Source organism: Geodermatophilus sp. SYSU D01036 (assembly GCF_054050435.1).
This window is the reverse complement of record NZ_JBJGZJ010000032.1, coordinates 1-44,328: the sequence shown is the minus strand read 5'-3', so window position 1 is coordinate 44,328 and position 44,328 is coordinate 1. Positions and strand designations below refer to the sequence as shown.

Below are 44,328 nucleotides of genomic sequence, written 5' to 3'. Positions count from 1 at the left end.
CCCCCCCCCCCCCCCCCCCCCCCCCCCCCCCCCCCCCCCCCCCCCCCCCCCCCCCCCCCCCCCCCCCCCCCCCCCCCCCCCCCCCCCCCCCCCGCCGCCGCCGCGACGATGGGCCAGCTGCGCAGCCTGGTCCGCGGCATCGCGCTCGCCACCGGCGCCGGGCCGGCCGCGGTGCTGCGCGACCTGGACCGCGCGATGGAGCTGCTGCGGTTCGGCACCCTCGCCACCGCCGCCGTCGCCCGCCTGGAGCAGACGCCCGGGGAGGTCGGGCGCGGCACCACCCGGATGCGCTGGTCCAACGCCGGGCACCCCCCGCCCATCGTGCTCACGGCCGACGGCGAGGTGCGCGTGCTGGCACCCGAGCGGGCCGACCTGCTGCTCGGCGTCGGCCCGGAGCGGCCGCGGACCGAGTCCGTCGTCGAGCTCGACCGCGGCGCGACCGTCCTGCTCTACACCGACGGCCTGGTCGAGCGGCGCGACGCCGACCTCGACGCCGGCACCGCCCGGCTCACCGCCGCGCTGGCCGAGCTCGGCGACCGGCCGCTGCAGGACCTGTGCGACCTGCTGGTCGAGCACATGGTCGACGGCCACCCGGACGACGACGTCGCGCTGGTCGCCGTCCGCCTGCACCCGCAGGACCGGCCCCGGCCTGCCGTCGCCGGGCCGGCCGACGTGCCCGGCTCCGTCCCCCCGGACCCGGCCACGCCCGCCTGACCTCCCGTTCTAGGGTCGGCCCGGTGATCGTCGTGACCGCCGCGGGCGGCCCCACCGGCACCGCGGTCGTCCGGGCGCTGCGGGCCCGCGGCGAGCGGGTGCGCGCTGTCGTCGCCGCCCCGCGCCCGCGGCCGGAGCTCGAGGCGCTGGGCGCGGAGGTCGTCGCCGCCGACCTCACCGGGGACCCGGCGCCCGCGCTCGCCGGCGCCGACGCCCTGTACCTGGTCTGGCCCAACTTCGACCCGCGCGAGGCCGACGCCGCGCCCGCGGTGCTGCGCGCCGCCGCGCGGGCCGGGGTGGGCCGGCTGGTCTACCACTCGGTGCTCCGGCCGCAGGTGCGGTCGATGCCGCACCACGCCGCCAAGGACCGGGTCGAGGAGGCGCTCGACGACGCCGTGGCCGGGACCGCCTCCCGCTGGCGGGTGCTGCAGCCGTGCGCCTACGCCGACAACCTGGACGACGCCGTCGCAGCGGCCGCCACCACCGGCGAGCTGCGCAGCCCGTGGGGCCTGGAGCGGGCGCAGTCCTTCGTCGACCTGCGCGACGTCGCCGAGGCCGCGGCCGTGCTGCTCACCGAGGACGACCTGGACAGCGGCACCTTCGAGGCGGCCGGCCCCGAGGAGCTCACCGCGCCCGCCGTCGCCCGGCTCGTGGGCGCGCACCTCGGCCGGGAGGTCACCGCCGTCGACACCGCCCCGCCCGAGGACGACGGCTCCTACACGCGCCGCTGCCTGACCACCATGTTCGCCGAGTACCGCGCGCACGGGTTCACCGGCAGCCCGCGGGTGCTCACCGCGCTGCTCGGCCGCCCGCCGCGGACCTACGCCGAGCACCTCCGTGGGTGACGCGCCCCGCGGAGGTCCTCAGCGGGTGACGGTCGGCGCGTGGCCGTTCTGCCGGGCGGCGAGCCGCTCGCGCTGCGGGACGACGGTGTACTTGGGGTCCCGGGCGCTGGCCAGCCCGGCCTCGAAGACGCCGAACCGGGTGAGCAGCGAGCCGGCCGCCAGCAGCAGCCCGGACACCACCGCACCGGCCCGGCGGCGCCCGGCGACGACGGTCAGCGCCGCGCCCGCCGCGGTGCACGCCTTGGCCGCCCGCAGCAGCGTCCCCGACCGGCCCTCGTGGTACGGCTCGCTGACGATCCCGTGGTCGTTCTCCACCCGGTGCATCACGGCCAGCTCGATCGCCGCGCCGGCCACCGCGGTGCGCCGCGACGGCCCGGCCTCGGCCACCGGGGTGAACACCATGGTCATCCCGCCGCCGGCCGCCATCGCCGAGCCGCCGAAGACGAACGGCAGCTGCCGGTGCGCCGCGTGCCAGGACGGCACCGCGGTGTTGGCCAGCAGCACCCCCGTGTAGGTGGCCAGCGGCCCGCCGAACAGCGCCGACACCACGCCGCCGAAGCGCTTGAGCCGCGGGAACCAGCCCAGCAGCTCGACCGCCGCCGTCGCCCCGGCCGCCGCGCCGAAGGGCGCGAGGATGTAGGAGCCGACCGACAGCGGCGAGGTGGGCTTGAACACCCGCAGCATGTGCAGGAACCGCTCGGGCCGGCCGAGGTCGTGGATGAGGAAGACCACCGACGCGACCGCGCCGCCGCCGGCGGTGTACCGGCCGACCCGGGTCAGCACCGGCCGGCCGGTGACGTCGGCGACCGCCGCCAGGATCGACGACGACCCCGCCATCCCGCCGAGGAACAGGTACAGCGGCACGTCCGGCGACTTCCACACCGGCGGCTTGATGATCGGGCGCCCGTAGTACGAGGTGAACTGGGCGTCGTCGACCATCGGCACCTCGCCGCCGCCGCCGCGCCGCCCGCCCCTGCGCCGTCGCTTGCCGCGGGCCTCCGCCGCCGGGCCGTCGGCCCGCCGCCAGCCCGCGCCCGGCGTGGTCAGGCCCTCCGTCACGGCCGCCGCCCCAGGAACGACGAGATGACGACGCCGGCGATCATCGCCGCGCCGGCCGCCGCCGCCCGCCACATCGCGGGCAGGTCGCGGGTGGTGACCACCGGGTCCGGCGGCAGGCCGTAGACCTCCGGCTCGTCGAGCAGCAGGAAGAACGCGCCCGCGCCGCCGACGCCGTCGTCCTCGTCCCGGCCGTAGAGCCGGGCGGTCTCCACGCCCTGGGACTTCAGCGTCGCGAGGCGGGCGTCGGCGCGGGCCTGCAGCTCGTCGAGGTTGCCGAACTGGATCGACTGGGTCGGGCACGCGGTGGCGCACGCCGGCTGCAGCCCGTCGGTGAGCCGGTCGTAGCACATCGTGCACTTGAAGGCCCGGCCGTCGCCCTTGCGGGTCTGGATGACGCCGTACGGGCAGCCGATGACGCAGTAGCCGCAGCCGTTGCAGATGTCGCCCTGGACGACGACGGTGCCGAACTCGGTGCGGAACAGCGCCCCGGTCGGGCAGACGTCCAGGCAGCCGGCGTGCGTGCAGTGCTTGCAGACGTCGGAGCTCATCAGCCAGCGGATCTGCTTGTCGGTGCCGCTCTGCCCGGTCTGCGGGTCGAACTCGGAGAGCGCCTCGGCGTTGAGCACGCTGGACTGCTGCGCCGCGGCGAGGCTGCCGTCGTTGTCGCCCTCGGCCACCGACGGGCCGCTGCCCCGCCGGTCGTCGCCCGGGCGGCCGAAGGTCGGCATCGGCAGGTCGACGGTGCGGGACTGCTCGACGAACGCCACGTGCCGCCAGGAGTTGGCCCCGAGCTGCCCCGTGTTGTCGTAGGACATCCCGGACAGCCCGATGACGTCGCGCACGCCGTGCGAGTCGTCCATCGGCAGCGTGTTCCACTCCTTGCACGCCACCTCGCAGGCCTTGCAGCCGATGCACACGGAGGTGTCGGTGAAGAAGCCCACCCGCGCCGGGTGGTCCGGGTCGTAGCCGGCCTGCCCGGTCACGTCCGGCACCGGCCCGTAGAGCCGGTTCTCCGGGTCGTGCCCGGTGAACGCCGCGCTCGCCGAGCTGATCGGGGTCATGCCGGCCTCCTCACTGCTGCGATCCCTCGCCGGCCTCGGCGGCGACCGGGTCGCGACCGTTGACCCCGACCCGCCCCGACCCCACGCCCGCGCGGCGCCGGTAGCCCTCCACGAACTCGATCAGCTCGGGACCGCGCGGACGCCGTCCCGGGACGATGTCGGCGGTGCTGACCTTGTCCTCCTGGATGTGGGTGTTCGGGTCGAGCACGATGCCGAGCAGGTCGTTGGCCGAGTCGCCGGTCGAGATGCCGCTGTAGGACCAGTGGTAGGGCATCCCGATCTGGTGCACGACCTGGCCGTCGCGCAGCCGGATCGGCCGCATCCGCTCGGTGACCAGCACCTTCGCCTCGATCGCCGTCCGCGTGCTGACCAGCGTGGCGTACTCCCCGTTGACCAGCCCGCGCAGCGCGGCCAGCTCCGGGCTGACCTCGACGAAGAACTCCGGCTGGAGCTCGGACAGGTAGGGCAGCGTCCGGCTCATCCCGCCCGCCGTGTGGTGCTCGGTCAGCCGGTAGGTGGTGACCTGGAACGGGAAGACCGGGCTCAGCGGCGGGTTCTCCCGGTTCCACGGGCCCGCGATGTGCTCCATCGTCGGGTTCGCCTGCTGCTTGTAGAGGGCGTTCTCGACGACGGACTCCGCCGGCTCGTAGTGCGTCGGCAGCGGCCCGTCGACGACGCCCGCGGGCGCGTACAGCCAGGCCTTCCCGTCCCCTTGCATGATGAACGGGTCGGCGCCGCCGATCGCGTCCTGCGCCCGGGCCCCCTCCGGCGGCACGTAGTCCGGCCGCTTGGTCGCCTCGAAGTCCGGGTTGTCGACGCCGGTCCAGCGGCCGGCCTCCTCGTCCCACCAGACGTACTTCTTGCGCTCGCTCCACGGCCTGCCGTCGGGGTCGGCCGAGGCGCGGTTGTAGAGGATGCGCCGGTTGTACGGCCACGCCCAGCCCCACTCGGAGGCGACCTGGCCCTGCTCGCGGCCCGGCTTGCGGCGCGCGGACTGGTTGACCTCGTCGGCGTAGACGCCGGAGTAGATCCAGCAGCCGCACGACGTCGACCCGTCGTCCTTGAGCTCCATGTACCCGGAGACGGCGCGCCCGTCGGGACCCACGCCGTTGATCTCCCGCAGCACGTCCTCGGCGCTGGGCTCCTGGTCGGGGCCGTGCGTCGGGTAGTCCCAGGTGAGGTCGAGCAGCGGGCGGTCGCGCGGGTCGGTCGAGCCGGCCAGCCGCTCGCGCAGGATGCGGCCGAGGTGGAAGTAGAACCACAGGTCGCTCTTGGCGTCGCCCGGCGGGTCGACGGCCTTGTGCCGCCACTGCAGCAGCCGCTGGGTCTGGGTGAAGGTCCCCTCCTTCTCCGCGTGCGACGCCGCGGGCACGAAGAACACCTCGGTGGCGATCGTCTCCGGGGCGAGCTCGCCGGTCTCGATCTCCGGCGACTCCTTCCAGAAGGTCGCCGACTCGATCATCTGCAGGTCGCGGACGACCAGCCAGTCGAGGTTGGCCAGCCCGAACCGGTTCATCCGGCCGTTGGGGTGGCCGACTGTGGGGTTCTCGCCGACCAGGAAGTAGCCGGAGATCTTCCCCTCGATCATGTCCTTGATCTGGCGGTAGGAGCTGTGGTCGCCGTCGATCAACGGGAGGTAGCCGAAGGCGAAGTCGTTCTCCGGCGTCGCGGCGTCGCCCCACCAGGCCTTGAGCAGGCTGACCGTGTAGGCGCGCTTGTTGCCCCAGAAGCCGGCCTTGCCGGCGGCGTCGGCACAGTAGTCGTCGAGCGACTGGTGCTGCATCGCGTGCGGCATCGGCAGGTAGCCGGGCAGCAGGTTGTACAGCGTCGGGACGTCGGTCGAGCCCTGGATGCTGGCGTGCCCGCGCAGCGCCAGGATGCCGCCGCCGGGACGGCCGATGTTGCCCAGCAGCGTCTGCAGGATCGAGCAGGTGCGGATGTACTGCGCGCCGACGCTGTGCTGCGTCCAGCCCACCGAGTACACCCACGCCGTCGTCCGGTCGCGGCCGCTGTTCTCGGTCACCCATCGGGCGACCTGCAGGAACACCTCCGGCTCGATGCCGCAGACCTCGGCCACCATCTCCGGCGTGTAGCGGGCGAAGTGCCGCTTGAGGACCTGGAAGACCGTCCGCGGGTGCTGCAGCGTCTCGTCGCGCTTCGGCTTGGCCGCGATCGGGGGGCCACCGCTGCCGGCCGCCTGTGCCTTGTCGGTCTTCCTGATCTGCGGGTGGTCCTCGAGCTCGTCCTGCGCGGCGGCCCCGGCCGGGTCGTCGGAGCCCGAGTGCGGCGGCTCCTCCGGCTCGTACTGCCAGCTGGACTCGTCGTAGGTGTTGTTCTCCGGGTCGAAGCCGGAGAACAGGCCGTCGAGGTCCTCGGCGTCGACGAAGTCCTCCCTCACCAGCGCCGCGGCGTTGGTGTAGGCGACCACGTACTCCTTGAAGTACAGGTCGTTCTCGAGGACGAAGTTGATCAACCCGCCGAGGAACGCGATGTCGGTGCCGATGCGCAGCGGCACGTGCAGGTCGGCGATCGCGCTGGTCCGGGTGAACCGCGGGTCGACGTGGACGACCTTGGCACCGCGCGCCTTGGCCTCGCTCACCCACTGGAAACCCACCGGGTGGCACTCGGCCATGTTGGAACCCTCGATGACGATGCAGTCGGAGTTCGCGAGGTCTTCCTGGGAGTTCGTGGCACCGCCACGACCGAACGAGGCACCCAGACCGGGCACCGTGGCGGAGTGCTATATGCGCGCCTGGTTCTCGATCTGTATGGCGCCCAGGGCGCTGTACAGCTTCTTCATGAGGTAGTTCTCCTCGTTGTCGAGGGTCGCCCCTCCGAGGCTCGCCAACCCCATGGTGCGGTTCACGCGCTTGCCGTCGTTCTCGTCCTGCCAGCCCTTGCGCCGGGCCTCGAGGACGCGGTCGGCGATCATGTGCATCGCCGTGTCGAGGTCGAGGTCCTCCCACTCCGTCCCGTACGGCCGGCGGTACTTGACCGTCGTCACGCGGGTCGGGCTGGTGACCAGCGACTTGCTGGCGCTGCCCTTGGGGCAGAGCCGGCCGCGGCTGATCGGCGAGTCCGGGTCGCCCTCGATCTGGACGATCTGCTCGTCCTTCACGAAGATCCGCTGCCCGCAGCCGACGGCGCAGTACGGGCAGACGCTCTGGACGACGCGGTCGGCGGTGGCCGTGCGGCTCACCACGTTCTCCGTCGCCTTGCTCCGCGCGGCCCTGCCGCGCCCGAGCGGATCGGGGCCGGTCAGCTGCCGGAACACCGGCCAGGCGTCGAGCCAGGTCTTCACCCTGTGGACTCTGCCACTCCCGGCGCGATCCGGCGCGCGGAACGTCGCGGTACCGGTCGTACCGGTACCGCGGGGGATCACCGCCCGGCGAGGTACTCGCGGGCCAGCCGGGCCGGCGCCCTGGCCAGCCAGGCCTCGGTGACCAGCTCCCCGAGCTCGGCGACGTCGATCGCGTCCAGCCGGACCAGCACGGCGGCGTACCCGTCGAAGTGCGGCGTCGTCAGGTAGACGGCGGGGTCGTCGGCGACCAGCGCGTGCTTGACGCCCTCGTCCGCGACGGCGGCACCGAGGACCGGGCCCTCCGGCGCGGCGTCCCCCAGCTGCTCGACGTCGGCGCCGCGCAGCGGCCGCTCCCAGACGAAGGCACGGTCGCGGACCTTCCACGCCGGCCGGCCGTAGGAGGTGCCCTCCGTGGTCCCGGGCAGCGCGAGGGCGAGGCGCCGCACGTCCGCCCAGGTGGCCACGGACGCGACGCTAGCGCTCCCGGGTCAGGCCGAGGCCGCGCCCGGCGCCCGCTGCCCGCGCGGCAGGGCCACGCCGCAGGCGGCCAGCCGCTCCCGCAGGCGGTCCGCCTCCCGTCGTCGGTGCTCGGCGCGCCGGCGCAGCACCGCCACCTGGACCGGGTCGGTGGTGCGCTGCGCCCGCAGCTCCAGCACCGCCGCCGTCTCCAGGTGCAGCGCCATGCGCCGCAGCTCGCCGGACAGCTCCGCCGCCGGCCGTGGCAACCCCGGGTCCCCCGCTGAGGTCATGGGAGGCATGGTGGAACGCATCCGTCCCCGCCGCACCCGGAGCGGCGCGCCGGGCCGGCTTCCCCGGACGGGGGACGGCGTCCACGGACCCGTCGGTCCCCGGGTCGATACTGGCCGCGTGGAGGGTCCCGGGCTGCACTGGATCGGCCACTCGACCGTCCGCGTCGAGCTGGCCGGGTCCACGGTGCTCACCGACCCGGTGCTCACCCGCTCCCTCGGCCCGCTGCGGCGGGTCGCCCCCCTCCCTCCCCCGGCCGCCTGGGCCGGCGCCGACCTGGTCCTGGTCAGCCACCTGCACGCCGACCACCTGCACCTGCCCAGCCTGCGGCTGCTGGACGACGACGCCCGCGTGGTCGTGCCGCGCGGCGCCGGCGCGTGGCTGCGCTCGCGCGGCGTCCGCTGGGTGGACGAGCTCGCCCCCGGGGAGTCGCTGGTGCACCGCGGGCTGCGGGTCACCGCCGTCCCCGCCGTGCACAGCGGCCACCGCTGGGGTCCGCGCCTGACCCACGGCCCGGAGACGGTCGCCGTCGGGCACCTGCTGGAGGGCGCCGGGTCCAGCGTCTACGCCTGCGGCGACACCGACCTGTTCGAGGGCATGACCCGCATCGGTGACCGTGGGGTCGACGTCGCGCTGGTGCCCGTGTGGGGCTGGGGTCCCACGCTCGGCCCCGGCCACCTCGACCCCGGGCGGGCCGCGGAGGCCGTGGCGCGCGTGCGCCCGCAGGTCGCCGTCCCGGTGCACTGGGGCACCCTCGCCGTCCGCGGCGGCACGGCGCTGCCCGGGCTGGCCGGGCGCTACCGCCGGCTGCTGACCGAGCCGCCGCTCGCCTTCGCCGAGGCGGTCGCCGCCCGCCGGCTGCCCACCACCGTCGTCGTCCCCGAGCCCGGCCGGCCGGTCGTGCTCCCCGCCGTGGCGGACGCGGCATGAGCACCACCCTCGCCGCCGCCTGGACCGACGGGTCGCTGGGCTACCCGGTGCTGTTCGGTGGCGTGCTGCTCGGGTCGATCGTCCCGGTGGTGCCCACGGGGCCGCTGGTCGGCGCCGCCGCCGCGTTCGCGGTCACCGCGCACGAGCTCAACCTGGTCGCGGTGCTCGTCGTCGCCACCCTCGCCGCCTGGCTCGGCGACGTCACCACCTTCGCCGTCTGCCGGTTCGGCGGGCCGGCCGCCGTGCGCTGGGTCGCGCGGGGGCAGCACGCCGACCGGATCGAGGAGGTCCGCGAGCAGTTCCGCCGGCACGGCTGGCAGATCGTCGTGGCCGGGCGGCTGCTGCCCGCCGGGCGCATCCCCGTGCTGCTGGCCGCCGGCGCGCTGGCCTACCCGTGGCGGCGGCTGCTGCCCGCCTCGCTGCTGGCCGCCTCGCTGTGGGCGGTCGCCTACGCGCTGCTCGGCGTGGCCAGCGGCGGGATCTTCGACAGCCCGCTGATCGCCACCCTGGTGGCCACGCTGCTGGTCCTCGTGGTCGGCGCGGTGCTCAACCTGGTCGGGTCCCGCCGCCGGCGGTCCGCCGAGCCGGAGCGGCAGCCGGAGGACGAGGGCAGCCCGACGTCGTGCGGCCCCGCGTGAGCCGGCCGGACCAGCGCGGGCGGGTGCTCGGCCGCGGGCGCGCACCGGCCCGGGTGCTGCTCACCTGGCTGCTGACCACGCTCGCCCTCGTCGTCCTCGACCGGTGGCTCGCCGGCTTCGCGATGCCCGCCTGGTGGCAGCCGCCGCTGACCGCGCTGCTGCTCGGCCTGCTCGCCGGCGTGGTCTGGCCGCTGGTGATGCGCGTGGCGCTGCCGCTGGCGCTGTTCACCCTCGGCCTGGGCAGCTTCCTGCTGCTGGGCGCGGGGGTGCTCGCGGTCTCCTTCGCGATCCCGGGCGTCGTGGTCACCGACCTGGGCACCGCCACCCTGGTCGTCGTCGCCATGGCGGCGGTGACGGCGGTGGTGAGCAGCGCGCTGGCGATCGACGAGGACGAGCTCTTCTTCCGCCGCGCCCGCCGCCGCGCCGGCTCCGCCTCGGCGGCCGGGCCCTGCCCGCCGGGCGTGCTGTTCCTGCAGATCGACGGGCTCGGCGCCGACACCGTCCGGCGCGCGGTCCGCGACGGCTCGATGCCCACCCTGGCCGCGTGGCTGCGGTCGGGCAGCCACGCGCTCACCTCGTGGCACACCGACTGGAGCTCGCAGACCGGCGCCTCGGTCTGCGGCATCCTGCACGGCTCCAACCACGACGTCCTCGGGTTCCGCTACTACGAGAAGGACCGCGACCACGTCGTCGCGGTCTCCCACCCGGCCGACGCCGCCGAGGTGGAGCGACGGCACTCCGACGGCCGCGGGCTGCTGGCCGGCGGCGGCGCCAGCCGCGGCAACCTGTTCACCGGCGACGCCCCGCACGTCAGCCTGACCATGAGCGCGCTGCCGCTGGTGGTGCCCCGGCGGTCGGGACGGCGGCGTGAGCGGGTGGGCGCCGGCTACTACGCGTACTTCGCCAACCCGGTGAACGCGCTGCGCACGCTCGGCGTCTCGCTGGCCGACGTCTACCGGGAACTGTCCGCGGCCGCCCGGCAGCGCCGCGCCGACGTGCGGCCCCGGGTCAGCCGCGGCGGCATCTACCCGCTGGCCCGGCCCGGGACGACGGTGATCGCCCGCGACGTCGTCGTCGCGGCTGTCCTCGAGGACATGATGGCCGGCCGCCCGGCCGTGTACGCCGACTTCCTCGGCTACGACGAGGTCGCCCACCACAGCGGGGTCGAGCGCTTCGACACCCTCGAGGTGCTGCGCAGCATCGACCAGCAGGTGGGCCGGCTGGCCCGCGCCGGGGAGCTCGCCCCGCGGCCGTACCACGTGGTGCTGCTGTCCGACCACGGCCAGACCCAGGGCGAGGCGTTCGCGCAGCGGTTCGGCGAGACGATCGAGTCCTTCGTCGCCCGGCACTGCGGCGGCACGCCGGACCCGGGGCGGCGCGGACCCGAGCCGCGCGACAGCCGCCGCCCGGCCGAGGGCTGGCAGGTGACCAGCGCGCTGGCCGAGGTCGCGTCGGGGCCGGGGTTCATCGCCCGCCGGCTGCGCGAGCGGGTCGTGGCCGCCGGCGCCGGAGAGCACGACCACCGGACGCCGTCCGGGGAGCAGGGCCGGGTGGCGCGGGTGGCGCCGGGCGTGGTGGTCGTCGTCTCCGGCCATACCGCCGGCGTCTCCTTCCCCGACCTCCCCGGCCGGGTGCCGCTGGAGGAGATCGAGCACCACTGGCCCGACCTGCTGCCGGCGCTGGTCGACCACGACGGCGTGGGCTTCGTGCTGGTGCACTCCGAGGAGCACGGCCCGGTCGTCCTCGGCCGCGACGGCCTGCACCGGCTGGCCACCGGCGTGGTCGTCGGCGAGGACCCGCTGGCCGGCTACGGCGAGCACGCGCCCGCGCTGGTGGCGCGGGTGTCCACGTTCCCGCACTGCCCCGACGTCATGGTCAACAGCCGCTACGACCCGGACACCGACGAGGCCTCGCCCTTCGAGCCGCACGTCGGGTCGCACGGCGGGCTCGGGGGCCCGCAGCAGCGCGGGTTCCTCGCCCACCCCCGGGTCCTGACGCCGCCCGGCGAGATCGTCGGCGCCGAGCACCTGCACCGGGTGCTGCGCGGCTGGCTGACCGAGCTCGGGCACCCGGAGCCCGACGGCGCCGGTGCGCAGGTGGGACCGGACAGCCCCGCGGCCCTCCGCGACGCCAGCCGCGTCTGACGGCGGAACGCCCGGCTACGGCTCCGTGAACACCGGCCGGGTCCCGTGGCGTCGCGCCGGAGGGCTCCGGGACAGTGGGGCGATGCGACCCGACGCCGCCGCCTGGTTCTCCGGCCGCACGTCCGCCGTCCGCTCGGCCGCCGACGTGGACGTGCTCGGCCTGCTCCGGGCCAAGCGCCGCGGCGGCCACCGGGTGAGCCTGGTCCTCCCCGCGCGCGACGAGGAGGCCACCGTCGGCGGGATCGTCGCCGGCCTGGTCGAGCAGTGGGTCCGGCTGGTCCCGCTGGTCGACGAGGTGCTCGTCGTCGACTCCGACTCCAGCGACCGCACCGCCGAGGTCGCCCGCGCCGCCGGGGCCGACGTCGTCGCGGCCGCGGACGTGCTGCCCGCGCACGGCAGCCGGCCGGGCAAGGGGGAGGCGCTGTGGAAGTCGCTCGCGGCCACCACCGGCGACCTGCTGGTCTTCCTCGACGCCGACCTGCTCGGCGACGTCACGCACTACGTGCCGGGGCTGCTCGCGCCGCTGCTGACCGATCCGCAGGTCGGCTACGTCAAGGGCTGCTACACCCGTCCGCTGGAGGTCGACGGCCGCGTCACCCCCGCCGGCGGCGGCCGGGTCACCGAGCTCACCGCGCGCCCGCTGCTCAACGCCCTGTGGCCGGAGCTCGCGGGCTTCGTGCAGCCGCTGGGCGGGGAGTACGCCGGGCGGCGCGAGGCGCTGGAGCAGGTGCCGTTCGTCTCCGGCTACGGCGTGGAGGTGGGCCTGCTGGTCGACCTGCTCGGCCTGCTGGGCCTGCACGGGCTGGCGCAGGCCGACCTGGGCGTGCGCCGGCACACCTCGCAGGACCAGGAGGCGCTCGGCCGGATGGCCGGCCAGGTGGTCTCCGCGGTGCTGGCCCGCAGCGGGCGGGCCGGCACCGGCGGGCTGCTCACCCAGTTCCGCGCCGGCGGCAGCGGGTTCCTGCCGGTCAGCACGCCGGTCGCCGTCGACGAGCGGCCGCCGATGGTGACCGTCCCCGAGTACCGGACGTCCCGGGCCGGGGCGGTCTGACCCCTCGCCGGCGGTCGTGCTCTGCCCGCATCGGGGGCAGAGCACGGAGAGGCCTCGAGCTCTGGTCCGCATCGGGGGCAGAGCACGACCGTGCGCGGATCAGCCGTGGACGAGCAGGCCCCGGATCGTCTCGCCGGCCGCCTGGTCCCGGTAGCCCTGGTTCAGCTCGTCCAGCGCGTACCGCCGGGTGACCAGCCGGCCGAGCTCCAGCCGCCCCTCCTCGGCCATCCGCGCCAGCATCGGGATGTCGCGGAAGGGGTTGCACGAGCCGAACAGCGAGCCCTGCACCCGGTGCTCGAACACGGTGGTCATCTGCCCGTTGAGGTCCACGTGACCCTCGCGCGGGTGGTCGGCCAGCGCCGTGAGCACCAGCGTGCCGCCCTTGCCGAGGCACGCCGACGCCCCGGCCATCACCTCGGCCGACATCTTGCCGACGGTCACCACGACCACGTCGGCGCCCGTGCCGCGGGACAGCTCGCGGGCCAGCTGCGCGGCGTCGCGGGCGTCGGCCACGGTGTGCGTGGCGCCCAGCGTCTCCGCGAACTCCCGCTTCATCGCCACCGGATCGACGCCGATCACGTGCATCGCGCCCGCGTGCACCGCGCCCTGGACGGCGTTGACGCCGACCCCGCCGAGCCCGACCACCACGACGACGTCGCCCGGGCGGGTGCCGCCGGAGTAGACCGCCGACCCCCAGCCGGTGGGGACGCTGCAGGCGAGCAGCGCCGCGGTGTCCAGCGGCAGGTGCTTGTCGATGCGCACGCAGGAGAACTCGCTGAGCACCGTGTGCCGGGCGAACGCGCCGACGATGCAGAAGCCGCCGAGGGGCTCGCCGTCCAGCCGGAAGGGGTAGGTGCCGGTGGGCAGCTGCCCGATCGCGATGGTGGCGCCCTTGTCGCAGATGTTGGAACGGCCGGTGGCGCAGTACCGGCAGTGCCCGCAGGCGGGGAGGAAGCTCGTGACGACGTGGTCGCCGGGCGCGACGGAGGTGACGCCGGCCCCGACCGCCAGGACGACGCCGGAGCCCTCGTGGCCGCCGACGATCGGGTACCGCCCGCCGGGGTTGGAGTGCCGCAGGTGCTCGTCGGAGTGGCACAGCCCGGCGTAGGCCATCTCGACGAGGACCTCACCGGGGCCGGGGTCCACGACCTCGAGGTCGACGATCTCGTACTCGGTGCCCGCCTCGCGCAGCACCGCTCCCCTGGTCCTCACCGGTTCCCGGCCCTCCTCTGACCCCCGGCACCCGCCCGCGCGGCCGCCGTCGTGCAGCCAACCCCACGGGACGACGATCCCCGACGGCGGGGTGGCACCCGGTGCCATGTGCGGTTCCTGGCACCGTCCCGGCCGGGTGCGGCAGGATCGCCGGGTGCCCGCTCCCCGGCCCGCCGCCCCGCCCGCCCCCGGCACCGCGACCGGCGACCCCCGGCCCACCACCCGCTGCCCCGGCTGCGGGTCGGTCCTCGTGCCGCTGCCCGGCGAGCCCGCCGCGCGGCCGGGCGCCTCGGCCGCCTGCACCCGGCTGTTCGAGGAGACCGTCCGCGGCCTCCGGGACGACCCGGCCCCCGACGGCGCGCCGGCCCCGGCGCTCGTCCTGGCCGAGGCGGCCTACGCCGCCCAGCACCCCGACCCGGCCGATCCGCCCGCGCTGCGCGCCGCCCTGGCGGCCCTCGGGGCCGGGCCGGCCGGCCCGCTCCCGGCCCGCCCGCGCGAGTGGACGACGACGATCGCGGACGTCGCCGCCGACCTCGACGTCATCGACCTGACCGTGCTGGTGGAGACGTGGGCGAGGGCGGTGGCCGACGACTGGCGGCACGCCCCGACCGGATGATGTCGTTCCGTTTCGGCGAGACCGGCAACGCAGCGTTGCTACCCTTCGCACCGTGAGTGATCAGTCCCGTCGGGCCCAGAAGAAGGCCCTCACCCGCGCGCACGTGCGGGAGACGGCGCAGCGACTGTTCTCCGAGCGCGGCTTCGACGCCGTGACCATCGCCGACGTCGCGACCGCGGCCGACGTCGCGGTGCAGACCGTCTTCAACCACTTCACGACGAAGGAAGAGCTCTACTGGGCCGACCGGACGCCGTGGGTGGACGGGCCCGCGTCCGCGGTGCGGCAGCGCCCCGCCGGGGTCCCGGCGCTCACCGCGCTGCGCGAGCACCTGGTCGACTCGGTGGGGCGCTTCGTCGAGCGGCTGGCCGACCCGACCGGGCGCTGCACCGTCGCCGACCTCGACCGCTCCCCCGCGCTGCAGGCCTCCGAGCGGGAGCTGCACCACACCGCCGAGGCCCGGCTGAGCGAGGCCCTGGTCGAGGCCTGGACCGGCCCGTGCGCCGAGCGCCCGGCCCCCGCCGACCCGCGGACGACGGCCGCGGTGGTCGCCGCCACCTGGCTGGCGGTCACGCGCATCCTGGTCACCCAGCCGCGCTCGCCCATGCCCGCACCCGAGCAGGCGGCGGAGATCGCCGGGACCACGCGCGAGCTGGCCGCTCGGCTGCTCGCCGGCTACGAGGCGGGCGTGGTGGGCTCGATGATGGCGGACGACGCCGCCCGGGCCCTGCGCGCCGTCTGACCGGCTCCCCGGACCGCCCGCCCGCCTCAGCGGCGGGCGGGCTCCGCGGCCGGGACCACGATCGGCAGCAGCACGTCGTCGACGACCTGCTCGACGCGATCGGCGACCATCCCGCCGTCGCCGGCCACGGTGAGCCGCTGCCACCAGAAGGCCTCGAGCACCGAGCGCAGCAGCGCCAGCCGGTCGGCCGGCACCTCGTCGCCCCGTGCGGCCCAGCGCTCGCCGAGCACCTCGACGGCCTCGGTCAGCGGGCGTACCAGGGCGGCCTCGAGCCCGGCGCGCAGGTCCTCGTCGTGCCGGGCGGCACCGACGAGGCTGGCCACGGCCCGCTCCTCGCGGGACAGCGGCCGGCGCCAGGAGGCGACCAGGGCGACCAGGTCGGCCCGCAGGGAGCCCTCGTCCCCGGGGGCGTGGACCAGCGTGAAGCGGCTGACCGCCGACCGCGCCAGCGCCGCCATCGACGGCCAGCGGCGGTAGATGCCGGCCTTGCCCGCGCGCGCCCGTGCCGCCACCCGGTCGCTGTTGAGCCGGCCCCATCCCTCGTCGGCGAGGATGTCGACCGCAACGGCGACCAGTTGCTCGGACAGCTCGGCGCTCAGCGGGCGGCCGGGGGTGCCGCTCACGAGCGAACTCGTTCGCACGACATCAGGTTGCGCACGGTCACATCCTGACCTGTCAGTGGAGTGACCACAACGACCCGGGCCGTATCGTCACCCGACCGGACCGCCGAGATCCGTCTCTCACGCGCCCGCGGCGCCCTCGACGTGGACCCGGAGGGTGGCGCCGTCGTCGCTCCCCCAGCCGTGCTCGCGGGCCTGCTCGACCATCCGGTCGAAGCGCTCGCCCCAGTCGGCGACGTCGGCGTCGGGCTCGGCGGCGGCCCGCAGCGCGGCGGCGTCGAGCAGGCCGGTCCCGTCGTCCTGCAGCCGCCCGAGGCCCGCCTCGCGCAGCACCTCGTCGGCCTCCTCGTCGGTCACCTGCCCCAGGGCCAGGTGCAGCCCGGTCAGGTCGTCGGTGTCGACGACCCGCACCTCGGGGCGCTCGTCGGCGCCGCCCACCACCTCGACGATCACGGGTCCTCCGTTCAGACGTGCCAGGGGAAGCGGGAGAAGTCGGGGTCGCGCTTCTCCAGGAAGGCGTCGCGGCCCTCGACGGCCTCCTCGGCCGTGTAGGCCAGCCGGGTCGTCTCCCCGGCGAACAGCTGCTGACCGACCAGGCCGTCGTCGATCAGGTTGAACGAGTACTTGAGCATCCGCTGCGCGGTCGGGCTCTTGGCCACGATCCGCCGGCCCCAGTCCAGCGCGGTGCGCTCCAGCTCGGCGTGCGGGACGACACGGTTGACCATGCCCATCGCGTGCGCGTCCTCGGCGGAGTACTCCTCGCCGAGGAAGAAGACCTCCCGGGCGAACTTCTGGCCCACCTGGCGGGCCAGGTACGCCGAGCCGAAGCCGCCGTCGAAGCTGCCGACGTCGGCGTCGGTCTGCTTGAACCGCGCGTGCTCGGCGCTGGCGAGGGTGAGGTCGCTGACGACGTGCAGGCTGTGTCCGCCGCCGGCCGCCCAGCCGGGGACGACGCAGACGACGACCTTCGGCATGAACCGGATCAGCCGCTGCGCCTCCAGCACGTGCAGCCGGCCGCTGCTGCGGCCCACCTCGTGCTCGTAGCCGTAGCGCCCGCGCACCCGCTGGTCACCGCCGGAGCAGAACGCCCAGCCGCCGTCCTTCGGGCTCGGGCCGTTGCCGGTGAGCAGCACGCAGCCGACGTCGGTGGTCAGCCGGGCGTGCTCGAGCGCGGTGATGAGCTCGTCGACGGTCTGCGGGCGGAACGCGTTGCGCACCTCGGGCCGGTCGAAGGCGATCCGGACGACGCCGGCGTCGACGGCGCGGTGGTAGGTGATGTCGGCGAAGTCGAACCCGTCGACCGGCTGCCACGCGGCGCTGTCGAAGATCTCCGAGACGTCGTCGCGGGCGCTCATGCCGAGAACCTATCCGGGCGCCCGCGGCCCCGCCTCAGCCGCCGAGCAGACCGCCCAGTCCGCCGGTGACGCCGCCGGTGACGCCGCCGACGACCCCGCCCCCGGCGCCGGTGGCACCGCCGACGACGCTGCCCACCGCGTCGGTGGCGCCGCCGACCACGCCGCCCACCGTGTCGGTCACCCCGCCGACCACGCCGCCCACGGCGTCACCGACGGGGTCGGTGGGGACCGGGGCCGGCGCCGTCGGGACGGGGGCCGGGGCGGGTGCGGGCGACGCCGGGGCGGCGGACGAGCCGGAGCCGGCGGGGGTGCCGCTGCCTGCGGGGCCGGCCGGGGCCGGAGCGGCGGGTGCCGGGGCGGCGGGCGCGGGGGCGGCGGGCGCGGCGGCCGCAACCGTCGCGGCCGCGACCGAGCCGGCGATGCCGGTCAGCCCGGCCGGGGACGCGGAGCCGCCGCCGGCGCGCTGCGACGAGGCGGCCGCGGTCCCGAAGCCCGGGAAGAGGAAGCCGTCGGGCGTGCCGGGGACACCGAAGGACGGCGTCAGCCGGGCGTAGGTCGAGGGCTGCGCGACCCCGGGGTCGCCGGAGTAGACGCCCGTGCCGCCGTCGCCGGCCACGGCCCCGGAGGCGTCCGCGCCGGCCGTGGCCATCAGCGGGGCGACGACGATCCCGGTGACGGCGAAGGACATGAGCACGCGCCACCAGAAGCGCTGCCCCGCGGTCTCGGGAGCCGGCCCGGCGGCCGCCGTCCGGTCCCCTGCCACGTCGTCCTCCGTTGCGCGGTGCCGCGCGCCCATGGGTCGCCCCCTCTCCGTCGAGGTGGTGAGACTGCCCTCACACCTCCCGGTACAACGAAGTACCAGCCCCGTGGTTGCGCGGCCAGCCGAGTCCCGCGCACGGGCGACCCGCCGCCGCTAGCGTCGGACCCGTGCCCGACGGCGCCGCCCTGCGCGTGGGCACCCTCAACCTCGCCTCCGGCCGCGGCGCCGACGGCCGCGTGCTGGTCCCGGCCGCGCTCGCCGCTGCGGTCGCCGGGCTGGGCGTCGACGTGCTCGCCGTCCAGGAGGTCGACGCCGGACAGCCCCGCTCCGGCGGCACCGACCAGGCCGCGGTGCTCGCCGGCGCGCTGGACGCCGTCGACTGGCGGCACGCGGCCACCCTCACCGGGACGCCGAGCCCGTTCCGCGGCACCTGGGCCGCCGCCGACCCGCCCGGGCTGCGCGGGCCGGAGAGCGCGGCGGACGGCCCCGCGTACGGCGTCGCGCTGCTGGTCCGCCGCCCGGTGCGGGACTGGGCGGTGCTCGGGCTGGGGTCCGGCCACGCCCGGCTGCCGCTGCGGGCGCCGGACCCGGCCACCGGCCGGCCGCGGCTGTGGTGGGTGCCCGACGAGCCGCGGGTCGCCGTCGCCGCCTGCCTGGACGGGCTGACCGTCGTGGCCACCCACCTGTCGTTCTCGCCGCCGACGGCGGTGCGGCAGCTGCGGCGGCTGCGCCGCTGGGTGGCGTCCCTGCCCGGCCCGGTGGTGGTCGCGGGCGACCTCAACCTGCCCGGCGGGCTGCCGGCGCGGCTGCTGGGCGCGACCGCGCTGGTGCGGGAGGCGAGCTTCCCGGCGCACGGGCCGCGCCTGCAGCTGGACCACCTGCTCGCGCTGGGCCGGGTGACCGCCCGGGACGCCGCCGCCCGCCGGCTGGGCGTGGGCGACCACCGGGCGCTGACCGTGACGGTCGGCTGAGCTCAGGCGGCGAGCAGCGGCCGCAGCCGGTCCATCGAGGCGGCCAGCCCCGGGTGCAGCGTGACCTGGTGCAGCGCGGCCAGCGCCACCCACGCGACGCCGGTGCTCTCGCCGTCGAGCCGCAGCCGGGACGGGTCGAGGTCGCCGACCGGGCGGGCCAGGACGGTCGTGTAGGCCCAGCCGCCGTGGTCGTCGACCGAGCGCGCGCCGAGCACGAGGTCCGCGGCGGCCAGCCCGAGCTCCTCCTCGACCTCGCGCAGCGCGCCCTGCTCGGGCGTCTCGTCCAGGTGCAGCGCCCCGCCCGGCGTGCCCCACGTCCCGCCGTGGTGCGACCACAGCGCGCGGTGCTGCAGCAGCAGCTCGGGACCGTCGCCGCCGTCACGGTGCACCAGCAGGCCGGCCGCGCCGGCCCGCCCCCAGTGCCGGTGCCCCAGCGAGCAGGTGGTCCAGCCGTCGGTGGGGGTCAGACGGATGGTCGCCACCCGGACAAGTGAACCGCAGCCGGCGCGGGGACCGGTGCACCGCACTGGCAGGATCGGGAGGACGACCGGCGACGACGACGGAGGCACCCCGCATGGCGACCACGACGACGATGGCCGAGGTCTCCGACCTCCTCGGCCGGGAGCTGGGCACCAGCGACTGGTTCGAGGTGACCCAGGACCGGGTGGACACCTTCGCCGACGCGACCGGTGACCACCAGTGGATCCACGTCGACGTCGAGCGGGCGAAGGCCGAGAGCCCCTACGGCGGGCCGATCGCGCACGGCTACCTCACGCTGTCGCTGCTCGTGCCGCTGTTCGCGCAGGTCTTCGTGGTCACCGACACCGCGATGGGCGTCAACTACGGCCTGAACAAGGTGCGCTTCCCCGCGCCGGTGCCGGTCGGCTCCCGCGTGCGGCTGACCGCGACCCTCACCGACGTCACGCCGTTCACCGGCGGCCTGCAGCTCACCTTCTCCGCCGTCGTCGAGCGCGAGGGCGGCGAGAAGCCGGTCTGCACCGCCGAGCCGGTCTACCGCTACTACGGCGGCTGACTAAGGACCCTCCTGCCCCCCACCACTCGCACGCTCGCGGTGGGCCCTGCAGGAGGGCCGAGGAGCGAGACGAATAGCGTGTCCCACATGCGGGTCGCCGTCTTCACCGGCAGCCGGCCCGGGCCGGAGTCGCACCGGAAGGCCGCCGCGGACCTGGCCACGGGACTGGCCGAGGCCGGCGTCGGGGTGGTCTACGGGGGCGGGCACGTCGGGCTGATGGGCGTCGTCGCCGACGCCGCCCTGGCCGCCGGGGGCGAGGTGGTCGGGGTGATCCCGCAGCACCTGGTCGACGACGAGCTGGCCCACCCCGGCCTGCCGCGGCTGGAGGTGGTGACCTCCATGCACGAGCGCAAGGCGCGGATGGCCGAGCTCGCCGACGCCTTCGTCGCGCTGCCCGGGGCCGCCGGCACGCTCGAGGAGCTGTTCGAGGCCTGGACCTGGGGGATGCTCGGCCTGCACGCCAAGCCGGTGGTGCTGCTCGACGTCGACGGGTTCTGGGCGCCGCTGCTGGCCCAGCTGGGCCGCATGGCCGACGACGGCTACCTCGAGCGGCGCCGGCTCGACGCGCTCGGCGTGGTGACCGACGCGGCCGGGCTGCTCGCCTTCGTCGAGGGCTACGAGCACCCGCCGCGGAAGTGGGCCTCCACCCCGCCCTAGGTCCAGGTCGGGGCGGCGATGCCCTGGGCCTCGGCCTCCAGCTGCCAGGCGCCCTTGCCGTCGATCGACTCGCGGATGACGTCGGCGTGGCCGGCGTGCCGGGCCTGCTCCTCGATCTGGTGCAGCAGCAGCCAGCGGACGGTGAACACGGTGCCCTCGGGCAGCCAGCGCGCGACGCCGTCGGGGACCGCGACCACCCGGTCGAGGTCGCTCTCGGCGCGCACGACCTCCTCGGTCTCGCGTGCCACCTCCGCCTGACGGTGCAGCAGGACCTCCACGGTCTCGCCGGGGGCGACGGTGAACCCGGCCATCCACTCAGCCTGCGGATCGCCCTCCACCGCGTGCGGACGGCTCCCGACCCGGCCGGCCAGGTTCGCCCGCTCGCCCTGGGTCACGTGCTTGAGCAGCGCGGACAGCGACAGCTCGCTGGCGCTCGGGGTCGCCCGCGCCTGCTCCTCGGTGAGCCCGTACAGGGTGTTGCGCAGCGCGGTGCGCTGGTTGGCCAGCAGGCGCAGCAGCAGCTCGCGCTCGTCGGGTGCGGTCACGCGGGCCATCCTGCGCCGGTCGGGCCGGACGGGACAGCGCCCGGCTGGCCGCCGGCCGCGGCGCTGCCTAGCGTCGCCCCCGTGGAGCGCTGGGACGTCGTCGTGGTCGGGGGCGGCCCCGCGGGCGCGGCGGCGGCGCTGGCCGCACGGCGCGACGGCGCCTCGGTGCTCGTCCTCGACCGGGCCGACTTCCCCCGCGACAAGGTCTGCGGCGACGGCATCGCCCCCGAGGCACTCGACGTGCTCGCCGGCCTGGGCGCCGACGTCGCCGCGCTGACCGCCGGCTACGCCCCCGCGCCGCGGCTGTCCCTGCGCTCGCCCGGCGGCGCGGCGGTGGAGCGGGCCACCCACCGGCCGTCGTCGGTGGTGCCGCGGGAGGTGTTCGACGCCCGGCTGCTCGCCGCCGCCCTCGGCGCGGGGGCGGGGTTCCGGCGGCACACCGTCCGCCGGGTGACGCCGGGGCGCGACGGCGTCGACGTCGACGGGGTGCTCACCGCCGGGGTGCTGGTCGGCGCGGACGGCGCGGAGTCCGTCGTCCGGCGGGCGGTGGGACTGGCGCGCAACGCCGACGACCGGATGGCGGTGGCGCTGCGCGGCTACGCGCCCGAGCTGCCGGGCCAGGGCGGCACCCAGGTGCTGGTGACCACCGAGCAGCGCTGGCCGGCCTACGCGTGGTCGTTCCCGCTCGGCGACGGGCGGGCCAACGTCGGCTACGGCGAGCTGGTCTCCGGCGGGGCCACCCGGGCAGCGCTGGTGGAGGGCCTGCACCGGCTGCTGCCCGGGGTCGAGCCCGAGGGGCTGCGGGCGCACCGGCTGCCGCTGTCCACCGGCCGGCCGCGGCAGCCCGACGGGCGGGTGCTGCTGGCCGGCGACGCGGCGTCGCTGGTCAACCCGATGACCGGCGAGGGGATCTTCTACGCCGTGCTGTCCGGGGCGCTGGCCGGCGCGGCCGCGTCGGCAGGGGCGGCCGCGGGCACGGTGCACCGGCGGGCGCTGCGGCGGCGGCTGGGCGCGCACCACCGGTCGGCGTCGGCGGCGTCGTGGGTCAGCCGGTGGCCGCGGGTGATGGACGCGGCGTTCCGCGCGGCGGCGGCCGACCAGCGGGTGTTCGACGACGTCGTGGCGCTGGGCCTGGCCGACGGCCGGCTCACCGTCCGCACCCTGGCGGCCGCGGCCCGGCACCTGCGCTGAGCCGCGTCAGGCGGGGGCGACCTCGACGCGGCCGCGGCCGGCGCGCTTGGCGCGGTACAGGGCGCGATCGGCGGCGGCGTAGAACTCGCGCATCCCGATCGTGGTGTCGCGGGCGTGCGCCACCCCGACGCTCACCGACATCGCCAGCAGGGTGCCGTCGGGGAGCGTGAGCGGCGTGGACAGCACCGTCCCGAGCACCGACTCGGCCCGGGCGACGGCGACCTCGGCGGTGCAGCCGGGCAACAGCACGGCGAGCTCGTCGCCGCCGAGCCGGGACAGGACGGCGTCACCGGCGCGGATCTGCCGCCGGATGATCCCCGCCAGGTGGACCAGCGCGTCGTCGCCGACGGGGTGGCCGTGCTGGTCGTTGATCTGCTTGAACGAGTCGACGTCGAGCAGGAGCAGGGCGGTGCCGTCGGCGGCGGCCGGGCCGGTGAGCGCGACGGCGAGCGCGTCGTCGAAGACCCGGCGGTTGACCAGGCCGGTGAGGGTGTCCACGGTGGCCTGCTGCTCGAGCGCCTCGACCAGCCGCTCCTGCACCGCGCCGGCCCGTTCCAGCATCACGGCGACCACGGCGAGCACGGTGCCGAGGAGGAGGGCGTCGCTGACCGCGTTCTCGACCGGCGCCAGGTGCAGCAGCACGGTGGCGTTCGCCGCCACGGCCAGGGCCGTGACGACCGTGACGGCCGCCCGTCGGAGGTGGGCGGCCGCCCACAGCACCGGGAAGGCGAGGAAGGCCTGGGCACCGGCCGACGGGTCCTCGGTCACGAGGTTCAGCCCGGCGACCAGCAGGACCCCGGTCACCCCGAGGAGGGGGAACACGCCCCAGCGGTCGAGCCGCCCGGGCGCGACACGACGGCACGCGACGGCGCTCGCGACGAGGACGGCGACGACGGTCCAGCACGCCGCCAGGGTCAGCGGCGACGCGGCGTTCGCGCCGAAGCCGTTGACCGCGGCGAGGGCGCCCGCGGAGATGCCCAGCACGAGGACCAGCGAGCGGGCGGCAGCACGCGGCTGCCGGGCTCGCAGTCCCCGGGGGATGGCCACACCCCGTCTTCGGCAGCACCGGCCCCAGTGATGAGCCGACCCACCCGCAGGAGTGAGGAGCTCCCCGGCGTGTCCCGGGGGACACGCCGTGCACCGCTGCGGGGTCAGTCGCGCCGGCGGGCCTCGCCGGCCGCCGTCCGCACCGCCGCCCGGAGCCGCTCGGCCAGGCCGGGCGGGCAGCAGTCGGGGTCGACGAGGACGTCGTCGGCGCCGGCGGCGAGGAGCCGCGCCCGGGTGGCCCGGTCGGCGTCGTCGCAGAGCACGAGGACGGCGGTCCCCGGCGCGGCGCCCAGCCCGGCCACCCGGTCGACGGCGTCCCCGCCGCGGCCGGTCACGAGCAGGACGGCGTCGGCCTCCGGCGCCGCCACCCCCGGCACGGTGACGGAGAGGCCGTCGCGCAGCAGGACGCCGCGCAGCGCCCGGCTGCGGGCGTCGTCGGGCGCGACGAGCAGCACGACCGGCTCCCGGCCCGGCCCCGCGGACCGGTCGCCGGCGGCCTGCAGCACGGCTCCGGCGGCGGCGACCGCGCCGGCCAGGTCCTCGGGCGGCACCGGCCGGGCGAGGTGGTGGCCCTGCAGGTGGTCCACGCCGAGCTCGACCAGCCGGGCCGCCTGCACGGGGGTCTCCACGCCCTCGGCGGTGACCTCCAGCCCGAGGCAGTGCGCCAGCGTGACCAGGGCCGTGAGGATCGGCTGGTCGTCCGCGCCGTCGCCGATCTGCTGCACGAACGAGCGGTCGATCTTGACCCCGTCGACGGGCAGCGCCTGCAGCCGGCCCAGGGAGGAGTAGCCGGTCCCGAAGTCGTCGATGGCCACCCGGAGGCCCGCGGCCCGCAGCTCGTCGAGCTGGCCGACCACCCGCGGCCCGGCCTCGAGGAACACCGTCTCGGTCACCTCGAGCAGCACCTGCCCGGGGCGCACGCCGGTGCCGGCGAGGACGCCGAGGACCGCCGTCGCGAAGTCCGGCTCGCGCAGCTGCACCGGCGAGACGTTGACCGAGAGCGACCGCCGCCGGTCCGCCGCCAGCCAACCGGACAGGCGCAGGCACGCGGTGCGCAGCACCTGCTGGCCGAGCTCGCGCACGAGCCCGCTGCGCTCGGCGACGGGCAGGAAGTCCGCCGGCAGCGCCAGGCCACCCGGACGCGGCCAGCGCACCAGCGCCTCGACCCCGGTGGCCGCGCGGGCGCGGACGTCGACCAGGGGCTGCAGGTGGACGACGAGCCCGTCGTCCTCGAGCGCCCGCCGGAGGCCGTTCTCCACGTCCGCGCGGGCGAGGACCGCCGTCGACATGGCCGGGTCGAAGACCGCGTGCCGCCCCTTGCCGGCCTGCTTGGCGGCGTACATCGCGATGTCGGCCTGCTGCAGCAGCACCTCGGCGGGCACGTGCTCGCCCCCGGTGCTGCGGGCCAGGCCGATGCTGCCGCTGGGCACCACCTGCCGGTCGCCGAACCGGACGGGGGCGTCGAGGGCGGCGCCGATGCGCCGGGCGACCTGCTCGCCGTGGTCGGCCTCGGCCAGGACGACGGCGAACTCGTCCCCGCCGAGGCGGGCGACCGTGTCCTCGGGCCGGACGCACTCGGTGAGCCGCTCGGCGACCTCGACCAGCAGCCGGTCGCCGGCCTGGTGGCCCAGCACGTCGTTGACGTCCTTGAAGTCGTCCAGGTCGACCAGCAGGACGCTCACGCCGGCGGGCGAGCGCGCCTCGAGGGCGTGGGCCAGCCGGTCGGCGAACAGCGCCCGGTTGGCCAGCCCGGTGAGCGGGTCGGTGAACGCCAGCCGGCGCAGCTGCTCGGCCTGCCCGGCCAGCTCCGCGGCGGCCCGGGCGGCCGCCAGCTCGGCCGCCTTGCGCTCGGTGACGTCGGTGGCGGTGCCGTGGACGCGCACCTCCGCGCCGCTCCCGTCCCGCTCGACGGCGGCGCGGCAGGCCACCCAGCCGGTGCTGCCGTCGGCGCGCAGCACCCGGTGCTCGAGGCCGTACTCCTCCCGGCCGGCGCGGACGTCGGCGAGCAGCTGCAGCAGCTCGGCCCGGTCGTCGGGGTGCACCCGCGCCAGGTAGCCCTCGACGGTGGGGACCAGCGCGTCCGGCGGCACGCCGAAGATGCGGTACATCTCGTCGGACCAGGTGACCGTGTCGGTGACGACGTCCCAGTCCCACCGGCCCAGCCGCGCCACCCGCTGCGCCTCCAGCAGCCGCCGCTCGCTCTCCTGCAGGCGCGCCTCGATCGCCACCCGCTCGCTGATGTCCTGCGCCGTGCCGACCAGCAGCACGGCGTGGCCGGCCTCGTCCCGGGTGACCGACCCGCGGGCGCGCACCCAGATGAGCGCGCCGTCGCCGCAGACGACCCGGTGGTCGAAGTCGAACACCCCGCCCGCCCCGAGCGCGGCGAGGATGGCCTGCTCGGCGCGGCCCCGGTCGTCGGGGTGGACCATCTGCATGCAGATCTCGAAGGTCGGCGTCACCGCGGCGGGGTCGAGCCGGTAGACGGCGAACAGCTCGTCGCTGAAGGTCACCGCGCCGGTGCGGACGTCCCACTCCCAGCTGCCCATCGCGGCCAGCCGCTGCGCCTCGGCGAGCCAGCGCCGGCTGCGGGCCAGGGCGAGGACGGGGTCCTCGGGTGCAGGGTCCTCGGGTGCAGGGTCCTCGGGTGCAGGGTCCTCGGGTGCAGGGTCCCGGGGCGCGGGGTCCCCGGGCGCGGGGTTCTCCGCCGCCGCGACTCCGCTCATGCCACTCCCCGGACCGGTCCGACTCGGATCCCCGTGCGGAGGGGCACGTTAGGGGACGGGAGCGGTGCGCAGCACCGGTCGGCGCGCGAGCGGACCCGGGTCCGCGCCGTTCCGTCACCGCACAGCTGGACCCCAGTCCATGAACCGCGGCCGGAACGACGAGAACGGCAGGATCGTGTGGGCACCGTGGCCGTCGGCCCGCACGACCACCAGGGCGTTCTGGTCGCCGTGCTCGAGCCGGTAGACGATCCACCTGCCGTCGGGGGAGTAACCGCCGGCGTAGGCCCTCTGGTCCGGACTCTGCAGGTGGGTCAGGTACCGCAGCCCCGTCCCGTCCGGGCGGATCGTGACGACGTTGACGGGGTGGTCCGGGTCGTCGGCGTTGTCGCTGGTCACGATGCGGGACCCATCGGGCGCCCAGTCGTGCTTGTACGCGATCCCGTACAGGGTGGGCGTGACCTGCCGGGCGGTGCCGCCGCCGATGCCGATCGCGAACAGCGCACCGAGGCCCTCCTCCACGTCCGACAGGAACGTGACCGTCCGGCCGTCCGGGGAGACCTCCGGGGTCGCCGCCTGGGTCGGCCCCGTGCCGATGCGGCGGCGCTCGTCGCCGTGCAGGTCCATGATCCAGACGGAGCTCTCCTCCACGGTGGCGTCGTAGCGCTCGAACACCAGGTGCCGGCCGTCGAGGGTGAACGCCGGATCGGCCTCGCACCCCTCCGGGGTCTGCGACGGGATGGCCCGCTGACCGGTCCCGTCCGGGCGGACCAGGGCGATGGTGCACTCGTTCAGCGTGTAGGCGAGCCAGCCCCCGTCGGGGGACCAGTCGGGCGTCGACGCCTCGTCGGGGCCGTGCGTGACCTGCCGCAGGTCCCGGCCGTTCCGCGAGACGGTGAAGAGCTGTTCGCCCTCGTCGGTCTCGGCGCTGAAGGCGATCAGGCCGTTCTTCCCCGGGAACGTGGCGCCGGCCGGTGCCGCGGTCACCAGCGACAGGAGCAGGACGAGCAGGGCGAGGCCGCAGGCCACCCGGAGGCGCTGCGGGGACCGGTGCCGATCGGACCGCGAGGGGACGGTGCCGATGTCCGAGCGATCCATCGCGGACCCCCTGTGGCCGTGCGCGTCGCCGCCGCGGGGCCCTGGTGTCCAGCGGTGCACGGTCGTGCGCGCTCCGGCGGACGGCCGGTGTACCACCGCGGGGCGACCGGGGTCCCGTGTGCGCTCCCGCCGCGGCGGCGGCCCCCCGGAGGGGTGGCGTGTCGTCGCGGGGCGCACCCACAGGGGGAGCGGAGCGGAGGGCGTGGGATTCGAACCCACGATGGGTTTGACCCCATAGCGGTTTTCAAGACCGCCGCCATCGGCCACTAGGCGAGCCCTCCCGGCAGGTCGAGGCTAACCCGGCCTCCCGGGAGGACCCACCCGGCCGCGCCGCGGGCGTCAGCAGCGGGGCTGCGGGGCGACGGGCACCGGCGCCGGGCTCGCGCCCTCGGGCACGAGGTAGGTGATGACGAGGACGGCGGGCTCCGCGCCGCGGTTGGCGAAGGTGTGCGGCCCCGACGGGTGCGGGAACGCGCTGCCGGCCGGGTACGTCTCCTGCGTGCAGCGGCCGCCGTCGTGGTGGGCGGGCTCGATCATCTGCAGGGTGCCGCTGACCACGACCACCACCGACGGCCCGGGGTGCCGGTGGAAGCCGGTGGACGAGTGCGGCGCCAGGGTGGCCCGGACCACCGCCACGTCCGACGGCTCCGTGACGTCGAGGCTGATCCCGGCCTCGGGGTCCTCGAGCCGGAACTCCCCCGCGGACCCGCGGGCCAGCAGCTCCGAGGTCACCGCCGAGGGACTGGCCGGGGGGATCCGCCCGGCCGGGTCGAGTGCGGCGGAGGTGTCGGGGTCCGCCGCGGCCGTGCCCGACGCCAGCACCGGCGCGAGCAGCGCGCCGAGCCCGATCGCCGCCACCCTCGTCCTCCTCGCGACCGTCCGTGGCATCTCGGCCTCCCTGGTCCGCCCGGGTCCCCGCCGGTCGGCGGGAGGGCGACGCTAGGGCGGCGCGCGGCGGGGTGGATGAGAGGCCGATGAGACTCCGGTGAGGCGCCGCCGGGCATGATCCGGGACCGGACGGCGTTGTCCTCGCGACCCGGTCCGCGAGCACGTCGCGTCGACCCCGCCCCCGCACGTCGATCGAAGGACACCCCCTGCCCGAGACCGCTCCCCCGCCGTCCACCCGCCGCCGGGTGCGGCGCCCCGCCGGCGAGCGCCCCACCGTCCCGATGACGGCCGACCGCGCCGCCGAGCGGGACGCCGCCCGTGAGGCCGCCCGCGCCGAGCGGCGCGCCCAGCAGCTGTGGGTCGAGGACGCCGCGCCGGAACTGCCCGTCCGCGCGACCCCGCCGCAGCGGGTCGTCTTCCACCTCGGCCCGACCAACTCGGGCAAGACCCACGAGTCGCTGCAGGCGCTGGCCGCGACCGGCTCGGGCGTCTACGCCGCGCCGCTGCGCCAGCTCGCCCACGAGGCCTACGCCAAGCTCGCCGCGGGCCTGCCCGAGGGCGCCGTCGGCCTGTCCACCGGCGAGGAGGAGATCCACCCGCAGGCGGAGATCCTCTGCTGCACGGTGGAGAAGGCGCCGATGCGCGGCGAGCTGCTCGTCCTCGACGAGTCGCACTGGATCGCCGACGACGACCGCGGCCACCACTGGGCCCGGCTGCTGCTCACCGGCGAGTACCGCGAGATGCACCTGATCTCGGCCGCCGAGGCCCACCCGCAGCTGGCGCCGCTGGTGTCCGACGCCGACGACGTCGAGGTCGTCCACCACCGGCGGCTGTCCCGGCTCGACGTCCTGGCCGCTCCGGTGCGCGCCCCGCGCGTCCGCCCGCAGACCCTCGTCGTCGCCTTCTCCCGCAAGACCGTCTACGCCGTCGCGGCCGAGCTCGACCGGCACCGGCCGGGGAAGGTGGGCGTCCTGTACGGCGCGCTGCCCCCGGCCACCCGGCGCGAGGTCATCGAGCGGTTCACCACCGGCGAGCTCGACGTCCTCGTCACCACCGACGTCATCGGCCACGGCATCAACGTCCCCGCGACGACCGTGCTGTTCGCCGAGACGACGAAGTTCGACGGCACCGAGCTGCGGCCGCTGCGCAGCTGGGAGGCCGCCCAGATCGCCGGGCGGGCCGGCCGCTACGGCCTGACCGGGCACGGGACGGTCGGCGTCCTGGCCGGCGTGCCCGGGCTCCGGGCGTCGGCGGCGCTCGTGGCCGTCGGCGCCGAGGTGGCCCGCGGCGAGCGGGTCAGCGACCTGCCGGCCCGCGGGGCGCGGCTGCGCCCGGAGCTCGAGGACCTCGGCGCCACGGAGGCGGCCGACCTGCCCGAGGCCCTGGTCCGCTGGGAGTCCTGGGCGCGCACGGCCACCCGCGACCGGGCGATGACCCCGGACGACGTCGGCGAGCTGGTGCTGCGGGTGCGGGCGCTCCTGCCGCTGCTGCGCGGGCCGCTCGGCGCCGTCGGCGACCTGCACACCGTCTGGCGCCTGGTGCAGCTGCCGATCGACTACGAGCCGCCGCGGCGCACCCGCTGGCTGGTGCTCGCCCGCGCCGCGCTGCGGCACGCCGCGGGCCTGCCGGTGCGGCCGGAGCTGGTGCTGCCCGACGTCCCGGTCGGCGGGAGCGTCGAGGAGTTCGAGCAGGCCGCCGCGGCCGCGCGCGACGCCCAGGCGCTGCTGCGCCAGTTCCCCGGCGTCGCGGACCTGGACGCCGACGACGCCGCCTGGGTCGAGGAGGAGTGCGCCGAGGCGATCAGCGAGCTCCTGCCCGACGCCATCGCGGTCAGCCGGTCCAGCGCCTGCGTCGAGTGCGGCACCGCGATCGCGCCGTGGTTCTCCACCTGCCGCCCGTGCAGCGCCCCGCGCGGGCGGGGTCGCGACGGCCACCCCCGCGCCGGCGGCCGGGACGGGCGGCGGGCGCCCCGCTCGGGCTCCCGGCAGGGCCGGCGCCCCACCCGCACCGGCCGCGGCTGACGACCACGCAGCGGACGCCCTCCCCGCCGTCCGGAGGGGGCGCCCGGCGTGTTCCCGGTGCGTTCCCGGCGCGGGTCAGGTCGCCGGGTCGCCCGCGGTGACCGGCTCGCCGGGGCGCTCCCGCTGCACCGGCTCGCCGACGACGCCGTGCAGGTGGCAGGCGGCGACGTGCCCCGGCGCGGAGCCGACCGGCTGCAGCGCCGGGTCGACGTCGGGGCAGGGCTCGAACACGTCGGGGCAGCGGGTGCGGAACCGGCAGCCGCTGGGCACCCGGGCCGGCGAGGGGACGTCGCCGCGCAGCACGATCCGCTGCCGGGACCGCTCCAGCGCCGGGTGCGGCAGCGGCACCGCCGACAGCAGCGCCCGCGTGTAGGGCATCTGCGGCTCGGCGGCGACGGCGGCCGCGGGCCCGACCTCGACCACCCGGCCCAGGTACATCACCGCGATCCGGTCGGACACGTGCCGCACCGCCGACAGGTCGTGCGAGACGAACAGCAGCGTGAGGCCGAGCTGCCGCTGCAGCCGGCGCAGCAGGTTGAGCACCTGCGCCTGCACGCTGACGTCGAGGGAGGCGATCGCCTCGTCGCAGACCAGGAAGTCCGGCTCGCCGGCCAGCGCGCGGGCGATGCCGACCCGCTGCCGCTGGCCGCCGGAGAACTCGTGCGGGTAGCGGGCGGCCACCGCCGGGTCCAGGCCGACCAGCTCCAGCAGCTCGCGCACCCGCGCGGCCCGCGCCTGCCGCCCCGGGTGCAGGCCGTGCACCTCCAGCGGCTCGGCCACCGTCTGCGCCACCGTGCGCCGCGGGTCGAGGGAGGCGAACGGGTCCTGGAACACCATCCCGGCCCGGCGCCGCAGCTCTCGCAGCTCCTTCTTCCCCATCGCGGTGACGTCGGTGCCGTCGAACGTGACCGTGCCGCCGGTCGGCGGGACCAGCCGCAGCAGCGCGTTGCCCAGCGTGGACTTCCCGCAGCCGGACTCGCCCACCAGGCCCAGCGTCTCGCCGCGGTACACGTCGAGGTCCACGCCGTCGACGGCGCGCAGCACGCCGGTGGTGCGGCGCAGCAGCCCCCCCGAGCGGACCGGGAAGTGCACCTCCAGGCCGCGGGCGGAGACCAGGACCTCCCGCTCCGTCGTCGAGGTCACGACGCCTCCCCCTCCGCGCACCAGGTGGCCGCCCGGTGCGGCAGTACCCGGTCCCCGCGGTCGACGACCGTCAGCGGCGGCTGCCGGGTCGCGCAGCGGGCGTCGCCGCGCACCGGGCAGCGCGGCCAGAACACGCAGCCCGCGGGCAGGTCGGTGGGCGCGGGCGGCGTCCCGGGGATGGTGGCCAGGTCGCCGCCGTCGTCGGCGGCGAGGTCGGGCAGCGCGCCGAGCAGGCCGCGGGTGTAGGGGTGCACCGGCCGCTCGAGGACGTCGTCGACCGTGCCGTCCTCCACGCAGCGCCCGCCGTACATGACCAGCACCCGGTCGGCGATGCCGGCGACGACGCCGAGGTCGTGGGTGATCCAGATGACGCCGGTGCCGTGGTCGGCCTGCAGCCGCTCGACCAGGTCGAGGATCTGCGCCTGCACGGTGACGTCGAGCGCCGTCGTCGCCTCGTCGGCGATGAGCAGCGCCGGGGAGTTGGCCAGCGCGATCGCGATGACCACCCGCTGCCGCATGCCGCCGGAGAGCTCGTGCGGGTAGCGGTCCACCGCGCGGCCGGGGTCGGGCAGGCCCACCTCGCCGAGCAGTTCCACCGCGCGCGCCCGGGCCGCGGCCTTCGACACCGCCCCGTGCGCGCGGATGCCCTCGGTGAGCTGGCGGCCCACGGTGAGCACCGGGTTGAGGGAGGTCATCGGGTCCTGGAAGACCATGCCGACGCCGGGCCCGCGGACCTGCCTCAGCCGTTCGGGGGACATGGTGAGCAGGTCCTCGCCCTGCAGCAGGGCCCGCCCGGTCACCGTCGCCGTCCGCGCCGGCAGCAGGCCCATCAGCGCGAGCACCGACACGCTCTTGCCGCTGCCGGACTCCCCGACGACGGCGACCGTCTCGCCCGGCCCGACGGTGTAGCTCAGCCCGTTGACCACGTGCGCCGTCCCGCGCGGGGTGCGCAGGTCCACCCGCAGGTCCTCGACCTCCAGGACCTGGCCCACCGCGGGCTCGGGCAGCGCGCTCACCGCCCACCCCCGGCCATGAGGGTGCGCTGCCGCGGGTCGAGGACGTCGCGCAGCCCGTCGCCGAGCAGGTTGAAGCACAGCACGGTGACGACGATCGCCAGGCCCGGGAAGACCGTGTACCACCAGGCCTGCTCGATGAAGCCGCGGCCGTCGGCGAGCATCAGCCCCCACGACGGGTTGGGCCGGCGCGGGCCCAGGCCGAGGAAGGACAGCGCCGCCTCGGCCAGCACCGCGAAGGCCAGGCTGATCGAGGTCTGCACGATGATCGGCGGCGCGGCGTTGGGCAGCACGTGCCGGGTGATCAGCCGCCAGTCCGAGGCGCCGACCGAGCGCGAGGCCCGCACGTACACCTCCTCGCGCACGCCGAGCACGCTGGCGCGGGTGACCCGGGCGAAGATCGGCACGTAGACGATGCCGATCGCGAGGATCGCGTTGGCCGGCCCGGCGCCGCGGATGGCCACGATGGCGATGGCCAGCAGCACAGCCGGGAAGGCGAACAGCACGTCCATCAGCCGCATCAGCGTGTCGTCGACCCACCGGCCGTAGTAGCCGGCGAGCAGGCCGATCAGCGTGCCGACGACCAGGGCGAAGGCGACGGAGAGGAAGCCGACGCGCAGCGACGTCGCCGCGCCGAGGACGACCCGGCTGAGGATGTCGCGGCCGAACTCGTCGGTGCCGAACGGGTGGTCCCAGCTCGGCGGCTGCAGCTGGAGCGAGGGGTCCTGCTCGTTGGGGCCGTCGGGGGCGAGCGTCTCGTCGAAGACCGCCATCAGCACGATCAGGAGCAGGACCACCGCCGAGACCGCGGCGGTCGGGTTGCGGGCCAGCAGGCCGAGCGTCTCCCGCCAGCGGGGGCGCGGGGCCGCCGTCGGCAGGGGCTCGGCGGGCGGGGGGACGGCCGGGGTGGCGCCCGGTGTCGGCAGCTGCGTCATCGGCGGGTGATCCTCGGGTCGATGCGGCTGTAGAGCAGGTCCACCAGCAGGTTGACGACCAGGAAGACCAGGGCGAACAGCAGGACGGCGCCCTGCAGCACCGGGAAGTCGCGGTCGCGCACCGCCTGGTAGGCCAGCTGCCCCAGCCCCGGCCACGAGAAGACGATCTCCACGACGACGACGCCGGACAGCAGGTAGGCCAGCTGCACGCCGGTGACCGTGACCAGCGGCAGGAGGGCGTTGCGCAGCACGTGCCAGGTCAGCACCTGGCGGGTCGCGACGCCCTTGGCCTGCGCCGTCCGCACGTGGTCGGAGCCCAGCGCCTCGAGCATGCTCGACCGGACGAACCTCGTGATCACCGAGCCCGAGACGACGCCGGTGGCGATCGCGGGCAGCACCAGCCGCTGCGCCCAGCCCAGCGGGTCCTCGGTCAGCGGGACGTAGCCGCCCGAGGGCAGCCAGCCGAGCGTCCCGGCGAAGACCAGGATCAGCATGATCGACAGCCAGAAGTCGGGCACCGAGATGCCGAACTGGCTGACGACGGTGGCCAGCCGGTCGACGAACGAGCGCGGGTGCAGCGCCGAGAGCATCCCGAGCGGCAGTGCGATGACCAGCGCGACCAGCAGCGACGCGAAGGCCAGCGTCAGCGTCGCGGGCAGCCGCTCCGCGATCAGCGAGGTGACCGTCTCGCCGCTGCGGAAGCTGACCCCCAGGTCACCGGTGACCGCCCGCCCGGCCCAGGTGAGGTACTGCTGGACCAGGGGGAGGTCCAGCCCGCTGCGCTCCCGCAGGGCGTCGTAGGTCTCCTGGGAGAACCTCGTGCCGAGGGCCAGGCGGATCGGGTCGCCCCGCACGAGGTGGATGAGGGAGAAGACCAGGACGCTCACACCGGCCAGGACGACGATCGCCTGGCCGGCCCGCCGGAGCAGGTAGCCGCTCAGGGCAGCTCCACGTTCTCGAAGTCGATCGCCGAGTCCGCCCGCACCTGGTAGCCGGTCAGCCCCGGCACCCAGGCCTGCACCTCGTCGGGGTTGTAGAGGTACAGGTAGCTGACGTCGTCGACGATGAGCTGCGCGGCCTCGTCGTAGAGGCCCTTGCGGGTGGCCTGGTCCGGCTCGGTGGCGGCGCGGGTGAGCAGGTCGTCCACCTCCGGGTTGCTGTAGCCCTGGTAGTTGCTGCCGCCGGTGGACAGGTGCTGGTTCTCGTAGAAGTCGGCCGGGTCGATGTTGCCGATCCAGCTGAGCATGAAGGCGTCGAAGTCACCCTGGGACTGCCGGTCCAGCCAGGTGGCGAAGTCCTCCTCCTGGATCTCCACCTGGATGCCGATCGGCTCGAGCTCGCTGGCGATCACCTGGGCGGCGGCCACCGTCTCGGGGTACTCGTCGGTGACCATCAGCCCCATCGTCAGCGGCGTCTGCACGCCGGCCTGGGCCAGCAGCTCCCGGGCGGCCTCCTCGTCCGGGGTGAACGGCGCGTAGTCCAGGTACCAGGGGCTGCCCTCGGGGATGGCGGTCTGGTTGGGCTGCGCGGCACCGAAGCGGGCGGCCTGGGTGATCTCCTCGCGGTCCAGCGCGGTCGCGATCGCCCGGCGCACGTCCCGGTCGTCGAACGGCGGGACGGCGTAGTTCATCGACAGGTAGAAGTACTCGACGCTGGTGACCGAGCCGAGCTCGACCGCCTCGTCGTCCTCGAGGTCCGCCACGTTCTGCGGCGGGACGTTGTCGGTCCACTGGACCTCGCCGTTGCGCAGCGCGGTCAGCGCGGAGCTGGGCTCGGAGATGTAGCGGAACTCGACGCCGTCGATGCCCGGCGTCCCGCCCCAGTAGTCGTCGAAGGTGGTCAGCGTGGTGGCGTTGGCGTCGGAGCTCTCCAGCCGGAACGGCCCGGTGCCGTTGGCCTCGCTCTGCAGGTCGAACTCCTCGGCGGCGTTCTCCGAGACGATCGCCATGCCCTTGAACGACCCGATGAGCTCGAGCAGGTTGGGCGTCGGCCGGGTCAGGGTGATGACGACGGTCCGCGGGTCGGGCGCCTGCACGTCGGCGACCGTGGCGAACCGGTAGGCGTTGGACAGGTCCTCGTCGATGATCCGCCGGTAGCTGTAGACGACGTCGGCGGAGTCGAACTCGCTGCCGTCGTGGAAGGTGACCCCGTCCTGGAGGGTGAACGTCCAGGTCAGCCCGTCGGGGCTGGTCGTCCACGACTCGGCCAGGCTCGGCTGCATCGTGAGGTCCTCGGCGCTGGGGACGACGAGGGTGTCGTACACGTTCTCCAGCACCTGGAAGCTCGCGTAGGCGTTGGTGACGTGCGGGTCGAACTGGTCCGGCTCGGCGCTGACCGCGGCGACGAGCACGTCGTCACCGCCGCCCCCGCCTCCTCCCCCGCCGGTGTCGACGCTCTCCCCGCCGCCGCAGGCGGAGAGGACGAGGGCCGCCGCGGCGGCGAGGGGCAGGAGCCGGTTCGTGCGCACGGGGACCTCCGCGGGGCTCGGTGTCGTCTCCGCCCCCGACACTGGCCCTGTCCCGCCGTCCCCGCAGTTCGAGACCGTGATCGTTACGGTTCCTCGACCCGGCCGTCACCCGGCGCCGGTGGTGGCCCGGCGGATCGCCTCGACGTCGCACTTGGGCACCCGGCCGGCGGTCAGCAGGCCGTTGACCTCCTGGTAGGTGTCGGTGAGCTGGGTCCAGCACGCCCCGGCCAGGGCGGTGCTCGCGTGCACCGCGGCCCACTGGTCGCGGTAGCGGGCGAGCAGGTCCTCCGGGGAGCGGGCGTCGGCGTACCCCCACGGCTCGGTGCGGTCGGCGTCGGAGCACCCCGCGTTCAGCGCGATCCCGCCGAACTCGGAGAGGACGACGGCGCGGCCGGCGACGCCCGCGCGGTCGAGGTCGGTCAGCCGCCCGTCGGGCCGCCGCCCGCCGGCGAGGCGCTCGAGGTCGGCGGCGGTGGCGTAGCGGGCGGCGAGCACCGCCGGGTCCTGCTCGTAGTCGTGGACCCCGAGGATGCTCCCGCCGAGGGCCTCCCAGCCGTCGTTCGCCGAGACCGGGCGGGTGCCGTCGAGCGCGTCGGCGGTGGCCGCCAGGGCGGTGACCAGGCCGCGCTGGGCGCGGTCGGCGGCCGCCTCCTGCACGCCCCACGACTCGTTGAGCGGCACCCACGCGACCACGCTCGGGTGCCCGCGGTGGGCGACCACCACCTCGGCCCACTCGCGCAGCAGCCGGGCGGCCGACGTCGGGCCGGGGCGGTGGGCCGCGGGCATCTCGACCCACACCAGCAGGCCCGTGCGGTCGGCGAGCGCGAGCCAGCGCGGGTCCTCGGTCTTCTGGTGCTTGCGGGCGCCGGTGAAGCCCAGCGCGCGGGTGAGCTCGAGGTCGCGGCGCAGGGCGGCGACGTCGGGCGGGGTGGCGCCGGTGTGCGGCCAGTAGCCCTGGTCGAGCACCAGGCGCAGCGGCACCGGCCGGCCGTTGACCAGCAGCCGCCCGTCGTCGACCTCGACCGAGCGCAGGGCGGTGTAGCTCGCGACCTCGTCGAGGACCTCGCCGTCGTCGCGGACCAGCGCGATCTCGGCGTCGAGGAGCACCGGGTCCGGGCCGGGCTCCCAGGTCAGGTGCCAGCGGTCGTCGGTGCCGCCGTCGCCGACCTGCAGCGTCCGCTCGACGACCGCGCCGTCGACCCGGACCGCGTCGTCGGCCAGCAGCCGCTCGCCGGCCCACAGGCGCAGGTGCAGCCGGGCGCGGGGAACGGGGACGGACAGCTCCACCCGGACGTCGACGCGCAGCGTGCGCGGGTCGCCGCGCCAGACGACGTCGGTGACGTGCTCCCGCGCCACGGACTCCAGCCACGGGGTGCGCCAGATGCCGGTGGTGCGCGGGTAGAAGATCTCGTGCGGCTGGTCGCGCCAGTCCTGCTTGCCGCGCGGCGCCTCGAGGTCGCGGGGGTCGTCGTCGGCCCGGACGAGGAGGTCGGCGCCGTCGCCGAGCGAGTCGGTGACGTCGACCCGGAAGGGCGTGTAGCCGCCCTCGTGCCGCGTGACGTGCGCGCCGCCCACCCAGACGTCGCACACGCGGTCGACCGCGCCGAGGTTCAGCACCGTGCGGCGGTCGCCCTGCCGGCCGGGCAGCGGGCGGCGGTACCAGGCGCGGCGCAGCGGGCCGGTCCAGCCGATGCCGCTGGCCGGGGTCTCGGGGGCGTACGGGACGCGGATCGTGCGGTCGAACCGCACGGTGCCGGGCGTGGCGGCGAGGTCGGGGTCCGCCGCGAACTGCCAGTCCCCGTCGAGCGAGCGCCAGGGCCGGCGCAGCAGCGGGCGGGGGTGGGCGGTCGGGTCGTCGCGGCGGTCCACGCCTCCCACCTCACCGGACCCCGGCGGGCCCCGCACGGTCCCGCGGCCGCCGGGTGTCGACCTGCGGCTGCCTCGCGCCGCGGGAGACGACCCCGGGCCGGCGACGGGCGCGCAGGCGCGGACGCCGCCGGCCGCACCGGGTGGAGGAGGATCCCGGTGTGCTGCTGACCGGCGCTCGGCTGCTCGACGCCGGCGGGGTCGCCGACGACGGCTGGGTGCTGCTCGACGGGGACACGATCGCCGCCACCGGCACCGGCCGGCCGCCCGGGCACGCCGGCGTGACCCTCGACCTGGCCGGCGCGGAGCTCGCCCCGGGCTTCGTCGACCTGCACGCGCACGGCGGCGGGGGCGCGGCCTTCGACGACGGCCCCGACGCGATCCGCACCGCGCTGGCCGTGCACCGCGCCGCGGGCACCACCCGCTCGGTGCTCAGCCTGGTGGCCGCGCCGCTGGCCGAGCTGGAGACGTCGCTGGCGGGCATCGCCGAGGTGGCCGCCGCGGACCCCACCGTGCTCGGCGCCCACCTCGAGGGCCCGTTCCTCGCCCCCGCCCGCTGCGGCGCGCACGACCCCCGCCACCTGCGCGCCCCCACCGCGGACGCCGTCGACCGGCTGCTCACCGCGGCGGCCGGCACGCTGCGCCAGGTGACCGTCGCCCCCGAGCTGCCCGGCGCGCTGGAGGCGGTCCGCGACCTCACCGCCGCCGGCGTCGTCGTCGCCGTCGGGCACACCGACGCGGACGCCGCGCTCACCGCGGCCGCCTTCGACGCCGGCGCCCGGCTGCTCACCCACGCGCTCAACGCCATGCCGGGCCTGCACCACCGCGAGCCGGGCCCGGTCGGCGCCGCGCTGGCCGACCCGCGGGTCACCCTGGAGCTCGTCCTCGACGGCGTGCACGTGCACCCCGTCGTCGCGCGGCTGCTGGTGGCCGGCGCGCCCGGCCGGGTCGCGCTGGTCACCGACGCGACGGCCGCCGCCGGCGCCGGGGACGGCGACCACCGGCTGGGCGGTCGGGCGGTCACCGTGCGCGGCGGCCGGGCGGTGCTGGCCGGCACCGGCACCATCGCCGGGTCCACGCTCACCCAGGACGCCGCGCTGCGCACCGCCCTCGCCGCGGGCGTCGACCCGGTCACCGCGGTCACCGCGCTGACCGCCACCCCGGCGCGGGTCCTCGGCCTCGGCGACCGGCTGGGCCGGCTGGCGCCCGGCGCCGCCGCGGACCTCGTCGCGCTCGACGCGGACCGGTCCGTCACGGCCGTGTGGGCGGCCGGGCGCCGGGTCCGCTAGGGCCGCTGCCAGGACGGCCGGGCCGCGTAGGCGTGCCGGTAGTAGTCGAGCAGGCTCAGCCGGGCCGCGGCCGCCTCGTCGACGACGACGGTCGCCCGCCGGTGCAGCTGCAGCGCCGAGGCCGGGCAGACGGCGGCCAGCGGGCCCTCGACGGCGGCCGCGACCGCCTCGGCCTTGGCGCTCCCCTGCGCGACCAGCAGCAGCCGCCGCGCCTCGAGGATGGTGCCGAGCCCCTGGGTGAGGCAGTGCAGCGGCACCTCGTCGGGCGAGGCGAAGAAGCGGGCGTTGTCCGCGCGGGTGCGCGGCGCGAGGGTCGTCAGCCGGGTGCGCGAGGCGAACGACGACGTCGGCTCGTTGAAGCCGATGTGCCCGTTGGCGCCGATCCCGAGCAGCTGGACGTCCACGCCGCCGGCCGCGGCGATCGCCCGCTCGTACTCCTCCGCCGCCGCCTCGAGGTCGGCCGCGCCGCCGTCGGGGACGCGCACCCGCGCCGGGTCCAGGCCCAGCGGGCCGGTGACGTCGCGGGCGACCACCGCCGCGTAGCCCTGCGGGTGCCCGGCCGGCAGTCCCACGTACTCGTCGAGCGCGAACCCGCTGACGCCGGAGAGGTCGAGCTCCCCGGCGGCGACCCGGCGCGCGAGCTCGGCGTAGACGCCGACCGGCGAGGACCCGGTGGCCAGGCCCAGCACCGCCCCGGGCCGGTGGCGGACGACGTCGGCGACCACGTCGGCGGCGGCCCGGGCGACGTCGTCCGGGCCGGGCAGGACGACCACCTCCACCCGGCCACTGTCCCACCCCGCTCACGGGGCGACCGGGAGCGCCGGGGCCGCGCGGACCGACCACAGGGCCGGAGTCGCGGACGGACGTGAGCCGGATCACACTGGGTGTGCCGTCCGCATCCGAGCCGAGGTGCCCTGATGACCGACACTGCCCACCGCACCCGCATCCCCCGCGACCGCGAGCACGACTACACCCGCGAGATGGCCGACAAGCGCCAGGCCTTCGTCGCCGAGCGCACCGGCGCGGGCCTCGACCACGTCCGCCAGTACTCCTTCGACCCCGCCGTCCTGCCCGGCAACATCGAGAACTTCACCGGCGTCGCCCAGGTGCCCATCGGGCTGGCCGGCCCGCTGACCCTGCGCGGCGAGCACGCGCAGGGCGACTTCTTCGTCCCGCTGGCCACGACCGAGGGCACGCTGGTGGCCAGCTACAACCGCGGGATGCGGGTGCTCGGCGAGAGCGGCGGCATCCGCACCACCGTCGTCGACGACCACATGCAGCGGGCGCCGGCGTTCATCTTCGACGACGCCCTGCAGGCCCGGGAGTTCGGCCGCTGGGTCGACGAGCACCTCGACGACATCCGCGCCGCGGCCGAGGCCACCACCCGCTCGGGTCGGCTCACCTACATCGGCCAGCACCAGATCGGGCCGCTGCGGTACCTGCGGGTCAACTACACGACCGGCGACGCCGCGGGCCAGAACATGACCGGCAAGGCGACGCTGGCCGCCTGCGAGTGGATCCGGGAGAACCACCCCGACCACCCGCGCTACGTCCTGTCCGGGGCGATCGACACGGACAAGAAGCACTCGCAGATCAACATGCTCATGACCCGCGGCAAGCGCGTCGTCGCCGAGGCCACCATCCCCCGGGAGGTGCTGCAGCGGCTGACCGGCGTCGACACCCGGGACCTGTTCGAGTACCGGCAGATCGGCATGGCCGGCTCGTTCATGTCGGGCGCGGCCTACAACGGCGCGCACGCGGCGAACGGGCTGACCGCGCTGTTCATCGCGACCGGCCAGGACGTGGCCAACGTCAGCGAGTCGCACTCCGGGGTCACCTACACCCAGCTGCTGGAGAACGGCGACTACTACTGGTCGACCACGCTGACGTCCCTGATCGTGGCCACCTACGGCGGCGGCACCGGGCTGCCCACCCAGCGCGAGTGCCTGGAGCTGCTCGGCTGCTACGGCTCGGGCAAGGTGCAGAAGTTCGCCGAGATCTGCGCCGGCGTGGTGCTGGCCGGCGACGTGTCACTGACCTCGGCGATCCTCGCCGGCGACTGGGTCACCAGCCACGACGCGCTGGGTCGCAACCGGTGACCCGGCTCGGCGTACACCGGCTCAGCGGATCTGGACGCCGGAGATCGTCCGCGCGATGACCAGCCGCTGGATCTCCGAGGTGCCCTCGAAGATCGTGTAGATCTTCGCGTCGCGGGCCATGCGCTCGACGGGGTAGTCGCGCGTGTAACCGTTGCCGCCCAGGACCTGCATCGCCTGCTCGGTCACCCGCACCGCCGTCTCGCCCGCGACCAGCTTGCTCATCGAGCCCTCGGCGGAGGTGAACTGCTGGCCGGTGCGCGCCATCCACGCGGCCCGCCAGACCAGCAGCCGGGCGGCGTCGATGGAGGTCTTCATGTCGGCGAGCATGAAGGCGATCGCCTGGTTCTCGATGATCGGCCGGCCGAACTGCACCCGCTGCCTCGCGTAGTCCAGCGCGTACTCGTAGGCCGCCCGCGCCACCCCGACCGCCTGGGCGCCGACGCCGGGCCGGGTGCGCTCGAAGGTGGCCATCGACGGCTGGGTGCGGCCGCTGCGCAGGCCCTCCCGCGCCCGGGCCAGCCGCTCCTCGAGCCGCTCGCGGCCACCGAGCAGGCAGTCGCCGGGCACCCGGCACCCGTCGAGGACGACCTCGGCGGTGTGCGAGGCGCGGATGCCGTGCTTGAGGAACTTCTGCCCCTGGGTGAGCCCCTTCGTGCCCGGCGGGACGACGAAGCTGGCGTGGCCGCGGGCCCTCAGCTCCGGGTCGACGACGGCGGTGACGACGTGGACGTCGGCGATGCCGCCGTTGGTGGCCCAGGTCTTGGTGCCGGTGAGCACCCACTCGTCGGTCGCCTCGTCGTAGACCGCGCGGGTGCGCATCGCCCCGACGTCGGAGCCGGCGTCGGGCTCCGACGAGCAGAACGCGGCCACCTTCGGCTCCGCCTCGGTGCCGAACATGGCGGGGATCCACTGCCCGACCTGCTCGTCGGTGCCGTTGGCGCGCACGGACGCGGCCGCCAGCGTGGTGCCGACGATCGCGAGGCCGATCCCGGCGTCACCCCAGAAGAGCTCCTCCATGGTGAGCGGGATGCCGAGGCCGGACTCGTCGAACCACTGGGTGGCGAAGAAGTCGAGCGAGTAGAGCCCGATCCTCGCCGCCTCCTGCAGCACCTCCCACGGGAACGCCTCGCGCTCGTCGTACTCGGCGGCCACCGGGCGGACGACGTCCGCGGCGAACTCGTGCAGCCACTTCTGCAGCTCGACCTGGTCCTCGGTGAGCTGGAACGACACGGCCACGGTGCATCTCCTCCGGTCAGAGCGGGCGGACGGTGCCCACGAGGTGGTCGGCCCCGTCCCGGGCGTTGCGTACCGCGAGGTCCCACCCGCCGTCCACCGGCGCGGTGGCCAGGGTGACCGTCGAGGGGAGCAGCAGCGGCCGGCGGAAGCCGACGTCGGCGGTGAGCGCTCCGGGCAGCCGCCCCGACAGCGCCGCCACCGCCCGCGCCTTGGCCCACATCCCGTGCGCGATCGCCCGCGGGAAGCCGAAGGCCCTGGCGGTGAGGGCGGAGAGGTGGATCGGGTTCACGTCGCCGGCGACCCGGGCGTAGCGGCGGCCGGCGTCGGCCGGGACCCGCCAGCGGATGGTCCCCGCGGGCAGGTCGCCCACGGTCACGTCGACGTCGGACGCCGGCGCGCCCTCGGGCGCCCGCGCCCCGCGGGCCAGGTAGGTGGAGCGGCCGCGCCACACCTCGGCGCCGCCGGCCGACACCGACGCGCACAGGTCGACGGTCGCGCCGCGCGGGTGGACGGCGAACCGCTCGGCCCACACCTCGAGGCCGAGGGCCTCCCCCAGCCCGACCGGCCGAAGCACGTCGACCCGGTTGCGGACGTGCACCAGGCCCGGCAGCGCGAGCGGGAAGGCGCGGTCGCTCATCAGCGCGACCTGCAGCGGGAAGGTCAGCACGTGCGGGAAGGTCACCGGCAGCGCGTCGGCCAGCGGGAACCGGCAGACCCGGGCGTAGGCGGCCACCTCGACCGGGTCCACGGTCACGCCGCGGCGGGCCAGCCGGGTGGCCGGCAGGTCGCCGCCGCGGCCCCGCGCGGTGAGCGCGGCCCGCACGAACAGCGGCGCCATCGCCGGCGCCGAATCGAGCACGGTGACCATCAGGCGCCCAGCATCGACTGGCCGCACACGCGCACGACCTGCCCGTTCACGCCGGCGGCCGTGGGCGAGGACAGCCAGGCGATCGTCTCGGCGACGTCGACCGGCAGGCCGCCCTGCTGCAGCGAGTTGATCCGGGCGCCGACCTCGCGGGTGCCGAAGGGCATCCTCGCCGTCATCTCGGTGACGATGAACCCCGGCGCGACGGCGTTGATCGTGGCCCCGCGCCCGGCGAACTCCGGGGCCCAGGCGCGCACCATGCCGATGACGCCGGCCTTGCTCGCCGCGTAGTTGGTCTGCCCGCGGTTGCCGGCGATGCCCGACTGCGAGCTCACCGCGACCACGCGGGCGCCGGGCCGGAGCAGGCCGTCGGCGTCGAGCAGCGCGCGGGTGAGGTCCAGCTGCGCCTGCAGGTTGACGGCCATGACGGAGTCCCACCGGGCGGCGTCCATGTTGACCAGCAGCTTGTCCCGGGTGATCCCGGCGTTGTGCACGACGACGTCGACCCCGCCGTGCCGCTCCCGCAGGTGGGTGACCAGCCGCCCGGCGGCGTCGGGGGCGGTGATGTCGAGCTGGAACGCCGTCCCGCGGACCTCGTTGGCCACCGCGGCCAGCGCCTCCCCGGCCGCCGGCACGTCGACGGCGACCACGTGCGCGCCGTCGCGGGCCACGACCCGGGCGATCGCCGCGCCGATGCCGCGCGCGGCCCCGGTGACGACGGCGACCTTCCCCGCGAGCGGGCGCACCGGGTCCTCGTCCGCGGGCACGTCGGCCGCCGACACGGTGAGCACCTGCCCGTCGACGTAGGCGGACCGGCCGGAGAGGAAGAACCGCACGGCGCTGCCGACCGACGCCTCGGCGCCCTCCGGCACGACCACGAGGTTCGCCGTCGACCCGGCACGCAGCTCCTTGGCCACCGACCGGACCAGCCCCTCCAGGGCCTGCCGGGCCGCGGCCTGGGCCGGGGAGGCGGCGTCGGCGGGCGGGTCGGCGAGCACGAGCACCCGGCCGGTGGGCCGCAGCCGCCGGACCGCCGGGGCGAGGAAGGCGCGCGCCGCGGCCAGCTGCCCGGGCCCGGTCAGGCCGGTGGCGTCGAGCAGGACGGCGGCGGGCCGCTCGCCCTCGTCGTCGGCGGCCGGGACGGTCACGCCGGCGTCGCGGAGGACGGCGGCCAGCGTGCCGCCCAGCCGGCCCTCCCCCGCCGTCCCGACGACGGCCGGGCCGGGCAGCAGCGGCTGCCCGGGCTCGTACCGGCGCAGCACGGCCGGCCGGGGCAGGCCGAGCTGCCTGACGACGCCGGACCCGACGCCGGAGTTGGCGAAGGTCGTGTACCAGTCGCTCACGGGTGTTCCTCTCCGATGCGTGCACATCCGCGGAAGTGCGCCGTGCCCATGCGCCGGCGTTCCCCCAACGGGGTCCCGGCACCAGGCTCCCGCCCACCCCCAGGCCCCC

At 76.3% G+C, this 44,328-nt stretch carries 40 protein-coding genes, 1 tRNA gene and 1 pseudogene; 15 read left to right on the top strand and 27 right to left on the bottom strand.

Features of this window, described 5'->3' with window-relative positions:
• Both ACI8AR_RS21580 and ACI8AR_RS21575 read left to right on the top strand, forming a co-directional pair.
• A partial coding sequence (locus tag ACI8AR_RS21580; protein WP_457052822.1) for a PP2C family protein-serine/threonine phosphatase occupies positions 1-714 on the top strand: 714 nt, incomplete at its 5' end.
• 23 nt (positions 715-737) lie between these two features.
• Positions 738-1,559, top strand: coding sequence for an SDR family oxidoreductase (locus tag ACI8AR_RS21575; protein WP_457052821.1), 822 nt, complete (start codon positions 738-740; stop codon positions 1,557-1,559).
• Positions 1,560-1,577: 18 nt separating this feature from the next.
• On the opposite strand, the gene nrfD is transcribed toward ACI8AR_RS21575, so the two are convergent.
• The 5 genes and pseudogenes from nrfD to ACI8AR_RS21550 form a co-directional block, all read right to left on the bottom strand.
• A complete protein-coding gene (gene nrfD, locus ACI8AR_RS21570; RefSeq protein WP_457052820.1) occupies positions 1,578-2,618 on the bottom strand; it encodes an NrfD/PsrC family molybdoenzyme membrane anchor subunit in 1,041 nt (346 codons plus the stop codon).
• Complete coding sequence (locus tag ACI8AR_RS21565; RefSeq protein WP_457052819.1) at positions 2,615-3,679, bottom strand: 4Fe-4S dicluster domain-containing protein; 1,065 nt, start codon at positions 3,677-3,679, stop codon at positions 2,615-2,617. The genes nrfD and ACI8AR_RS21565 overlap by 4 nt, the downstream gene beginning before the upstream one ends.
• 10 nt (positions 3,680-3,689) lie before the next feature.
• Positions 3,690-6,980, bottom strand: a pseudogene (fdh, locus tag ACI8AR_RS21560) (formate dehydrogenase).
• A 77-nt stretch (positions 6,981-7,057) separates the two neighbouring features.
• Positions 7,058-7,444 (bottom strand): MmcQ/YjbR family DNA-binding protein, encoded by a 387-nt coding sequence (locus ACI8AR_RS21555; protein ID WP_457052818.1) that lies wholly within the window; start codon positions 7,442-7,444, stop codon positions 7,058-7,060.
• Between the two features lie 24 nt (positions 7,445-7,468).
• A complete protein-coding gene (locus tag ACI8AR_RS21550; RefSeq protein ID WP_457052817.1) occupies positions 7,469-7,729 on the bottom strand; it encodes a hypothetical protein in 261 nt (86 codons plus the stop codon).
• 118 nt (positions 7,730-7,847) lie between these two features.
• On the opposite strand from ACI8AR_RS21550, the gene ACI8AR_RS21545 reads away from it, so the two are divergent.
• From ACI8AR_RS21545 to ACI8AR_RS21530, 4 genes are all read left to right on the top strand, one after another.
• Positions 7,848-8,657, top strand: a complete 810-nt coding sequence (locus ACI8AR_RS21545; protein WP_457052816.1) for an MBL fold metallo-hydrolase — start codon at positions 7,848-7,850, stop codon at positions 8,655-8,657.
• A complete protein-coding gene (locus tag ACI8AR_RS21540; RefSeq protein WP_456935725.1) occupies positions 8,654-9,295 on the top strand; it encodes a DedA family protein in 642 nt (213 codons plus the stop codon). The genes ACI8AR_RS21545 and ACI8AR_RS21540 overlap by 4 nt, the downstream gene beginning before the upstream one ends.
• A complete protein-coding gene (locus ACI8AR_RS21535; RefSeq protein WP_457052815.1) occupies positions 9,292-11,439 on the top strand; it encodes a phage holin family protein in 2,148 nt (715 codons plus the stop codon). The genes ACI8AR_RS21540 and ACI8AR_RS21535 overlap by 4 nt, the downstream gene beginning before the upstream one ends.
• 82 nt (positions 11,440-11,521) lie before the next feature.
• Positions 11,522-12,490, top strand: a complete 969-nt coding sequence (locus tag ACI8AR_RS21530; protein WP_457052814.1) for a glucosyl-3-phosphoglycerate synthase — start codon at positions 11,522-11,524, stop codon at positions 12,488-12,490.
• A 99-nt stretch (positions 12,491-12,589) separates the two neighbouring features.
• On the opposite strand, the gene ACI8AR_RS21525 is transcribed toward ACI8AR_RS21530, so the two are convergent.
• Entirely contained in the window at positions 12,590-13,702 is a 1,113-nt protein-coding gene (locus ACI8AR_RS21525) for an NDMA-dependent alcohol dehydrogenase (protein WP_457052813.1), read from the bottom strand.
• Positions 13,703-13,856: 154 nt separating this feature from the next.
• Here ACI8AR_RS21525 and ACI8AR_RS21520 point away from each other — a divergent pair, with 154 nt between their 5' ends.
• On the top strand, positions 13,857-14,318 hold the full coding sequence (locus tag ACI8AR_RS21520; RefSeq protein ID WP_457052812.1) for a DUF5946 family protein: 462 nt from the start codon (positions 13,857-13,859) through the stop codon (positions 14,316-14,318).
• A 52-nt stretch (positions 14,319-14,370) separates the two neighbouring features.
• Positions 14,371-15,057 (top strand): TetR/AcrR family transcriptional regulator, encoded by a 687-nt coding sequence (locus ACI8AR_RS21515; protein WP_457052811.1) that lies wholly within the window; start codon positions 14,371-14,373, stop codon positions 15,055-15,057.
• 26 nt (positions 15,058-15,083) lie between these two features.
• Here ACI8AR_RS21515 and ACI8AR_RS21510 read toward each other — a convergent pair whose 3' ends face one another.
• The 4 genes from ACI8AR_RS21510 to ACI8AR_RS21495 all read right to left on the bottom strand — a co-directional run bounded on the left by ACI8AR_RS21510 (position 15,084) and on the right by ACI8AR_RS21495 (position 17,795).
• On the bottom strand, positions 15,084-15,680 hold the full coding sequence (locus ACI8AR_RS21510; RefSeq protein ID WP_457052810.1) for a TetR-like C-terminal domain-containing protein: 597 nt from the start codon (positions 15,678-15,680) through the stop codon (positions 15,084-15,086).
• 117 nt (positions 15,681-15,797) lie between these two features.
• A complete protein-coding gene (locus ACI8AR_RS21505) occupies positions 15,798-16,130 on the bottom strand; it encodes a hypothetical protein (protein WP_457052809.1) in 333 nt (110 codons plus the stop codon).
• An 11-nt stretch (positions 16,131-16,141) separates the two neighbouring features.
• Positions 16,142-17,032, bottom strand: coding sequence for a 1,4-dihydroxy-2-naphthoyl-CoA synthase (locus tag ACI8AR_RS21500; protein ID WP_457052808.1), 891 nt, complete (start codon positions 17,030-17,032; stop codon positions 16,142-16,144).
• A gap of 34 nt (positions 17,033-17,066) precedes the next feature.
• Complete coding sequence (locus ACI8AR_RS21495; protein WP_457052807.1) at positions 17,067-17,795, bottom strand: hypothetical protein; 729 nt, start codon at positions 17,793-17,795, stop codon at positions 17,067-17,069.
• Positions 17,796-17,959: 164 nt separating this feature from the next.
• On the opposite strand from ACI8AR_RS21495, the gene ACI8AR_RS21490 reads away from it, so the two are divergent.
• Positions 17,960-18,763: an endonuclease/exonuclease/phosphatase family protein gene (locus ACI8AR_RS21490; protein WP_457052806.1), complete on the top strand. Its 804-nt coding sequence runs from the start codon at positions 17,960-17,962 to the stop codon at positions 18,761-18,763.
• Between the two features lie 2 nt (positions 18,764-18,765).
• Here ACI8AR_RS21490 and ACI8AR_RS21485 read toward each other — a convergent pair whose 3' ends face one another.
• Positions 18,766-19,245: an NUDIX domain-containing protein gene (locus ACI8AR_RS21485; protein WP_457052805.1), complete on the bottom strand. Its 480-nt coding sequence runs from the start codon at positions 19,243-19,245 to the stop codon at positions 18,766-18,768.
• A gap of 92 nt (positions 19,246-19,337) precedes the next feature.
• Between ACI8AR_RS21485 and ACI8AR_RS21480 the strand changes: the two genes are divergently transcribed.
• Together ACI8AR_RS21480 and ACI8AR_RS21475 are read left to right on the top strand one after the other, a co-directional pair.
• Positions 19,338-19,796, top strand: coding sequence for a MaoC family dehydratase (locus ACI8AR_RS21480; RefSeq protein ID WP_457052804.1), 459 nt, complete (start codon positions 19,338-19,340; stop codon positions 19,794-19,796).
• 87 nt (positions 19,797-19,883) lie between these two features.
• Positions 19,884-20,453 carry an LOG family protein gene (locus tag ACI8AR_RS21475; protein ID WP_457052803.1) on the top strand — a complete coding sequence of 190 codons (570 nt, stop codon included), beginning with the start codon at positions 19,884-19,886 and terminating at the stop codon, positions 20,451-20,453.
• On the opposite strand, the gene ACI8AR_RS21470 is transcribed toward ACI8AR_RS21475, so the two are convergent.
• The gene (locus ACI8AR_RS21470; RefSeq protein ID WP_457052802.1) at positions 20,450-20,998 is read right to left on the bottom strand and encodes a mycothiol transferase; all 549 of its coding nucleotides are present in this window, start codon (positions 20,996-20,998) and stop codon (positions 20,450-20,452) included. The two genes, ACI8AR_RS21475 and ACI8AR_RS21470, sit on opposite strands and share 4 nt — an antisense overlap.
• An 81-nt stretch (positions 20,999-21,079) precedes the next feature.
• On the opposite strand from ACI8AR_RS21470, the gene ACI8AR_RS21465 reads away from it, so the two are divergent.
• A complete protein-coding gene (locus ACI8AR_RS21465; RefSeq protein ID WP_457052801.1) occupies positions 21,080-22,189 on the top strand; it encodes an NAD(P)/FAD-dependent oxidoreductase in 1,110 nt (369 codons plus the stop codon).
• 6 nt (positions 22,190-22,195) lie between these two features.
• Here ACI8AR_RS21465 and ACI8AR_RS21460 read toward each other — a convergent pair whose 3' ends face one another.
• From ACI8AR_RS21460 to ACI8AR_RS21440, 5 genes are all read right to left on the bottom strand, one after another.
• Entirely contained in the window at positions 22,196-23,236 is a 1,041-nt protein-coding gene (locus tag ACI8AR_RS21460) for a GGDEF domain-containing protein (protein ID WP_457052800.1), read from the bottom strand.
• A 104-nt stretch (positions 23,237-23,340) separates the two neighbouring features.
• Positions 23,341-25,959: an EAL domain-containing protein gene (locus ACI8AR_RS21455; RefSeq protein ID WP_457052799.1), complete on the bottom strand. Its 2,619-nt coding sequence runs from the start codon at positions 25,957-25,959 to the stop codon at positions 23,341-23,343.
• A 114-nt stretch (positions 25,960-26,073) separates the two neighbouring features.
• A complete protein-coding gene (locus tag ACI8AR_RS21450; protein WP_457052798.1) occupies positions 26,074-27,054 on the bottom strand; it encodes a TolB family protein in 981 nt (326 codons plus the stop codon).
• 194 nt (positions 27,055-27,248) lie between these two features.
• A tRNA-Ser gene (locus ACI8AR_RS21445) sits at positions 27,249-27,335 on the bottom strand.
• 58 nt (positions 27,336-27,393) lie between these two features.
• On the bottom strand, positions 27,394-27,912 hold the full coding sequence (locus tag ACI8AR_RS21440) for a cupin domain-containing protein (RefSeq protein WP_457052797.1): 519 nt from the start codon (positions 27,910-27,912) through the stop codon (positions 27,394-27,396).
• A gap of 311 nt (positions 27,913-28,223) precedes the next feature.
• On the opposite strand from ACI8AR_RS21440, the gene ACI8AR_RS21435 reads away from it, so the two are divergent.
• Positions 28,224-29,963 carry a helicase-related protein gene (locus tag ACI8AR_RS21435; RefSeq protein WP_457052796.1) on the top strand — a complete coding sequence of 580 codons (1,740 nt, stop codon included), beginning with the start codon at positions 28,224-28,226 and terminating at the stop codon, positions 29,961-29,963.
• Positions 29,964-30,038: 75 nt separating this feature from the next.
• Here the strand turns inward: ACI8AR_RS21435 and ACI8AR_RS21430 are convergent, their stop codons facing one another.
• From ACI8AR_RS21430 to ACI8AR_RS21405, 6 genes are all read right to left on the bottom strand, one after another.
• Complete coding sequence (locus ACI8AR_RS21430; RefSeq protein WP_457052795.1) at positions 30,039-31,106, bottom strand: ABC transporter ATP-binding protein; 1,068 nt, start codon at positions 31,104-31,106, stop codon at positions 30,039-30,041.
• Positions 31,103-32,122, bottom strand: coding sequence for an ABC transporter ATP-binding protein (locus ACI8AR_RS21425; RefSeq protein WP_457052794.1), 1,020 nt, complete (start codon positions 32,120-32,122; stop codon positions 31,103-31,105). The genes ACI8AR_RS21430 and ACI8AR_RS21425 overlap by 4 nt, the downstream gene beginning before the upstream one ends.
• Positions 32,119-33,054 carry an ABC transporter permease gene (locus ACI8AR_RS21420; RefSeq protein WP_457052793.1) on the bottom strand — a complete coding sequence of 312 codons (936 nt, stop codon included), beginning with the start codon at positions 33,052-33,054 and terminating at the stop codon, positions 32,119-32,121. Before ACI8AR_RS21420 ends, ACI8AR_RS21425 begins: the two co-directional genes overlap by 4 nt.
• Positions 33,051-33,983 carry an ABC transporter permease gene (locus tag ACI8AR_RS21415; RefSeq protein WP_457052823.1) on the bottom strand — a complete coding sequence of 311 codons (933 nt, stop codon included), beginning with the start codon at positions 33,981-33,983 and terminating at the stop codon, positions 33,051-33,053. Before ACI8AR_RS21415 ends, ACI8AR_RS21420 begins: the two co-directional genes overlap by 4 nt.
• A gap of 8 nt (positions 33,984-33,991) precedes the next feature.
• Positions 33,992-35,521 carry an ABC transporter substrate-binding protein gene (locus tag ACI8AR_RS21410; protein ID WP_457052792.1) on the bottom strand — a complete coding sequence of 510 codons (1,530 nt, stop codon included), beginning with the start codon at positions 35,519-35,521 and terminating at the stop codon, positions 33,992-33,994.
• 105 nt (positions 35,522-35,626) lie between these two features.
• A complete protein-coding gene (locus ACI8AR_RS21405; protein WP_457052791.1) occupies positions 35,627-37,390 on the bottom strand; it encodes a glycoside hydrolase family 2 protein in 1,764 nt (587 codons plus the stop codon).
• A 158-nt stretch (positions 37,391-37,548) separates the two neighbouring features.
• Between ACI8AR_RS21405 and nagA the strand changes: the two genes are divergently transcribed.
• On the top strand, positions 37,549-38,676 hold the full coding sequence (gene nagA / locus ACI8AR_RS21400) for an N-acetylglucosamine-6-phosphate deacetylase (protein WP_457052790.1): 1,128 nt from the start codon (positions 37,549-37,551) through the stop codon (positions 38,674-38,676).
• Here the strand turns inward: nagA and nagB are convergent.
• Complete coding sequence (gene nagB, locus ACI8AR_RS21395; RefSeq protein ID WP_457052789.1) at positions 38,673-39,455, bottom strand: glucosamine-6-phosphate deaminase; 783 nt, start codon at positions 39,453-39,455, stop codon at positions 38,673-38,675. The two genes, nagA and nagB, sit on opposite strands and share 4 nt — an antisense overlap.
• A gap of 138 nt (positions 39,456-39,593) precedes the next feature.
• Here nagB and ACI8AR_RS21390 point away from each other — a divergent pair, with 138 nt between their 5' ends.
• Positions 39,594-40,775: a hydroxymethylglutaryl-CoA reductase gene (locus ACI8AR_RS21390; RefSeq protein ID WP_457052788.1), complete on the top strand. Its 1,182-nt coding sequence runs from the start codon at positions 39,594-39,596 to the stop codon at positions 40,773-40,775.
• A gap of 21 nt (positions 40,776-40,796) precedes the next feature.
• Here ACI8AR_RS21390 and ACI8AR_RS21385 read toward each other — a convergent pair whose 3' ends face one another.
• From ACI8AR_RS21385 to ACI8AR_RS21375, 3 genes are read right to left on the bottom strand one after another with little or no spacing between them, the layout of a single operon-like run.
• Positions 40,797-42,011, bottom strand: coding sequence for an acyl-CoA dehydrogenase family protein (locus ACI8AR_RS21385; protein WP_457052787.1), 1,215 nt, complete (start codon positions 42,009-42,011; stop codon positions 40,797-40,799).
• Between the two features lie 16 nt (positions 42,012-42,027).
• Positions 42,028-42,879 (bottom strand): MaoC family dehydratase, encoded by an 852-nt coding sequence (locus ACI8AR_RS21380; RefSeq protein ID WP_457052786.1) that lies wholly within the window; start codon positions 42,877-42,879, stop codon positions 42,028-42,030.
• On the bottom strand, positions 42,879-44,219 hold the full coding sequence (locus tag ACI8AR_RS21375; protein ID WP_457052785.1) for a 3-oxoacyl-ACP reductase: 1,341 nt from the start codon (positions 44,217-44,219) through the stop codon (positions 42,879-42,881). The genes ACI8AR_RS21380 and ACI8AR_RS21375 overlap by 1 nt, the downstream gene beginning before the upstream one ends.
• Positions 44,220-44,328: the final 109 nt, after the last annotated feature.

What these genes read in the sequence shown, in the direction of transcription:
- ACI8AR_RS21565 (WP_457052819.1), bottom strand. Translation starts at nt 3,679, where the DNA reads ATGACCCCGATCAGCTCGGCGAGCGCGGCGTTCACCGGGCACGACCCG.
- ACI8AR_RS21550 (WP_457052817.1), bottom strand. Translation starts at nt 7,729, where the DNA reads ATGACCTCAGCGGGGGACCCGGGGTTGCCACGGCCGGCGGCGGAGCTG.
- ACI8AR_RS21540 (WP_456935725.1), top strand. Translation starts at nt 8,654, where the DNA reads ATGAGCACCACCCTCGCCGCCGCCTGGACCGACGGGTCGCTGGGCTAC.
- ACI8AR_RS21530 (WP_457052814.1), top strand. Translation starts at nt 11,522, where the DNA reads ATGCGACCCGACGCCGCCGCCTGGTTCTCCGGCCGCACGTCCGCCGTC.
- ACI8AR_RS21500 (WP_457052808.1), bottom strand. Translation starts at nt 17,032, where the DNA reads ATGAGCGCCCGCGACGACGTCTCGGAGATCTTCGACAGCGCCGCGTGG.
- ACI8AR_RS21480 (WP_457052804.1), top strand. Translation starts at nt 19,338, where the DNA reads ATGGCGACCACGACGACGATGGCCGAGGTCTCCGACCTCCTCGGCCGG.
- ACI8AR_RS21475 (WP_457052803.1), top strand. Translation starts at nt 19,884, where the DNA reads ATGCGGGTCGCCGTCTTCACCGGCAGCCGGCCCGGGCCGGAGTCGCAC.
- ACI8AR_RS21455 (WP_457052799.1), bottom strand. Translation starts at nt 25,959, where the DNA reads ATGAGCGGAGTCGCGGCGGCGGAGAACCCCGCGCCCGGGGACCCCGCG.
- ACI8AR_RS21450 (WP_457052798.1), bottom strand. Translation starts at nt 27,054, where the DNA reads ATGGATCGCTCGGACATCGGCACCGTCCCCTCGCGGTCCGATCGGCAC.
- ACI8AR_RS21435 (WP_457052796.1), top strand. Translation starts at nt 28,224, where the DNA reads ATGACGGCCGACCGCGCCGCCGAGCGGGACGCCGCCCGTGAGGCCGCC.
- ACI8AR_RS21420 (WP_457052793.1), bottom strand. Translation starts at nt 33,054, where the DNA reads ATGACGCAGCTGCCGACACCGGGCGCCACCCCGGCCGTCCCCCCGCCC.
- ACI8AR_RS21390 (WP_457052788.1), top strand. Translation starts at nt 39,594, where the DNA reads ATGACCGACACTGCCCACCGCACCCGCATCCCCCGCGACCGCGAGCAC.
- ACI8AR_RS21380 (WP_457052786.1), bottom strand. Translation starts at nt 42,879, where the DNA reads ATGGTCACCGTGCTCGATTCGGCGCCGGCGATGGCGCCGCTGTTCGTG.